Raw genomic sequence first — 57671 nt, forward strand, 5'->3', positions numbered from 1 at the left:
AAAAAAGCCTCCACATACGCAGGAGGCCAAGTAAAAGCACTTCAGAGGTGCATATTTTCACGCATACTTGACAAAATCGCTCATGAATTAACGCCATGCAATTATGCTTGATTGGCATTAATGTCTTAATGTCAAAAGATGAGTGGAATGGCTCACGCTTTTGTCATTATTTTTTTACCCAATTGCCACTATTATCTTGAACCATATGACCTTTTTCAGCTTTAGCAATCACCTTAGCTGCGGCCATTTTTGCCACGTCATCAACACTAATGCCATTTTGTCGGGCAATCTTTTCATATTGTGCCTGGCGTTTGGCGTTGATATCTTTCACCAGTTCGGCAACTCCGGCACCGGGTTTAACTACAGCCAGATAGCCATTCAGTTGTTCGCCTACTAATCCTTGATCTTTGGCCTCTTGCAAGCTGATAGCAAAACTGGAAAAGCTCAGCAGCATTGCGCAGAGCAGGGTCATTATTCGGGTTGTCATCTGTCAGTTCCTTATACGGCTCAAAAGAGTTCGTCGTTAGACACCAGATCATCCAGTGCCTTATCCACTTTGATACGAATTTCATGTTCAATCTTAACGTTAAGATTGATCACTATCGGCTTATCCGGTGGCTCAATTTTTACCGTTGGGGTACAGCCGCTGAGCATGAGCCCCAGCAACAACAAACTTCCTGTTAGGTGCGGTAGACGATTCATATCCGGTTCCTGTTTCACTGCATGGATGCTTCAAGCTGCATTTGCAAGCGGTCGCCAATAGACAAACTGCGCAGCAGTTGCAGCAAATTTTCCTCATGGCTGTAGTTTAACTCAATTGGCCGTTCAACGCCTTTACCGCGGCCTTTGACTGCCATGTTAAGTTTGGCTTCGCCATCAGGTGCCATATCAAACGTGCTGGTGATTTCGCGGTAGTGCAACTCCTCTAACGTGGAAAACACAAAATCGAGATAGGGTTGGCTCTGACGCATCTGTTGTACCGCTGGGTTGGCACCCACCTGAATAACGCCACCCGGTGCGCGTGAGGCCAAATGGCCACCGCTCACCGACAGTTGATTATCGGTAATGGCTAACGGTAGTACACCATCAAATATGCCGGTGGCGTCAATACCCGGTTGTGGGTTGGCTTGAAGCAGTTGATGCAGATCCAGACCCAGCAACATCAGATAGGCATCAGAAGGCTGATTGAGTCGCAGTCGAAAGCGCGGCAGTGCCAACTGACCGCCGAGCATATCGGCATTGGCAGCCAATTGGATATCAGCATCATTAAACCCTGGCAGCAACCAGTTGCCAGCGCGCTGGCGTTTTTGCGCATCCAGTTCCGGTACGAATGAGAGGTCACCCTTGATGGTGACATTATCCATCAGCACGCCGGGGTTAAACGCCGCGATTTGGATAGCTAATTGCTGGCAGTTGACGGCAGCGGTTGCCGCTTGGCTGGCCGCTTTGTCCACCACAAACCGGCATCGACTGCTCGCTTGTAATCCCTCGAAAGGAAGTTGCTGATAGCTACCAGTGCCATCGACCAGTTGAGGTTGTATCGTGCCACTGAGCGTTAGCGCGGTGCCGCGTTGCCGTAAGGCAATATCAGCGGTAATTGCCGTTTTTCCTTGCAGTTGCCAGTCGGTCGATAACACCAGATTTTTAGCGGCTAATGTGCGTATATCTGCCAATAAGGCCTGCATCTGCCAATGTCCGCTGACATCATATCCTGGTGGTCCAGCGTTGGTCAGATAAGGGCGTAACTGGTGTTGGCTCGTTAATTTGAGTCGATCAAATTGCCATTGTTCTTCGCTGCTGAGCTCCTGACCATCCCATAACCACTGTGCCACCAGAGATGCTTTACTGAGGTTTAATAAGGTATCGGTTCGGCTCCCCATGCGAGTCAGATGGCGTTGGCTGACATGGATTCGTTCACTGGCAAGCGACAAATGCTGTTTGACATTCAGCGTTTGCAGCTGTGTTAACACATCGCTCTCGGTCCAATGCCATTGCTGCTGAGGCAGTCCCGGCAGTGTAATGTCCATCCTGCCCATACTTGCTTGGATGTTATCCGTGGTCATATTGACAGATTGCAGTTGTTGTTGGAGTTCGGGTAATTGTAACTGTAACTGCTCAGGTGTCAGACTGAACTGGAGTGGCGATGTTATTTGGCTATGAATACTGGCGACAGTCAGTGCCAGCTCGTCTGCGCGTTTCACCAATAATGCCTGAGATTGCACTGAGGCGTTTGGGTTAACCAACATCGACAGTGATTGATTGTTGCCATCAAGCACCAGATTTCCAGCAAAGTTAGCCTGAGTGTTTTGGCTATTGATCGCCAAATCAGACTGTTGCCAATCTATGCCCTGTGGCAGATTAAGTCGTAGCTGCCATTGTGTCTGCAATTGGAGCGCTGGCAATTGCTGGAGTAGTCGCTGCAGCTCTAATTGAAATTTATCGGTGGTTTTTACTACCACATCAACGGGCTTGGTGTCTGTCGGTGTCAAATTCAGCTGGCGCAGTTCCAACGTCAGCCAGTCATGGGCATTGGCCACTGTCGGGGTCAGCGTCACGACCGGAATTGCCAGTTGTTTATTGGCGATATCTATAGTTGCACCTTCAGCGAGGTTGAGTGTTATTCCTGCGTTGGGCTGAGTATTGGTTTGTTTGAGTGCCGCGCTTAGCTGTGACAACCGCGATTCCATGGCATTAGCGCTATTGGTCATCTGGGTCGTGCCGGTCAGGCTGTCTATCCACTGTGCTAAGGACTGTCGTTGTGTTGCTGATGTTTGTAATGCTAACCGCAGCGGGCTTAGGGCTAATCGCTGTTGGTTATCATCGGCTCTCAGGGTAGCGGCAACACTGTTGGCCGGGCATTCCGGCGTTGTTGCTTGAGGTGTCAGCTCGATAGGGCTACCAACCGTCGTTGGTAATTCAAGGGCAGGGTTTGACCAACATACGGATACCAGACTGTCACCGCGTTGTAAGCCTAACTGAATATTGGTCTGCCAGGTTCCGGTAACGCGCGGGAGCTTCTGCAGAAATGCTTCATTTAGCCATGGATAGGCAGTTTGCAATTCATTGGCGTTGCTGTCATTGGCGAGTTGCTGGAGTGCTAATAGCAGTTGTGCAGGAGCGAGTTGCAGTTGCGCTAACCAGCCATGCTGAGATGCGCCGGGAGCCGTTTTGAGTTCTGCGAACAACTCCCCGTTTAAGGCGAGTAACTGGCGCCACTGTGCCTGTTGTTGCCATTGCACTGCACTGGAAAACTTGCCATTTCTCGTTAGCTTAAGTTGTGGTAATCGGAGCTTGAAACCATTCGGCGCAGAATGGATAAACGCGATATCAGTGTCATTGAGACTGATATCAGGCAAGGTTTGCGTAATAGGGAATGTCAGGGCGCTATTATCATCAGCTGGTAGTAGCAACTTGGGTGTCAACTGCAAGTGGGCATGTTGGTAGCTCACCGACTGGAGATTTGCTAACCACCACTGCTGGCTACCAAGTGCTTCGTTTGCTTCGGGGGACCTATACCATTGCCATAGTGTTGACCAGGTAATCGGTTGTTTCAACTGTAGTTGTAATTGCTCAAACTGTAGCTGGCTGCCCCGATACTCTATCGTCAGATGGGGCAGGATAAGGGAATTCCAGTCAGGAATTTGCCAACTGAGTTCCGTTATCTGGAGCCCTTTTGCCTGCAATAACTGGTTAATGCGCGGCAGCCACCAACTTTGCTTTTGTGTCAGTAACCACCAGCCACCAGCCAGCAACATTGATAGCAGAATCAAGCAAGCTAGCATCAATGTCAGTGATCGGTAAATAATGCGCTTGTGGTTACTCATGTTGGGAACCGCTTAATCCTGCCAACTGATCTCAGTGGCAAGCACATGACGTTCTCCGGGGGCCAGCGTTACCGCATCATCCAGCACGTTAGCTGCTTCCAGGCATACCATCTGCAAGTAGTCGTCATCATGAAAACGCGATAATCGGCGCGATTTTTCAATCCAGGGATTCCACAGGATGGCTGAGCGGCTACGTTCACGTTTGACGACTATCGTGCCGTTAGGGGTTTGTAGTGTCTGTATATTCCCGAGCGCAGTGTAGACCCTGTCGGTTTCTTTATCGAATCTGACGCTGTCCTGCAGTTGATCATACGGACCTTTACCGAACTCAATATAACGAGCGCCCTTAAAGCCGCTGGCGACCAGCTGATGGATATCGCCGATAGGGAAATAACTGTGTAGTGCCTGGGTCAGCGTCACCGGATGTTGGTCCTGATTAATATTGACCAGGCTGACGCGAAGTTCATGGCTAAAGCGACAATGCAATTCTACACGGGTATGGTGCGGCCAATACACCCGATCCGCATCAGTCAGTGGCAATACAAAGCTCAATGTGACGACTTCATCCTGAACAGAGCTATTCAATCGCTGCCACATGTGATTTCTGGCAAAGCCATGCTGTGGCCAGTCTGCATCTGGATGCTGTCCAAACCATGGCCAGCAAACCGGAATGCCGCCGCGGATGCCGCTACCGGGTTGATAATCATCCGCGGACGACACCCAGAGCAAAGGTGCTTTGCCTTTAGGCGTAAAACTTTCTATTTGCGCACCTTGCAGAAATACCCTGGCATGGCATAACTCGCTGTCAATTTCGATATACTCAAGTCCGTTTGGGTGGACGCCGGTGGTAATGACCGCCATTACAACTTCCTCACTTGTGACCACATCGAACAGTGGTCGTGGTTATTACGCATAGCTTACCGACTTTTGACACATCCTTTAAGCATTTGATCTGTATAGACTGGGCAAACTACTGAAGATCTGATAAACCTGCATTCCTTGATAATGAATGGACACTCCATGATGGATTTGAATTACGACAACAATAATATCTTCGCGCGCATCATCCGCGGTGAGTTACCTTGCATTAAAGTATATGAAGACGCTGACACCTTGGCATTTATGGATATTATGCCGCAGATGCCGGGGCACCTGTTGGTGTTACCAAAGGCACCTGCCGTCACTTTGTATCAATTGCCCGATGACGCGCTGTTATCCTGTATGCAGACCATTAAAAAAGTAGGTAAGGCGTTGCAAACTGCGATGGCAGTTGAGGGCAGTACTTTGGTGCAACACAATGGTAGTTACGCTGGACAGAGTGTTCCTCACGTGCATTTTCATATCATTCCCGGTCCTCTGAAAGGCTTAAAACCCCATGCAGAAATCAGTGGTGATAAGACAGAAATTGAAGCGATTGCAGCGCGCATACGCGATTGTCTGGCTGAGTAAGGCATGTGTTAGTTCACAGAATTTCCTTTTGACCGGCAACCAACGACTTTTGTAACTAAGCAGTGCTTAATCAATAAGCAAAAGACTTTTTACAATGTGCATATCGTAAGTTGCTGGAAGGGGAGCAATATGGCACCTGTATTTAAAGTAGAACAGTCGTTACGTGAACACAGTGCGCAAGCCAGAACTATTTGGTGTGCCGAAAGTGAACGCTGTGATTACGTGGTAATGGAAGGCGACGACGAAGTCCATTTCACCGATTATGCGCAACCTGGACGTTTGCAACTGTTAAAGGCTACGGGGCCGATCCAGAGTGCGGAAGCGTTGCTGGAATTTGCTACTAACGATTATCAACAACGCTATTCTGCTTGATCGTGATGAAAAGGGGTTTTGAAGCCCCTTTTTCATCAGTGCAATAAAGTCAATATCATGGCTGACGGGTAGGTATTGGCTGCTAGTGTGTGGCGGTTAAATCTATCCGATACTCAGCAAATCCTAGGTCATTCACCGCTAATTTGGTCATTGGTCGGTGCTGTTGCAGACGGATAAAAGCATCGGCTTTTGGGCTATTCTGCGATTCAAAACGGATATCAAGCGGCACAGCGGTTTTTATGTCTTTAAAGTCCCAGTTGTAGTCAGCAGCCGGATCTACGGTTGCATCATAGCTGCCGGTGGCACTATTGAAGTGTGACTTTTCGGTGATATATGCCACTAACGCCTCACGGTTACTGTCCGGTAACTCCATCACCACATGACTGCTACCCGTGCCGCTAAATTTTCCGCCAAATGCCCGATAGTTGTTAGTGGCAACAATAAACTGCTGGTGCGCAAACGCATCACCGCTGTATCGCTTGCCCGCCGCATCCTGATAACTGAGGTCGACAATTCTGGATGCTTCTGGGTTGATTAATTGGCAATCGCGACCAAATTTGCTTGGCTGAGTCACATCAATGCGATAGCTGATGCCATCAATAATGTCGAAATTGTAGGTCGGGTGACCGTCATTGATCAGCTGTTGTGGCTTCGGACTCTGTGGATCAATCTGATTAAATTGGTTGGCAGAACATTCCAACCAATCCTTTAGTTCTGCGCCGGTAACTTTTACCGCGACCATGGTATTAGGATACAGATACAGATCTGCGGCATTTTTGTAGGACAACACGCCTTTAGGCACTTGAATGTACTGATCCGCGTCGCTGGTGGTGCTATGACGACCACCGGCTTTAAACGGCGCTGATGCTGATAATACCGGTAAGCTTTGCAGCGATTTTGGTAATTGAGCCTTCACCCTAGCGATTTGCGCGTTTGCCACCATTTGCACGGTAGGATCGTCCTGTACCTGGGCCAGGAAACTGTACATATCGGCAGAAGCGGCACCGATGGGTCGTTCCATAAACGCTTTGGTGCCAGTATCCTCGGCTGCAACCGCCTGATGGATCCGTGTTTCTGCTGTCACCAGTGGCTTTTTATGAATGCCATCATAAATAGGAACCGCTTTAGCACTGGCATTGAGAACTTTCCATTTCCCATCTTGCAACGATAGCGTGAAATCCACTTGCCCCATATTGTCGCCCCAGCGCCCAGGCATAACCGCAGGTACGCCATTCATCAGTCCCTTGTTGACATCGACGTTGGGCAGCGCACTGTAGCGTTGACTCGGAAAAATGGAGTGGCTGTGTCCGAACAGTACAGCATTCACTCCGGGAACCTGAGTAATGGCATAAACGGCATTTTCAGCCATTGGATCTCCAGGATTTTGCGTCGACCCAATACCGGAATGGGGTATCGCAATAATGATATCAGCACCTTTGGCTTTCATTTCTGGCACAAGTCGTTTAGCCGTTTCCAAGATGCTATCGGCGCGCACTTTTCCGCGTAGATTTTGTTGGTCCCATTGCAGGATTTGTGGTGGGACAAAACCGATATAACCGATGTTGAGTGTGTGCGACTCACCATTAGTATCAGTGACTGGTGTCGGCTTGATAATGTAAGGGGTAAATAGATGCTGTCCTTGTTTAATGCCATCCCAACAGGTTGCTGCAGCACAATAGACATTGGCATTAATGTATGGGAACCGTGCGCCAGCGAGTGATTGGTGCAGGAAATCCAGCCCATAATTGAATTCATGGTTGCCGATATTGCCCACAGTGTAATCCAGCAGATTCATGGCCTTATAGACAGGGTGTACTTGACCTGGCTGTAATCCGGTATGTGCCATGTAATCACCCATAGGGCTGCCTTGGAGTAGGTCGCCATTATCAACCAGCACCGCATTGATCGCGCTCTGTCGCGCTGCCTCAATAAGGCTGGCCGTCCGAGCCAGGCCAATGGTTGGGTCGTCATTTCCCGTGTAGTAGTTGTAATCCATGATATTGGCGTGCAGATCAGAGGTTTCCAATATCCGAAGATTGACAGTCGCGGGTGTCTGGGCAGTTTGTTGCGCACAGGCCACCAGCATGATGGCAAGTGCTGTGGTCAAAAGCGATTTTTTATACATGTTTGATATTGGTAATTTGGTCTGGGCCAACATTTTCGGCCTTTAAGGATTGTTATAGTGTGCCGTTCGAATAACGTTAACGGTAGTGTCGATGAGCAGTTGCAGCAATTTTTATGCTGATATTTTTGTAACAGAACCTGACAAGCACTTCATAACAGTACTGAAATTTTAACGGTAGTAATATTTTCATCTGTTTCGGTATCGACTTTTGACACAAGCCTCTGCGAACGGCTGATTTAAGTGCTGAGGTTGCGTGTGGCTGTAAATTCTTACAGTTCAGAGATTGTTACCACTTGGCAAAACTTGATAAGGTTGGTGCGGGAATCAATCTGGGCTGTCGTACCCGGTCACCAACGAGTGAAGCTTAATAATCATAACTAGGCGACAGCATTAAGAAAAACGGAGTCACAATGCATAAAACATTTATCGCTACTGCTATTGGTGCAGCGCTGGTTCTCAGTGCCTGTGGTGAACAGAAAACCGCAGAAACCAAACCGAATGCTTCTGAAGCAGTTAAGCAGCTAGCAGCACAGGCAAGCCAAATTTCTGGTGCAGCAAAAGATACTCAAAAGGATAAAAAGGAAGTGGGAAATGTGTTGTTAAAACCCAGTCCGCTGACTTTCCAGGCCCCACAATACGACCTGATCACCAAAGCGGATTTTATTCCGGCATTCAAGGCTGGTATCAAAGAGCATAGCGATGAAATCGCTGCTATTGAGAACAATCCTGAAGCCCCGACATTTGCAAACACTATCGTTGCGATGGAAAAAACCGGTGCCATTCTTGACCGTACATCCCGGGCGTTTTTCCAGTACTCTGGTTTGCTGGCCGACGATGAAGTGCAAAAGATCGAAGAGCAGGTTATGCCAATGCTAACTGAGCACTCCGATAATATTTACATGGATCCTAAGCTGTTTGCGCGCGTAAAAGCCGTTTACGAAGCCAAAGATAAGCTCACTGATAAAGTCGATCAGCGTCTGGTGCAGCACTATTACGATGACTTCGTCCGTGCCGGTGCGCAACTGAATGACCAGGATAAAGCGCAGTTACGTGATTTGAACGGTCAATTGTCCAAGCTGGCAACTGAATTTTCCCAGAATATTCTGAAGTCATTTAAAGATGACACTATCCTGGTGACAGATAAAGCTGAGCTGAAAGGTCTGAGCGATGATGAAATCGACGGATTGGCCGCCGCGGCTAAGAAGGCCGGTAAAGAAGGCTATCTGATCTCGTTGGTGAACACTACTCGTCAGCCACTGTTGATGCATCTGGATAACCGCGAGCTGCGTCAGAAAATCTGGGAAACCTCTGCTAACCGCGCTCAAAGCACTAACGGCCCAATCGTGTTGAAGCTGGCCGAACTGCGAGCTGAAAAGGCGAAGTTGTTAGGCTATGACACTTGGGCCGATTATGTGCTGGCTAATCAGATGGCCGGTAAACCTGCTGCCGTATTCAGTATGCTGGATAACCTGGCACCGAAAGCCGTTGATAAGGCCAAGAAAGAAGCCGCAGACATTCAGCAAGAGATCAAAGCCGAAGGCGGTAATTTTGAACTGAAGCCGTGGGATTGGAACTACTACGCAGAGAAAGTACGTAAGGCTAAATACGATCTGGATGAAGCTCAAATCAAACCTTACTTTGAATTTAACCGGGTGCTGAATGACGGCTTGTTCTTCGCGATGAATAAGCTCTATGGCATTACCTTTAAACCTCGTACTGATCTGCCAGTATGGCAGGAAGATGTGAAGGTCTGGCAGGTATTTGATAAGGACGGTAGTCCTCTGGCATTGTTCTATCTGGACCCATATGCCCGTGTAGGCAAGAATGGTGGCGCCTGGATGGATGAGATTGTCACCCAAAATTACCTGTTGGATGGCAAACCTGTGGTTTATAACGCCCTCAATATTCCAAAACCAGCCGCTGGTCAGCCGACACTGTTAACCTTTGATGAAGTCGTGACTATGTTCCACGAATTTGGTCATGCAGCACATGGCATCTTCTCAAAAGTGAAATATCCTAGCCTGGCCGGTACTTCCACCGCGCGTGACTTCGTGGAATTCCCTTCACAATTTAACGAAGACTGGGCTATCAATCCTGAAGTTTTGGCAAACTACGCGAAGAACTACAAGACTGGTGAGCCGATCCCGGCTGATTTGCTGAAGAAGATCCGCGACGCTGCAACCTTTAATCAGGGTTTCAACACTGTGGAATATTTGGGCGCAGCATTGCTGGATATGGATTGGCATTCTATTAAAGCCGGTACCAAGATCACCGACGTGAATGCGTTTGAAAAAGCGTCGCTGGAAAAACATGGTATTTACTATGCGCCAATCATGCCGCGTTATCGTTCATGCTACTTTAGCCATGCATTCGCAGGTGGTTACTCTGCCGGCTATTACGCTTATCTGTGGACTGAAGTATTTGCGGCAGACGCTTTCACTTACATGAAAGATAATGGTGGCCTGACTCGTGCCAACGGCGATAAATTCCGTGAAAACGTACTGTCTAAAGGCAACAGCCAGGATTTGATGCAGGATTACATCAATTTCCGTGGTCAAAAGCCAACAATCGACGCCTTGCTGAAACGCCGTGGTCTGGTAGAGTAATTTTCCATCCGAACGGTCTAAACACCCGCCATCCGGCGGGTGTTTTTTTGGAATCGATAAAAGGAGTGTTTATGAGCGAAATCCAATACCCCATTCACGGCAGCTGCCAGTGCGGTAACGTTACCTATGAACTTTTGGCTGCTCCTAAAAAAGTGGTTGCCTGCCACTGTAAACAGTGCCAGAAGCTATCCACAAGCGCATTTAGCATCACCGCCATGGTGGATGCCAAGGATGTGGTCTTTCATGGAGAAATGAAGCGTTGGGATCGAACAGCCGATAGTGGCAACATCAACGCTGGTATGTTTTGTCCCAATTGCGGCAACCGCATATACCATTTTAATTTAGCGCATCCGGAACTGATCAAACTGAAGCCGGCAAATCTCGATGATACCCGGGTTATCCAACCCACCGTCCACTCTTGGGTGAGTGAAAAGCAGGATTGGTTCCAAATTCCTGCAGGTGTGAAACAGTTCGAGAAGCAGCCTGAATAGTTAACAGCTTTGGGTTTGTGTCGATGTTGGGAGACTGGATAAGTATTTGCGCTTAGGTGGCATGAGAAAGGATGATGCATCGCCGGATATAGACGGAGATATTTAGCGTAAAAAGCTGGCTTTACTGAAATAAATTGTGGGTTAGCAATAAATGCTAAAGGGAGATAAAAAGGTTATTTCACGGCGCGTTTAGCTAAAGCATCCGACTACCTCAAAAAATCAACAAGCAGTTGTGATTTATCATAAATTTTCTGCTTTGCAGTCTTCCGTGATAACAAGAGTTGGATACAATGTTACATCGCTGTTGTCTTCGATAGTGACTATTTACAGGCGAGTCTGTTGCTGCGACAACGCAACCCATGATGAACATTTTGATAGGCGAAAATATGGCAGAAGAACCCAAAAAGCAACTAAGACCTGACACGGATACACTGGGAATTATGATGCAACATTTCACCCATCTGGATGGCGTGATGTGGAATCGGGTGCAATGGTTAATTGCGATTCAGACAGCAGCGATAGGTGGTTCATATGCTTTGAAGGCCGATCCACACAATTCTGGTTTTGTATTGTGTTTATGCGCTTTCGTAACCATCATTTTGTTGTTGATGATGCGGCGTGATGAAGTGATCCGCGATGCAAACCTGCCATTGTTGCGAACATTACATCCAGACTTCACTTTTAGCCCCAAATGGTCCAAAGGCGCTCCGCTGAAAGGCCGTCAGTTGAACAACATTTTGTTTTTTTCTTTCCTGTTTATGGATCTGTTCGGGGCATTCATTTATTTCTTCATCCCTGCTTGGATTAAGTAACCATAAATAGAAATACACACATTTTGTTAAAAAAAGGTTATCATTGGTGGCGGTGATAACCTTAAGTTCGTTTATAGTAAGTAAAATATCATGTTGAATGACAAGTGATTTGTCTATGATTACGGCATGAATAAAGGTATTGTTAATAGCAGCCGTAAAGTTGTGAATGGATTCACTCAACTATCGAGGTAGGTAATACTGTCAATGACGTATTGGACCCGTTTGCTGGTGTTCGTTGCACTCATCTTGATTTCAGAAATATTTACGTCCTCAGTGGAAGCTGCCGATGTAGGTAATATCGCCCCATTAAATCGCTATTTCAAAGAAACCTGGACGACTCGCCAGGGCTTACCTCACAACACTATCAACAGTATAGACCAGACCCCTGAAGGTTATTTATGGCTGAGTAGTTGGGAAGGGGTTGCTCGTTTTAACGGCAAAGACTTCAAAATGTTTGGCCGCGACAGCATCACTGGTTTACCCGATGTTGGCACCCGGGCCTCATTTCTGGACAACTCTGGTCGCTTGATCATTGGTGGGGCCAGAGGTGGTTTAACCTCGGTAAAAGATGGCAAATGGACGCCATTTGCTCCTGTTGGTGTTTTGATTAACGTCCTTTGGGTTGATGACAAAAACAATATCTGGATTGGTACCGAAGGCGGCGGTCTATTTCGCCAGGATCCACAAGGTGTACGCCAACAATGGACCACGGTGCAAGGTTTACCCAGCAATACTATTTATAGCTTTGCCAACGCGGCTGACGGTGGCCTGTGGATTGGCACTGCTGCTGGTATGGTGTTATGGCAGCATGGGCAACTATCACCCGTAGCTGCGTTGCATAAAGTCCCGGTGTTTGATTTGCTAAAAACCCATGACGGGCTAATTATTGCCAGCGAAAACGGTGTTAGCCGGCTGGTTGGCGATAAGGTCATTCCATTACATCCCGATTTGACTAACGTCGCCGTGTCACAATTGATGTTGGATCATCAAGGCAGTTTATGGATGGGAACTGTCCAGCAAGGCATTTTTCGTCTAAGTAAAGCCTATGGTCTGGAGCATTTGGATGCGAGTCATGGTATGCCCAGTAACCGGGTATTAGATCTCTTTGAAGATAAAGAACAAAGTATCTGGATTGGTACCAATGGTGGCTTGTTTCGTTTGCGGGATGCGCCATTCTCTACCATTACTACCGAACAAGGACTGGCGGGTAATTACGTGCGCGCCTTGCTTAGTGAACCCAATGGCGATATCTGGATTGGTAGTTCTCGTGGGTTAAGTCGCTATTCGCGGGCAAAGGGCTTTGTGACGGAGATAGTCTTACCCGGCGAATCGATACTCAGCCTAGCGCAGATGGCTGATGGTCGCTTACTGATAGGAACCTACACCGCCGGGGTATTCATCTACGATAACGGTCAGACGAAGTTACTGGTCGATCGTGATTCCGGATTGATTTCAAATGAGGTCAGGGCGCTACTGCAGGATCCTGATGGCAGTATCTGGATTGGTACCGCGCAAGGGTTAGCACATTGGCATGATGGCTCAGTAGACAACCTCACCACGCAAGATGGATTGCCCGGTAACTTTATCGTCGAATTGTTGCGTTGTGACAACAAAATGTGGATAGGAACGGGCACCGGCATTGCCATTTATCAAAACGGCAAATTTTCGGTGATGCCGATTCATCAGTTTGATGTGGCAGAATATGCTTTTGGCATGTTCCCACAAGAAAAAAAGCGGTTACTTTGGGTTGCCACTGACAGAGGGTTACTTCGTCATAATCTGGATACTGATGAAACTGTGCTTATCGGTCGTCGTAACGGATTGCCATTTGATAAATTTTTTCAGTTAGTTATTGATGATTATGGCAATGTCTGGCTTACCAGCAATCGCGGCATTTTGCGTTTTAGTGAAGCAGATGCCAATGCGGTGGCCGATGGCAGAATGTCAACGTTAAGTACCGTGCTTTATGGCGAAAGCGACGGGATGTTGAGTGCCCAGGCAAACGGCGGCTCTAACCCGACCATGGTCAAGACCCCTGAAGGTACGGTGTGGATTGCGACGGCAATGGGGGCGACGTCTGTGCGCCCGCAGCGATTGCAGCAATTTGCGGAGCATACGCCTCAGGTCGTGGTTGAGCGGATTTCGATGGATGGCCAAGAGCAGTCATTAACCAACAATCTGACCTTACCCGCCGCCGCACAGCGCGTGGAAATCAACTATGCTGGCCTCAGTTTTATTATGCCCACTCGCTTGCGCTATCGTACTAAACTCGATGGCTTTGATCAGGATTGGCGCGATAAAACGGGGCTGAATCAGGTGGAATACACCAACCTGGCTCCCGGCACATATCAATTGGATATTCAATCTGCTAATCCTGGCGGACGTTGGAGTCCGTCAGCACAGTTAACCATTATTAAATTACCGTTCTGGTGGCAAACCCTGTTAGCCAAATATATTGCGCTCGCCGCGACGGTTCTGGTGATTGTTGGCTTTACCTATTGGCGCACTGCGAGCCTGCGACGTTCAGAGCAATACCTATTGCAACAAGTGGCTCGTAAGACGGCAGAGTTACAACAGCAAACACACAACCTGGAAACCGCCAATCAGGAAAAATCAGTACTGTTGGACAAACTGCAGCAGCAAGCCTTAGCGTTAGAGATCCAGGCCAAACAGGACTCACTTACCGGCCTGGCAAACCGTCGGGCGTTCGATGAACATTTGGCGCAAGAATATGCCCGCGCGAAGCGTCTGCAGCAACCATTAACACTGGCCTTTATCGATATTGACCATTTCAAATGGATCAACGATAAATTTTCACACAGTGTCGGAGATAAAGCGTTAGTCAAACTCGCAGCGCAACTTAAATTGCATTGCCGTGCTATCGATATTGCTGCACGTTGGGGGGGGGAGGAGTTCTCGTTGTTGCTGCCAACAACGACCAGTCAACAGGCGATCCAAGTCTGTGAGCGATTGCGGATGGCGGTAGAATCCATGGATTGCAGTAGTATTGCCGAAGGCTTGAAACTCACTGTGAGTATCGGTTTAGCCTGCTCCGATGATGTGGAAGAGTCCTGGCAATTGCTGAATGCGGCCGATGATGCACTTTATCGGGCAAAAAATAACGGCCGCAACCGTGTCGAAAGTTTTATTTAGTTCTCTGTGGCGCCGTTGTGGTCGTTGGTTGCCGGCAAAGCCATAATGCCAACAGCATACAGACGCAACCGAGCGCTAATCGTGGCCAATCATGAATTTGACCCTGCCAGAACACGACGTTGACCAGGATCCCTGCCGGGATCAGCATGTTGTTCATCACGGCTAACTGTTGAGCGTTCACTTTAGTAGAACCATAACTCCACCCCAGATAACCGAGTCCCGACGTTACCACACCTAACCACAGTAAAACGCCTTGCTGCAAAGGTGTTACGGGTAATTTGTGCCAATCGGCAAGCGCTAACATTGCTGATCCGGTAATCAATGTGGCACCCATAAAAAACCAGGCAAAACGAGTACGATGCGGTAGCGGATTATGCTGACTCTGGTGGCGATACCACACCTGCCCGAAGGCAAAACAGGCATTTGCAGCCTGTATCAAGGCAAAGCCCTTCCAGTAGTTTTCGCTCAAGTCTGTCCAACGGATCATTGCAGCTCCCGCCACCGCCAGTATTGCCGGAGCCCACAACTGTTTTGGCCAGCGCCTGGCAAACAAGTCGGCAAAAAGACTGACATAAATCGGCGTGAAAATAGTAAATAGCAATAGTTCCGGAACACTCAGATAATGATAACTATGGTAAAGAAACAGGTACGTCAAACCGATTTCAATCGCGCCAGTTGCCATCATCACCAAGGCTTTGCGCCAGGCTATCGGACGCCAGAATGGCAGAAAAATTATCAATGCCAGCAGCATCCGCGATGTAACGGCAATGTAGTCATCAACCTGACCCGACAGGTAAGCGCCAATTAGTGAAAATGAAAAAGCCCAGAGAATGGTGATTCCCCAAAGTAACGTCATACATCAATCCTGTGTGCAAAAATACGTCAAATAACGAAGTTGCCGATAGGCCGCTGGTGCGATAGAGAGAAAAGCGACTTATGGCAGCTAGTTTACCGGAAAAAGTAGCCAAAGAAGCTTGACTGTTGATTATTTAGTGTGCAGCAAAACAGATGGTCATGCTGAAGGACTAGGTGTGAAAGTCCTTCAGCCATTTTCAAAAAATTACACAGTAAAGCCTGCTACCATGCCTTGGAGATCATTACTTAAACGTGCCAGTTCAGTGCTGGCGGCAACCGTTTGTTCACTGGCTGCCGCAGCTTGATCGGCGGCGTCGCGAACTCGTAATACATTGTGGTTAATCTCTTCAGCTACTGTAGTTTGCTCTTCGGATGCAGTAGCAATTTGCTGGCCCATATCCCGAATGTGGTGAGTCAGTTCGGTAATGGTATGTAAGGCGTCACCGACCAGGCCGACTTTTTTTACCACGTCTTGTGTCGTTTCATGGCTATCATTTACGTGAGTCGCTGCTTGTTTAGCGCCTTGTTGTAACTCTTTGATAAGAGATTCAATTTCTGAGGTAGAAGCATGGGTACGCTGTGCCAGATTGCGCACTTCATCAGCGACTACCGCAAATCCGCGACCCGATTCCCCCGCTCGGGCGGCTTCAATCGCGGCATTCAGTGCCAACAGATTGGTTTGTTCGGCAATGCTTTTGATCACATCCATAATGCTGCCAATGTGTTCACTGCTGCTAACCACATTGTGCATCGCCTCAGCAGAGTGCTGCATTTTTTCACTCAGTAGGGTGGTCTCGGTAATCGTCTGTTCCAGTTCCCTATTGGCAGCAGCCGTCTGTTGGTCAGTCTGTTCCACGGCATTGGCCGATTGTTCGGCGTTACGGGCAACTTCGGCAACTGTCAGGGACATTTCATTGATAGCGGTGGCAACTTGATCGGTTTCTTGCTTTTGTTGCTGCGCGCCAATGCTGGTTTGTTCAGTAACTGCAGATAATTCGGTAGCAGATGATGCCAGCTGAACTGCACTTTCTTTTATCTGCGTGATGAGTTGCCGTAAGCTTTGACTCATCGACGCGATTGCCTGCATCAGTTGCCCCATTTCATCCTTGCGAGTAATGGCCGCCTGATGAGTAAGGTCACCATTACCAATGCGCTGTGCAATCGTTAACACCTGTTGTAACGGTTGGTTGATGCCTTTGTTGATGACCAGCGTAGCAACAATGCCCACCAACAACGCCGCGACCGTCGCAATGGTAACGTAATAATAGGCTGACTGGGTGATCTGTTGCTGAAGAAGCGCGTGAGCCGCATTCTCGTCGTTTGCATCGGTGATCAGTGTTTGTTCCTGATGTTCGAGGGTATCACTGTCTTTGTCTAATGCTGCCTGTAATGCCGGGATTTTTTCGCCAATTTTGATGTAGCTTTGAAAACCTTCATCGATGTCACTGAGTAGTTGCTGCTGTGTGGCATTCAGCGGTAGCTGACGCAGTTGCTTGACGATTGCGGCAAACTCTACCGTAGTGTTTTGCAATTGGTTGAGGTTGCTATCTCCGCGCAGCAGCGACATTACAATAAACCTTGCTTGATAAAAGTTTTTGTCTAGCTTGACGGTTAGCTGTTGCATTTTTTCATCACGGTCACTGAAGGACGCGCTAAGTGTCTGCAGCAGCGAGGTGGTATGACTGATCTGCTGCAGCAATTGGTTTTCGGCATTTACTCTGATGGTTACCGACTGTTTCAATGTCCGGAACAGATCTGAATATTCAGCAAGCTGCTGGGTGATCAATGTGAGTCGTTGAATGCTTTTGTCATCACGCGCATGTTGTAAATTGCGGCTGATGAGCTCCTGCGCCGCTTTTAATTGTGTTGTAATTTGCACGGTATCTTGGTCATTAAAGTCTTTGAGATAATCAATTCGGCTACGTGAAAGCTGGCCTATATCATTATTGAAGGTCACCACATGCCGCTGAATTTCAGATTGCGATTCAATTTGGCCAATCACCAACAAGCCGATAGTACCGACAATTAAAGTGAGTAATAAAACAGCACCAAAGCCGACACTTAGCTTAATTTTTACACTCCAGTCGTTAAACATCGTTCGTCCCCGTAAATCAGCATAAAGTTTTGTTATGGTTATATGAGAGAGGAAATAATACCGGTACCCACATAAGGTAAGTGTGAGTCACATCTAAGTTACATTTGGATTTTTATACTGATTAACTGATAAAACTAATTATTTACGCAATAAATCATTGGCTTAAGCATATCTTAAGAAAATTTAAATAAGGGATTTTCATTTAATGAAAATTAATCAGCTAATTTTTTGGATTTAATTTGTTCCAAAAATAAAACACTGTTAACTGTGGCAGATTTCACACATAACTTGTTCTAACGCAAAAATATAAAAAATATTTCTCATTAAAATTCGACGCTTATTTTTACATGGATAGTTGCGAAGATAGTCATTAAGAATATTAGTGTTCGGAGATAAATAAGTGCAAAACTGGAGCGTTAAAAATAAACTCGCAGTGGGCTTTTCAACAGTCATTGTAATGGCATTAGTGCTTGGGATTATTGCACTAACAGCATTGCATAAAATTGCTACCACCGTTGATAAACAACAACGCGTTGATAACTTTAACAGTTATATTACTCAAGCAGGAAATGCCCGGCGAGAATACATGGCTGGCTATGATGAAAAAGATGCCGCCAAAGCGATTGACGCACTGAGCAACGCTTTAGAATTCAGTAAAAATAATTTAGAAGCTGATGCTGACCAGCAAGAAACTACATTGCTGCAGAAAATTGAGGGTTATATTAATAACTACACCGATATTTTTGGCAAGGTTCAAGATGCTGCTGAAAACGTCAGACAAACGAAAGACATGCAGCATAGGTCAATCAATGATGCCACAGTAAAAATGGAAACGTTTGTTAATGATTATTCCCAGGAAGTAACACTGGCTAATCAACAAGCCATTGTTGAACTCGAAGCCACATTTTATGAAGCTCATCTGTACATTCAGGAACTGTTATCCGGTGAAACAAATTTAGATGATGTGCATTCTTTAGTCGATAAGTTTGATACGCAACAGTCGCAGCTATTGAATCGTCTGAGCTCTGCCAATGACATCTCGCGGCTACAAAATATTGGGCAGAATTTGCACGTGTATCTGGACGATGTTGTTACTGTTATCAAACTTAATTCCGAATTGGCGCAACTCAGCGATCAATTGATTGAGGTTGCGGGTAGCATTGCGAGCCAAGCTAAGGAGTTGCGGTTATTGCAGGACAACAAGAGAACGCAAACAACCGATACGGCATATACATTAGTAGTCGCTGCTGCTGTCATCACCATTATTGTAGGTATTATCGCGACCTTAACGATAAGTAGCAGTATTGTGGTGCCACTGAAATCTGTGTTGCATACCGCGCAGCAAATAGGCTCCGGTGATTTAACCTCTGACGTGCATAGTATGCGCAAGGATGAAATCGGTCAGTTATTGGTGGCATTTGGCTCCATGACGAAAAATTTACGCGAAATCATTAGCACCGTGAAACATTCGTCTACACAACTCGCAGCGTCAGCTTCAGAACTCTCGGCCGTGACTGAACAAACCAGTGTCAATGCACAAAATCAAAAGCAGCAAACCGATCAGGTCGCTGCCGCTATGCATCAGATGACCATAACTGTTGCCGAGGTCGCGCGGAATACTGAGACGACGGCTGCTGCAGTCCATAATGCGGATAAGCAAGTGAGTGAGGCTAACACGACGATTGTCACAGCAATTTCGAAAGTGGATGAGTTGAGTAGCAAAATGACGCAATCATCAACCGCAATGGAAAGCCTGGTAAGTAGTAGTGATCAGATTGGCAGCATCATGGATGTGATCAAAGGTATTGCCGAACAAACAAATTTGTTGGCACTGAATGCTGCAATCGAAGCCGCCAGAGCCGGGGAATCGGGACGCGGTTTTGCGGTAGTCGCTGATGAGGTACGTAATCTGGCACAGCGGACGCACGAATCTACTAATGAAATCGAGCGTCTGATTGAGAAATTACAGTCAACCGCGGGGCAAGCCTCTAGCCAAGTAAAAGAGAGTTACGACGCCACTAAGGAACTGGTGGATTTGATTGGCGAAGTAAATGTCGCACTGAATACCATTTCTCAATTAACCGGTAATATCCGGGATATGGATCAACAGATTGCGACCGCCGCCGAAGAACAAACGACGGTGGCTGAAGATATTAATCGCAATATCATCAGTGTCAGGGATGAAGCTGAACAGGCGGCGGCTGCGAATGAACAAACCGTATCGGCAAGTGTGGAATTGGCAAAATTAGGGCATGAGCTGCAGGATACTGTTGCTGGCTTTAAGGTCTAAATAACGTCATAAACACGGCAAGAAAAAGGACTGTAGATACAGTCCTTTTCTATTTGTGCTGGCGCATATTGCTGCACCAATAGGACATACAGTTTATTAAAACAACTTATTAAAGCAACGCCACATAAGTTCTCATAGCGTGTAGATTAATCCTCGGATTTACTCAGCCGACGGCTTAATGCGCTTTGAGTGATCCCCAGCAGTTTAGCGGCGGCACTTTGGTTGTTATTGGTGCGCACCAGTGCTTCATGTACCAGTTGTTGCGTGGTCTCACTGATGGTGGGCAACTTTTCAGGAAAGCGAATTCGTTGTATGTGCGTGGTGCGAGGCTGTCGCTCCAGAACCGCAAAAAACGGTGCCAATGCTAACTCATTGTGGTTGCTGGCATTGACCGCGCTGAAAACCAATGATTTGAGTTCGGTGATATTGCCAGGGAATGGGTAACTTTCCAGCCGTTGTGCCACTTCTATGGGTAATGCTAGATACTCAATTGCTTGCGCGTGACAAGCTTGCTCGATGAAATGTTGTAGGAGTAATCCAATGTCAGATTGCCGTTCGCGCAGCGGTGGCAGCTTAATTCGCTGTGGCTGCAAGGCATAAATCAGTCCTTGGGAAAACGCCTGCTGCTCCAGTTGCTCCAGTGACAAATGACTACTTAGCACTATCCGACATTCCAGTGCTTTTTCCCGAAGTGAGCCACCAGGGAAATAGCGTTTCAATTGGCACAGTCTGGTCAGCATTGTCTGAATTTGTGGGCTGGCATCGTCCAATTGCGTTAAAAACAGTAAGCCGTGGCCTGTGACCTGCAATAATCCCGGTTGGCTGGCATCTCCGAATAAGCGTTGTTCGAACTCCGCCGCTGTCAACGCTGATAATGACAGTTCCAGATATGGTTCTTCAGGACACAACATTCGATGCAGTGCTTTGGCAAATAAGCGTTTGCCGGTGCCAGTTTCTCCTTCCAGTAATATCGGTTCATGACTATCGCCAAGGGTGGCCGCATAGGTAAAGCAGTCATGCATTTTGACATCGGTGGTTAAGATTTCGCTGAAGGCGGCAAGGTTGCGGCGATTAAAAAAACCATCTTTGATCCGGTGATAACTGCGTTCCAGGGTGATTACTTCCATGGCGCGACGTACACAGAGCAACAGTTGATCCGTAGAGCTGGTTTTGGCAACAAAATCGTAGGCGCCTTGTTTCATACACTCCACGGCAACTTCGGTTTCATTGAGGCCGGTAACCACAATAACGCGTACATAAGGCGAGTGTTCCCGAATATCTCGTAGCAACTGGCGACCATCAAGATAAGGCATGTTGAGGTCCAGTAACACCAACGCGATCTCCAAATCTCGGATCAACTGCAGCGCTTGGCGACTGTTTTCACAGGTATGGGTGCTGGCTTCCGGAATATGACGGTTGAGTACCATAGCGATGGTACGTAGCCAACGAGTTTCATCATCAATCACTAAGATATTGCGCGACAGTTTCATCAAATACTCCTGAACAGCACTTTCATTTCGGTACCGGTGCCAGGATGTGAGCGGATAAGCCACTGTGCCTGATGTTCGGCAAGGATTTTGTTACTGGTGGATAGGCCAAGTCCGGTGCCACCCTGATTGCGACGGGTGGTGAAAAAGGGCTCCCGGATCCGGTTAAGCGTTTGAGGGTCCATGCCACAGCCATTATCAGCAACAGCGACAAAGATATTGCCGTTTTCGATACCGGTGCTGATTTTCAGTAACGACTCGGGTTTATCCATTGCTAAGCAAGCATTTTGAATGAAGTTGACCAACACCAGTTGTAGTTGCAGTTCGTCGCCTTCAACAGTAGGGAGTCCGTGGTCAAGTTCCAGTTGTAGCTGCATCCGCTTTACGTTGTTGTGCGTCAGACGCAGTGCCGTTTCTACGACCTTATTAAGGTTCACCGCTTTGGGATGCATCTCCAGTCCTGGTCTGGAGAAGTTTTTCAGATCGCGCACAATGCGGCCGATGCGACCAGCGGCATCGTCGACCGACTCGCAACTGTAATCCAGCTCTGCGATGAGGGTATCGATTGTTCTTGCAGGTGTTGCCGTATCTGCATGACTCATGCGCAGATCTTCCAACAGATCTCGCATCAACGTGACCGATTGGGTGATCAGTCCGACCGGATTATTAATTTCATGGGCGATGCCCGCCGAGAGTTCTCCCAGAGATGCCAGCCGCGCAGATAATTCGGTGGTCTGCTTAAGCGCATATTGCTCGGTGCAATCTTCAATAAACAGCACCAGCATTTCAGTTGAAATGCGGTGGAGTTCCAGCTTCCAGCGCTTATTGTCGAGCATAAATTCACTGCTCTGGGATTCATCTGCGCTGAAGGTATTATCCACCAGTTGGGTTAATACCATCGCTGGTTGCGCCTGCATTAATTGTGATGGTTCTAATACCCAGGGATATTTGCCATTGTGCCAGATAAGATGCTGGTCACGCGCCAGCAGGCAAACGCCGTGGGGCAGGCCATCGAGTACGGAATGAAACTGTGCTGATACTCGTTTGATTTCGGCTTCGGCTTTGCGGCGATTTGCCAGTTCTCGCCGTAATGACTTGGTTTTCTGTCTTAACACCAGACTGATATATAAGGTGATAAGCATGCCCATGCTGGAGATAATCGCAGTGATGAGAGCGCCCTGAAAAAAGTCACTACGCACCTGACCCAGTTCGATTTTTTCTTTGCCGAATCCGACCCATTTATTCAATAAATCATCAAAATAGCCATTGTCATAGCTATGCTTAACGACGCTGTTTACCGCGGCAACGAACTCTGGATCTTTATTGGACATGATCAGATAAAACTGACTATAAAGCAGTGGTTTTCCGGCAGTTTTTGCTATCGGAAATTTACTAAGCATCCGTCGTGAACAATAAAATTCTGACACCACATAATCCACTTTCCCTTCCGTCAGCAATTCAAACCCCTGTTCATTATTGACCACGGGGACAGTGATAAAATCTTGCGGCGATTGTGACAGAAACATCGCAACCGACGATGCCTGTTTAATCGCTACCCGCTTGCCTTTAAGCGCTTCCCAGCTATCCGCGTTACCTTCACCTCGGCGGTTGTAGGCACTGACATAGGTGGGTAACAATGGCAGCGCGGTGTTGATATCAACTTTACGACCAGCCGGTACGGCGATGACAGCCAATTGCCAGCGCTCGCTCATCACCGAGTGCAGAGACTGTTTTAAGGTCTGACGTTTGACCTGCATACCGTAATGCAGTTGTGTCGCGATATATTGCGCCAGTTCCACGTTAAAGCCGCTTTCTTCACCCGTCTCATTTTGCCACTCAAACGGCGGCGTATTGCTGTGAACATTTAGCGTGATCTGCGGTGCAGCTTGAGCAAAGGTGGTGAATATTGCCAGCGCCAGCCAGACACTTTGGGGCCATTGCCTCAATAACTTTGACATGTTTACCACCGCACTCCATGTTAAAAATCCTGTTTACCTTAAGCGTCACAGACGTCGATTGGCAGCCTTTTTCATCGGTTATGCAGGACAACTCACATAACCTCAGTCTTTCAACAAATATCGTTTAAAAAGATCATTTAACTCATTGGTTATAAAGAGTTATGCAAAAATGCATAAACCAATGTGCCGGGGTCAAATTTTCCGTAGAACAGGGGATCTAACCCCAGATTTTGTACATTGTTGCTGCTATGGGACACGAAGGTCGACGTAGAGTAACCGCCGTAAGCCAACAAGCAACCATAGGAGCTATAACATGAACAACAACGAGCTGAATGCCGATCGCCGGGAGTTTCTGACCAAAGGTGCCGTATTAGCTGCCGCAGGTACTTTGGCAATTTCTGCTTCTTCAACTACGCATGCAGCCGAAAGTGTCGCCATGACCGCTGCGGCAGCAACTGAAGCCCCGAAAGCAGTTTCCGGCTACATCACAGAACCGAAAAACATTAAAGACGTATTGAGTAATGCCCGCAAGATCATGGATACCTGTGCTGCCTGCGACGTTGCTGGTGCCGGCCGCTGTAATGGGAAGGGCCCTTGTGGTGAAACTGTGCCGGGAATGGGCGGTAAACGTCAGAGTTTCGTGCGCAATATTGAAGCATTCGAAGGCATGAGTTTGAACATGCGCACCGTTCACACTATCTCTCATCCCAACACCGAAATTGAGTTACTGGGCGTAAAACTGTCAATGCCGATTCTTACCGGTATTACTGGTGGTTTGACCTATAACATGGGCGCTGCAAATAAATTGGCGTTCGATGGCGAGGTCATGACTGAAGAGAAATACGCTCGAGGCATTATCGAAGGCGCCGCCAATGCCGGTAGTCTTGGTTGGGCAGCCGATGGGATTGGTGACCCATTAGAAACCTACAAGCGTCGGATGAGTGTGGTTTCGGAGTTTAAAGGTCGTGCTGTCGCCCAGATCAAACCTCGCACCCAACCAGAAATTTTTGAACGTCTGGACATCGTACAGGCGGCAGGAGCTCCCTTTTTTGCCATCGATGTTGACTCTGCCGGTCGCGCTGCACGAGCCTTACCCGGCAAAACTGTTGAACCTAAAGATCTGAAAAAACTGAAAGAAATTGTTAACTACGCCAAAATCCCCTTCATTGCGAAAGGGATTATGACTGTGGACGAAGCGCTGATGTGTGCAGAAGCTGGCTGCGGCGCAATTATCGTATCTAACCACGGTGGTCGGGTACTGAGTTCTACTCCTGCCACTATGCATGTACTCCCCGCGATTGTGAAGGCAGTACGGGATCGCGGCTACAAACTGCCAATACTGGTGGATGGCGGTGTCCGCGATGGCGGTGATGTCCTTAAAGCGCTGGCTTGCGGTGCTCAGGCGGTATTGGTTGGACGTCCTATGTTACGAGCAAGTCTTGGTGGCGGAGTTAAAGGGGTCGAAATGCAGTTCAAGCGCTTCCATACCGAACTGGTGTCCAGCATGGTGCTGACCGGTGTGGCAGATGTAAACAAGGTGGATCCTGCTGTACTGGTGCAGCAGGTTTAGTCCCGTTAATGACGACAGGTGCAGTGGCTAAGTCGCAGCACCTCAATGCAAAACTTGCCATGACTATCGCTGAAGTCTGCAGCTTGCCGCGTGCTATGCACTAACGATTAGGTGTTAACAACGGATTTGATGGCTACCAGGTTTGGGATTTATGGCCGGTCACTCTGCAACAGAGCCCGGCTATCTTTTTTAAACTTGCATTATGAGCATCACGCCAAATGACCAAGGTCAACTCGGAATGGCTGGCTCACATTGTGCGATAAACCGCTATGGAATGTGACCACGATCCGCAAAGACAAGCAATGGAACCCTGCCTTAATGGCTTTCAGCACTCAGGCGGTGGTACGATAGAAATCAAGGACGTGCGACTCAAAACATAAGAAAGTCGCTATTGAAATCCTACAGATCACAGTCGGGGAATGGAGGTGGTAGCTCAGGCACTTGTGCCGATGTTGCTGCTTCCCCGGCGGTGAGACTGCCGGTATCCGGTGCTCGGGTATCGGCAGTTTTTTTATCAATACCTGATGCTGCAGCCTTTCCATAAATTTTTGTTGCCAGCCTTAACTAGACAGTTGCCCGCGCTTTCTCAATAATGAGGCCCATCGCTGCGTCCTTGGCCGACAGCGTCATAACTATAATGTCCTGTTTATAACCGACAGACGTCTGCAACTTTTATACAGACAGACACTAGAGGAAGTTATCCATGAAGAAGTCTCTGATCGCTTTGGCGCTCGGTAGTTTACTGGCTTTCCCAGCCCTCACCGCGAGCGCCACAGAGCAACCCCAAGTTTACAATCTGCAGCAACAGCGTGACAAAATTGTGCCTGTGCAAATGACTGCTAATACCGCCTTTCTGAGCGACGAGCAAAAACAGGTCGTCAACAAGCTGATCCAGGCCGCTCAGTTGATGAGCCAAATCTATCTGCGTCAGGTGAATGAGCACAATCCACAGATCCGTCAGCAGATTGAAGCCAGTAATCTCAAAGATAAAGCATTAGTGCTGAATATGTTTGATGAGAATTTTGGTCCTTGGGATAGTCTGGCCGCAGGACATCCGTTCTTTGGTACGCAAAAGAACGCGTTGGGCTCAGGGTTTTATCCAGAAGATTTGACCAAAGAGGAGTTCAATGCCTGGATTGTCAAACATCCAGAAGATAAAGCGGCGTTTACTAGCCTGTATACGGTTATTCGTCGTCAGGGCGACAAACTGGTAGCCATTCCGTATTCGGCATACTACAAGCAGTGGCTGGAACCTGCCGCGAAATTGCTGGAAGATGCGGCGATGATTACGCACAACCCAAGCCTTAAGAAATTCCTGGTGTTACGGGCGCACGCGTTTCGTACCGACAACTATTTCGCCTCTGAAATTGCGTGGATGGATCTAAAAGATACGCCGATTGAAGTAGCCATCGGGCCTTATGAAACTTACACCGATGGGTTGTTCGGATACAAAACCGCGTTTGAAGCATTCGTTACTATCAAAGATCCCGAAGCTTCTGCCAAATTGGACCGGTTCAAGAAATATCTGCGTGATATGGAAGCCAATCTGCCGGTACCGGACAGCTATAAGAATTTCAAACGTGGCTTTGCGTCACCGATTGCCGTTGCTGATCAGATCCAGGGCGGGGGTGATAACGTACCCGGTGTGCAAACAATTGCGTTCAACTTGCCAAACGATGAAAAAGTCCGCGAAGCCAAAGGTGCCAAGAAAGTACTGTTGAACAACGTAATGGCGGCTAAGTTTGAACGGATCATGAAACCGATGGCGGCGCATATTTTGATCCCCGAGCAGGCAAAACTGTTGGATCAGAAATACTTTGGCTATGAGACGCTGTTCCATGAAATGTCTCATTCTTTAGGCCCTGGCTCCATTGTGAAAAATGGCAAGCCGACCACGGTAGCGGCAGAGTTACAGGAACTGTATTCCGGTATCGAAGAGGGAAAAGCTGATGTGATGGGCGCGTATAATATTTTGTTCCTGATGCAAAAAGGCGAGTTGCCCATGGTGGAAAAGGACAATCTGTTAGCGACTTATGCTGCCGGTTTATTCCGTTCTATGCGCTTTGGCGTACATGAGGCGCACGGAATTGGCGCTGCGTTCCAGTACAGTTATTACGTCAATAAAGGGGCATTGACCCGTCAGGCCAATGGACTGTACAAGATTGATTTTGCCAAACTGGAACAGGCCATTACCGATTTGGTACATGATGTGGTGGTGGTACAAGGTGATGGCGATTACAACGCCGCCAAAGCTTTCCTGGCAAAATATGGCCATATTGATGATGGTGTACGTGCAGTCAACGCCAGCCTAGGCGATGTGCCGGTAGATATTCAGCCAATCTATCCGGCCAAGATTTAAGGTTTAGATGGCAATATAATCCTCAAAAATCCGGGTACACAGGTGCTCGGATTTTTTAGTTTAAGGCACTAGCAATTGTCAATGCTACATCTAACTTATTGATATTTAATACTGAGGTTACGTCTTTGAAGATAATAATGTTGGTCGCAGCACTGCTGGTGGGTGCGATACATTCTGCTATGGCTTTGGAACTTGGTTTTAGTGGTATGGCACAAATTGATGCCAATTCCTACTTGGTGGTGCAGGACAAAAAGGTCTTTGAACAGGGCGACCGACTTGGCATTTTGCAGGTACAAGCAGAAGGGCAGTTCAGCTATACACCATTGAGCATCAACGACTGGAAAGACAACGATGGGCAATCGAGCGACCTGGAATCTGTATGTCATTTACCAGGAAGCACCAATGAGTATTTAGTTGCCGAATCCGGATACTGGGATGGCAAATTCGGGCGAATTTTTCAAATTGTGCTGACAGCTGAAGGCGCCTCGGTTAAGCATGTCTATCATGTACCGAAGATTGTTGCGGGGGGAAAAGGCCTCCACGGCGACAACTTTGAGGGCATGGCTTGTATTGCACAGCAGGATTCAGTTTTGGTGGTGTTAGGCGAACGTGGTGGCAGTAAGCGCTATAAAAATGGTTACCTGCGCATTGGAGTGTTGGATAAATCAGCCGCCACGCTATCCTGGCAACAATATGCGGAGCATCCGATTGAAATCTCTGCTCCCGGAGCTTGGTTAAATGCCAAGAAAAAACGCACTATCTCTGATCTCTATCCGGATGAACAAGGTGTCATTTGGGCAGTTGCCACTGAAGACGGCGGGGATCAGGGGCCATTTAAGTCCGTCATATATCAAGCTGCTACGGTTTCTTCACAAGATGGCAACGTCACTATTTTACCGGTCGCTCATCCTCATGCCCAATGGGTTGTTGATGGTTTCAAGGTGGAAGCATTGGCTGGTCCAGCCGCTAATATCCCGCAAAGCTATATGAGCATCGGTACTGAAGATGAGTCATTCGGCGGCATCTGGCGACCTTTGTTTCGCCCGCTTAAATAACACTGTTACCCATTGCGATAAGTCATAGATGCTTATCGCAATGACCATCTCCGTGATGCAGATGCCATGGTATTTCAAGATGCTTCACAGCTGGTAAGACCCTATATGAGTAGACGCTTTACAGGCTTCACCTGTATCGTATCCAAACAACGAATTATCGGCTTCGAATTTTGGCATCACGAATGAAACAGGAACAAATTTAAACATGGATCTGGTGTTACAGATTTGGGGTGGAACGTTATATCTGCTGAATAAAATACTCTTCTCGGTGTCAGAGACATTGCCATCGGCATCTCGTCGCCAGCTGAAAATCGTCGGTTGGATAGTGTATCTGCTCGGCGTTCCCGCCTGGGTCATCATTTTGGTGGGTGAACACAACTGGATAGCGGCTTCCATCGAGTTCGGCGGTATTCCAGCGATGTTATTTGGCTTGTATGTGGTCATCAAAGGTGAGGTTATCAATAAGTCCTATGATTTATTGACCTCCATCATCACTTACTTTTTCGTCATATTGGGCAGTGGCTACAGCTTCTATCAGTACGGTGGGATCTCCTCTACTACACAGGTATTTGAAATCGGCGTGATGGTCGGCTTTTTGCTCGGTGGTTACCTGTTGGCAAAAGATAATATCTATGGTTGGTTGTGTTTCGCGCTGATGAATGTGTCCATGGGCTCACTGATGTTGCTTCAGCAAAAACCTGTGTTGGCGATGCAGCAGGGGTTATCACTCTGTTTTGTTATCTTCGGTTTAATCACCATGTTTAAAAACCAAAAAGCGCGGGCATTTGATTAGCTATTAAGTGGCGACCACACCCACAGAACGGGTGCTTGGTACGGGATAGCGCCGTATGATGACTGAGCACCATTAAATTACGAGAGAGTACGCTGTCATGGATACCTGGACACTGATGTTAGGTCTATTATTCAGCTCGATAGGCATGGGCTATTTCATCTATGGAAAACGACAGTCGAATCTGGTGGCGCTGTGCAGCGGTCTGGCGTTAATGATTTATCCTTACTTTATCGACAACCGGTACGCGGTCTTGTGCGTTGGCGTGCTATTGATGGCGTTACCTAAATTTATTGAGATTTAAAGGCGATACGCACAAAACTGCAAATACCCCCCTGACACACAGTTAACTCCTTCAATGAGTTGGAGCCGTCTACTATAAAGTAGACGGCGCTTCGATTTAATAACCTACCGCGCCACTGTTGGCGTAGCGCGGATCTGACGCGCCGTAACGGCCATCAGCGCTAACCATAATGGTCTGAGTGCTGCCCATCGCGGGTTTTACACTGATTGTATATCCCATCTTTTGCAATAGATGGATAGTGTCCAGATTCAGGCTTTTTTCGACCCGAATCTCATCTGGTAACCATTGATGGTGTATCCGCGGTGCGGCAGTGGCTTCCGCAATGTTCATATGATGATCAATCACATTCATGACGATTTGCAGTACCGTGGTGATAATACGGGCGCCACCAGGACTACCCGTCACCATAAACAGTTGGCCGTCTTTCGTGATAATGGTGGGCGTCATCGAGCTCAGGGGGCGTTTTTTGGCTTCAACTGCATTCGCATCGCCGCCCACTAAACCATAGCCGTTGGGAACGCCGGGCTTTGCCGAAAAATCATCCATTTCATTGTTCAGCAGGATCCCCGTGCCTTTGGCGACCAAGCCATTACCATAGCTGAAGTTAAGGGTGTAGGTGTTGGAAACCGCATTGCCCCATTGGTCAACCACTGAAAAATGGGTGGTTTGATCACTTTCATAAGGTGCTAATTTCCCAGGTGCAATATCGCTGGAAGGAACTACCTTGTCAGGCTGAATACGCTCAGCAATCGCCTTGGCATAGGCTTTACTGATCAGCGATGCCACGGGCACTTTCACAAATGCCGGGTCGCCGAGATATTCGCTGCGATCGGCATAGGCCTGTTTCATCGCTTCTGCCATCAGGTGGATAGTTGCAGCAGTGTTATGCCCCAATTCGCCAATCGGAAAGTTTTCCAGAATATTGAGGATTTCAATCAGATGGATGCCGCCAGAAGAGGGCGGCGGCATGGAAATCACCTGATAGCCGCGATAGTTGCCAGTCACCGGTATACGCTCATATACCTGATAGTGTTGCAAATCCGCCAAGGTCATCACACCGCCAGCGTGTTGGATCGCTGCGACGATTTTTTGGGCGGTTTCTCCCTGATAGAAACCATCGGCTCCTTTATCAGAAATTAACTCAAGCGAATGCGCCAGCTCCGGCTGTTTGAACCATTCTCCCGGGGCATAGTTACTGCCATCGGCTTTATAAAAAATCTCGCGGGAACTGGGCCATTGGGTGATGTAGTCTTTCAACTCGGTTAACGATTCAGCCAAGTCTGGGGTTACTGCATAGCCTTCTTTTGCGAGTTTGATTGCCGGCGCTAATAACTGCTGTCGGCTCATGGTGCCATATTTTTTGCGGGCCAGTTCCATACCCATCACCGTGCCAGGAACCCCGACAGAGAGTCCATGTTCTTGGCTGAGCTTAGGATCGGCATTGCCATTTTTATCCAGAAAAATATCCCGGTGCGCTTTGAGTGGCGCGACTTCTCGATAGTCGATGGCGATATCTTTATTGTCTTTGGCCAGGTGGATCAGCATAAAACCACCGCCACCGATATTACCGGCTTCTGGGAAGGTCACTGCTAATGCGTAAGCCGTAGCAATGGCGGCATCCACGGCGTTACCACCTTGTTTAAGAATATCTACGCCAACTTGAGAGGCTAATGCTTCTTGACTCGCCACCATGCCATGCTTGGCCCAAACGGGGCGCGCGGTTGCCATACCGCTATAGATTGAGATGTCCTGTGCCGCCAATGCGGCAGGCGAGACAAGCCCCCCGGCCAGCGTTGTAGCCAGCGTCAGCATCAATAACAGTACTTGGCACCGCAGAGGTTTTAACAGTTGCACTTGCAATCCCTTCTAGGTCGTTATAATCATGAAATGCAATGTGCCGAGTGCCGACGTTTAAAGCAATATCCGTTAACAAAAAAGGAACATAATTGCAAAATTCAATATGGGAATGCCAATTTAGTGAGGATATTTCCAAGGTTCCTGCAACCGAGTGGGATGCCTGTATGGCTTCTGCGAATCCGTTTACGCATCATGCGTTTCTGCTAGCCCTAGAGTTGAGTGGCTGTGTCGGTGGGGATAGCGGCTGGCAGCCATATCATCTGCTGCTTTATCGCCAGCAGCAGTTAGTTGCGGTAATGCCTATGTATCAAAAGTCTGACTCCTGGGGCGAATATGTGTTCGACTGGGCCTGGGCTGATGCCTATCAAGGTTACGGTGTCGCTTACTATCCGAAACTGGTGACCGCGATTCCTTTTACCCCTGTCACGGGGCAGCGGTTGGCGATTCATCCGCAAGCGAGCATTCATCGTGCTGAAATATACCAGCAGGTGAACCACATTTTAGCGCAGCAATTACAGCGGTTTTCCTCCTGGCATGGGTTGTTTCTGGATGCCGATGCTTGCCGACACTGGCAAAGTGCCACCGAACTTACCTTGCTGCGCCGTGAGGGATGTCAGTTTCACTGGTTTAACCGCAATTACACGAGTTTTAACGACTTTTTGGCAGCGCTGACGTCCCGTAAACGTAAGAATATTCTTAAGGAACGTGGCAAAGTACAGCAACTGCATTACCACTGGTTTGAAGGCGCGGCTATTTCCAGTGAACTATGGCAACGGTTCTATTACTGCTATCAGATGACGTATCTCAAGCGCTCTGGTCATGGTGGTTATCTGTCCGGTGATTTCTTTTTAACATTAGGACGTTTGTTGGCAGATAATGTACGTCTATTGCTGGTGTGCCGTGACCATGAAGCGCCGGAACACGCATTTGCGGCGGCACTGTATTTGACGGACGATCAGCAACAGGTACTTTATGGCCGTTACTGGGGCACCTTGCAGGAACTGGACGGCCTGCATTTTGAAGCCTGCTATTATCAGGGTATTGATTATGCGATCCGGCATGGCTTCAGCAGTTTTAATGCCGGAGCACAGGGCGAACACAAATTGATCCGTGGTTTTGAACCGGTCATCACCCAGTCATTACACGCCATCGCCGATGCGGCGTTTCGCGATGCTATAGACAATTTTTGTACAGAAGAACGGCAGCACAATCAGCAATATTTGACGGCTATGCGCCAGGCGTTACCGTTCAAGCAAAATGACACAGATTAATCAGCCATGATCAGCACTTTCTGGTAATCCAGATGATGCAATATTTCCCGCAGGATCAATAGCGCCGCGTAAGCTTGCTTACCCGTTTGCAGTTTGTCAGTGGCACTCGCGCGTCCCATCGACAACCAGGCATAACGCGTAAACACCGTCTCTACTTGTTCACGGCTGAACTCTGTGGCTCCCTCAGCCACGTTAAATATCGCTGCATGCAGTTTATCGTTACTGATCAACGTTCGACCACCGCTTTGCAACACCAGATTACGCATCAGCTCATCTTCAATGCAATTGATGGCATGGTCTATTTCGGGTTCGCCTGGGATATCATGCCGGAAAAAGTCGTTGGCAATCTGCTCGACACCAATATGGATGTCATGCGACAAAATACCAAATTCTATCTCTTTAGATTGTGGTTGAGGCAGGGGCACAAACGTGGTGGAGTTACGCCCCAGATGCACCAGCATGGTCTCATCCTGAGATAGCTGATGTTGTACTGTATTAAGTCCAGCTGATAAGTCCTGATCTTTCACCGCGAACATATTAAGTCCAACACTCATAGTTTGTGCCACCAGAAGAGTGGCAACATATGCTGTGATCATGAAGCTTGTAGCAAACAAAATCCAGTGTGAATTTAGGGCCAGCTCTCAATTTATACCATGACCAACTGACGGGTGACTGAGGATAACTGTGAGGGAGTTCTCGTTATTCACGGCAAATGTTGCAATGAAGTAAATTTGGTAATCGTTTACATTAATAAAAAGTTATTTAAAACATAAAGATATATAAAATGTTACCTGTGTTTAGACTTTTGTATAGTAAACGTTTACCTTATGCTGCGGTAGATTGAGTTTCGGTGTTGACCTCTACCATTAATTATCAGTAAAAACACCATGCTTGGCGTCATTGGGGAATTTTCGCCAAGTCTATGAATATCCAGATAAGAATTAATGCCTGCCTAAAAAAGGGGTAAAAATGAAACGACCATTCAAGTTGAGCATGACCGCCTTTGCGATTGCTCAATGCCTGTCTCTGGCATCCGCACAAGCACAGGATATTGCACCAGAACCACAAGCCACCAATAACGCGCAGAAGGCCAAGGCCAAAACTGCAGAGAAACAGCAAAATATTGAAGTCCTGACCGTTGAAGGCTTCGGTGCCACCTTGCAGCGTTCGCTGCAAAATAAAAAGCTGGCCGATTCCACTGTAGAGGTCATTTCGGTAGATGATATTGGTCAGCTTCCGGATGTGACCATTACTGATACATTAGCGCGATTACCGGGCATTGCCGCAGAGCGCGACCGGGGAAACGCCAGCACTATTTCAATTCGTGGATTGGGGGAACGGCTCAATCTGGCAACCATGAATGGCCGTGAGATCGTGAGTGGAGAGCCGAGCCGCAGTGTCCGTTATGAACAGTTTCCGGCAGAGCTGATCAATGCGGTAGAAGTCTATAAAAGTCCACTTGCCAGCAATATCGAGGGTGGCATTGCGGGTCTGGTGAACATGAAATTCGTCAATCCGCTGGACAAGGACAAACGACAGGTCAATGTCAGCGCGCATATGATGGATTATCCACTAGCGGATGATATTCCCACCGCTGACAGCAAGGGCTACCGCACCAGTTTTAGTTATGTTGATCCGATTGCCGACAATTTTGGGGTAGCCTTTGGCGTAGCTTATCAGGACCAACCTTCGATTCAACGTGATGTCACTTCCTGGTCCTACAACAAGCTGACAGCAGAGCAGGGTGATGTTAACGGCGATGGTATAACCGAAGCGGCACCTTGGGGGGCGCAAACAGCGACTAAAGGTGGTACCAACAAGCGTCTTGGGGCTATGACCGTATTGCAGTGGTTGCCGACCGACCGCCTGCAACTGAAATATGACCTGTTTTACTCTAAGTTTGATATTCAAGAACGTGAAGATCAGATGTGGTTTGACGGTTGGGGTAACTGGGCCGGTAGCAATAACTGGAATTATCAGAATGCCAGTAATCCGACTCAGATTATTACCAATGCCGATGGTAGCGAACAGATCGTCGCGGGTGGTTTGCTCTGGGGCGGCAGTCATACCGCGAACAACTCCACCTGGTTCCAGAAAAATGAACTGGTCAGTACTGGCCTGAATGCGGAATGGCAGGGCGATGACTGGACTATCGTGGCCGATGTCGGCTATTCCGAAGCCTCCATTAAATCAAAGTGGGTCAATATCTCTTCCTGGTATTGGAATGCCGATGCCGCAGCTAATGGTATGGACTACAGTTGGGATGCTACCGGTGAGAAACTCGCGATTGGTACCGGTTATGATATTGGCAACACTGCCGATTATGGTCTCAACTACCTGCAAGTCGATAATGACCGCATTCTGAAAGACGATATGGTCAACGCCCGGCTGGATTTTTCGCGCATGCTGGACTGGGGCCTTGTTGAAAAAGTCAGCTTTGGCGGACGTTGGGCAGATCGTGAAAAAGACAATGATGTGGTGAGCTGGCAGCAAGCAGTTGCAAATGGCAGCGCAAGTGTGGACGCCGCTACCTATAGTCTCGGCAGTGGTTATGATGTACCGGTAATGTACACCATCAATAACTGGTCTGAAGTCGTCGACAGTGCTTTTGGTGGCATCGACAATCGTAATGATCACGCGAAAACTACCAGTGACTATCTCGATAACTGGAACGTACAGGAAACCAATAAAGCCCTGTATGTGATGTTTGATCTTCGTGGCAATCTTGGTTCTATACCGTATACCGGTAACGTCGGTGTGCGCTATGTACGTACCAACTCAACCTCCAGCGGATTTGATCAGGTGGTTGATACCGATACAGTATTACCGGTGTCCTACGACCATGACTATGATGAAATTCTGCCAGCGATGAACCTACGTTTCAGTATCACTGATGATTCGCAGATCCGCTTCGGTTTGTCTCGTGCCATGTCACGTCCACCATTGGTGGAGATGCGCTCCGGATTGCAGCTCAACAAGTCCTCTACGGTGAATACTGCGTCCAGTGGCAACCCTTATCTGAATCCATTCGTAGCGAATCAGGTGGATCTGGGTTACGAATACTATTTTGCTGAAGATGCGGCATTTACCCTGCAGTTGTTCTTCAAAGATCTGAAAACCCATATCGGTGAGTCCACCAGTACCATCACGGTTGATGGTGAAGACTATCAGTTGAATGCCCCGGTCAATGGTAACGGTGGCCAGATCCGCGGTTTTGAAGTGCTGTACCAGCAGGCATTTAACATGTTACCCGAGCCATTCGATGGTTTAGGTATTTACGCCAACTACAGCTATACCAACAGTAATGTTAAGGAATTTCAGCCGGTTGATAATCCGTTGCCGTTGGCCGGGTTGTCAAAAAACGTCGGCAACCTGACGCTTTGGTATTCCAAATCTGGCGTAGATGCCAAGGTGTCTTACAACTATCGCAGTGAATATACTCGCGTCGGCAGTTGGGACCCAACGGAGATCTATACCATTGGCGCGGAAGCAACAGTGGATGCCAGCATCTCCTACCAATTAACCGACAATTTCAAAGTGATGTTGCAGGGGCAAAACCTGACTAACGAAGCATCCACTTCCTACTTTGATAACGATCCATCCCGTCCGCGTGGTTATGTGGAGTGGGGGCGTCGTTACCTGCTGGGCTTCCAGTTCAGCTTGTAATGGCAAGGATAGCTGCTCTGGCTTAAGGCCGGAGCAGCCTCAGTTTTCAATACGTTTTTCCCACTAATTGATTGGAATGCCATATTTTTCAGGAGGATGTTTCCGGGTGCGAGTGACCAAGCAGTTAACGGCCATATTACTGGGCTTATCTCTTCTCAGTGGTTGCCACGGCGAAATCATACAAGCAGATGTTTCGTCCAATAAGGCTACTAAAGCGCCCAGCAGTCAGACGCTGGCGTTTGATCAACACTGGCAATTTAAAAAATCTGAGCAGGCAGTACCGTTGGCAGCATTGACCGCCCCTTGGCAGTCAGTCAGCTTACCGCATACCCCGCGACTCGAACCGGAAGTGGTCAATCAGCAGTGGCAGGGAATCGCCTGGTATCAGAAGTCGTTTAATGTGCCGCCAACCTGGCAGCATAAAGTGGTGTTAGTTCGCGTTGAAGCCGCGATGAATCAGGCGGATTTCTGGCTAAATGGCAAGAAAGTGGGGAGCCATCTCGGCGGCTATCTGCCGTTTACTTTGGATTTAACCTCGGCACTAACGTCTGGAAGTAACACGCTGTTACTGCGGCTAGACAATCGCGACAACCCCATCACCGGACCCAAGCCATTGCAGCAGTTGGATTTCAACACCTACGGCGGCTTGTATCGTGGTGTATCGTTGCAACTCAAGGACAAATTACTGATCACCGATGAAATGCTGGCGCAGACGGTCGCTGGTGGTGGCGTGTTTGTTACCTATCCAGAGGTGAGTTCGCAACACGCCACGGTTGCCGTGAAAACCCAACTGCAGAATCGGTATGCCAATGAGAAAACACTGCAATTGACACAGACCTTGCTATGGCAAGGACAAACTATTGCACGCACGACTCAGCAATATCAGTTAGCAGCAGGGAAAACAGCCGATTTCAACCAGCAGATGACGGTGACTGCACCTAAGCTGTGGAGCCCTAAATCCCCCAATTTATATACATTGCAGACAACGCTCTACAGTGACCAACAACTGATTGAGCAGCAACAACGTCAGATAGGCATCCGCAGTTTTACATTTAACGCGGAGCATCAATTATTACTCAACGGCAAACCTGTGTTTCTGCGTGGCGTGAATCGTCATCAGGAGTATCCGTTCGTGGGTTATGCGTTATCAGCTCAAGCCGATTACCGTGATGCGGTGAAAATCAAACAAGCGGGTTTTGACTATGTCAGATTATCACATTATCCCCAGTCACCCGCTTTTATGCAGGCGGCTGACAAGCTGGGACTGGTGGTGCTGGATGCGGTGCTTGGCTGGCAGTATTACAACCCCGATCCTGCATTTTCTGAACATGTGGTAGACAGCTGTCGCGATCTTATCCGTCGTGACCGCAATCATCCGAGTGTGCTGGCATGGGAATGTTCCTTGAATGAAACCCAGATGCCGGAGGCTCTGATTAAACGCCTGAACGATGCGGTACATCAGGAATATCCCGGCAGCTATTCTGCTGGTTGGGAACGCGGCTACGATATTTTTGTCCAGGCGCGCCAGCATCGACTGCAACACTATCAAACACCGCAGCAGCCTTATATTGTGTCGGAATATGGTGACTGGGAATACTACGCCCAGAATGCAGGCTTTAATCAGGATAGTTGGGGTGACCTGAAAGAAGAGCAGCGTAGCAGCCGTCAGTTACTGAACAGCGGAGAAAAACGCTTGCTGCAGCAAGCGTTGAATATTGAAGAAGCGCACAACGATAACTTTACCGTGCCTGCCTTTGCCGATGGTTACTGGGTAATGTTCGACTATAACCGTGGTTATACCGACGACATTGAAGCTTCGGGTATTATGAGTCTCTATCGTCAGCCCAAATACAGTTATTACTTCTTCGCCAGCCAGCGCGACGCTAACGATATCAGTCCGTTATTTCAGAGTGGTCCCATGGTACATATCGCCAGTGAATGGCAGCCGGATTCCAGCACTGATGTGCGGGTGTTCAGTAATGCCGATGAGGTGGCGCTGTATCTCAATGGGCAACTGATCGCCAAACAAACGCCTACGCGTAATCACTATTCACAGCATCTGCCGCATCCGCCGTTTATTTTCCATCTGGCTAAGTTCACACCGGGGACGTTACGTGCTGACGCGATTATCGGTGGCAAAGTCGTGGCAACCCATGAGGTGGCTACTCCAGGTAAAGCGGTGGCTATTAATTTGCGACTGGATACCAGCGGGATAGCACCCAAAACCGGTGTCAATGATGTGTTATTTGTCTATGCCCAGCTACAGGACAAGGATGGGCATCCGGTGTGGAGCAATAATATTCCGTTACAAGCGAGTGCCAGTGGCGATATCGAAATTCTTAATCAAAGTCCGATGGTCACCTCTATGGGGCAGGGGGCATTGTTGATCCGTATTGGTAACAGTCTTAAGCATGCCAAAGTCACGGTAACTGCAGCAGGCTTAGCGCCAGCGACATTAATGTTGGAGGAACATTAATGCAGGTCCTGTTAACCGGCGGCGCTGGTGATATCGGTACTCAAACTGGTGAGGCTTTGCGACAAACCGGCGAAAAAAAGTGGGTTTGGGAGGCACCTTCCATCATTTATGGTGCTCCTCATAAGGTCCCGATAATTGAGGATTTTCTTCTTGCACCAACCAATCCTTATGGAAGCCGCAAGTTGAAGGTGGAACAGATTATCAGCGATCGCTGCGCTGCAACCCGTGCAGGTAGTGGATTTAATGGTATCATCCTGCGTTATTTTGGTCCGGTAGTGGCTCATTCCCGCCGTTTGGTTGACGAGGATGCTCACGGGAGCCTCAATAATCTCATGCCATTTATTGCAGCAGGGCGACATCACAAACCGTCAGTGTTTAGCGATGATTATCCAACCGCAGTGAGTAATGGTGTGGGCGTAGCTACCAATGACAGTGGTTGTGATTTGCCAGCATGCGTTGTGGGCCGCCGGACTGGCGATGTCGTCCAGTGTTATGCCAATGCCCGCCTCGGCCGAGAGCAGCGAGGATTGCAGACAACCCGAAATTTAACCGAAATGGTAGTCTCCAGTTGGCGCTGGCAGCCTGCTAATTCCGACGGTTATCGCAGTACAATAGTTTGACAGGAATTGAGGTTTGTATGTCAGAGTTTGACGTAAAAGATCATCCCCATCGCCGTTATAATCCGTTAACCGGTGACTGGGTGTTGGTATCTCCACATCGGGCAAAGCGTCCCTGGCAAGGGCAGGTTGAAGCGCCTGCAACCGATAATGTCCCGCATTATGACGGCAGCTGCTTTCTGTGCCCGGGTAACAAGCGTATTACCGGTGATATCAATCCGAACTACAGCAAACCTTATGTGTTCACCAATGATTTTGCCGCCCTGCATCAGGATACGCCAGTTGCCAGCCGCAACGATGACGGCCTATTTGTGTTGGAATCTGAGCGCGGTACCAGCCGGGTTGTGTGTTACTCCCCGGACCACAGTCTGACCATGCCGGAATTGTCTACCGAGCAGATCGCCGCCGTGATTCATGAGTGGATCCAGCAATATGGTGAACTGTCACAGCACTATGCTTGGGTACAAGTCTTTGAAAATAAGGGTGCGATAAACGGCTGCTCCAATCCCCACCCGCATGGGCAGATCTGGGCGTGTTCCTCGGTGCCGACTTTGCCAGCCAGAACTGATTTAGCACAGCAGCAATATCTGGCACAGCACGGTAAAAATCTGCTGCTGACCTATGTCGAGCGCGAACTTGCTGATGGCGCGCGTACTGTGGTGCAAAATGAACACTGGCTGGTGGTCGTGCCATATTGGGCATCCTGGCCGTTTGAAACGCTATTACTGCCCAAAGCCCATGTGACCCGTATGGATGAGTTATCGGAGCAGCAGCAAGCAGCGCTGGCCGATATTCTCAAGCAAATCACTATCCGGTATGACAACTTGTTCCAGTGTGCTTTCCCATACTCTATGGGCTGGCATGTGGCACCTTATACCCCGCAATATCAGGCGCATGAGGCGCGCACACACTGGCAACTTCACTGCCATTTTTATCCGCCATTACTGCGTTCCGCCACGGTGAAAAAATTCATGGTGGGTTATGAAATGATGGCAGAAACCCAGCGCGATATGACCCCAGAGCAGGCGGCAGAGCGCTTACGGCAACAATCACCCATTCACTATAAATCTGTACCAAAAGGTGACGCATGAGTCTGACAGTCGCTGAATTGCATCAGCTGTTTTCATCACATTTTGCGGCAACCGCCGATTACCATTTCCGTGCGCCAGGTCGGGTAAACCTGATTGGTGAGCATACCGATTATAACGACGGTTTTGTGCTGCCATGTGCGATCGATTTTGATACCCATGTATTGGCTCGTAAGAACGGCCTGAATGTCATCCGCGTACTGGCTGCCGATTATGAGGGGCAGACAGATGCCATACCGTTAGACGATGTGATTGCGCACCATTTGGATTATCAATGGGCCAACTATGTTCGCGGTGTGGTGCAGAGCCTGCAACAACAGAAGATCTCGTTAGTAGGCTGTGATCTGGCTATCAGCGGTAATGTACCGCAAGGCGCAGGTCTCAGCTCCTCTGCGGCGCTGGAAGTCGCACTGGGGCTTACGTTTACCACGTTAGCTGGACAGCCGCTGAGCCTTGCGCAGATTGCACTTACTGGCCAGCAAGCTGAGAACCATTTTGTGGGCTGTAATAGCGGCATTATGGATCAGTTGATCTCAGCTCAGGGACAGCAGGGAAATGCGCTGCTGATCGATTGCCGCTCGCTGTCGTGCCAGCCCGTGGCGATGCCGCAGGCGTTGGCGGTCGTGATCATCAACTCTAATGTGAAACGTGGCTTGGTGGGGAGTGAATACAATACCCGCCGGGCACAATGTGAAGCAGGCGCTGCACATTATGGCGTGAAAGCGTTGAGAGATCTGGATATTGCGGCGATTGCCAACATCTTCGACGAACTGGATGACGTGACCGCTCGTCGCGTACGTCATGTGGTCACCGAAAATGCCCGCACGCTCGCAGCCGCTGCGGCGCTGGCGAGCAACGACATTGGCACCCTTAGCCAGTTGATGGCGCAATCACATGCTTCTATGCGCGACGATTTTGAAATCACTGTCGCGCCTATCGATTATCTGGTGTCGCTGGTCGACAGCATTATCGGTAACCGTGGTGGTGTGCGGATGACCGGTGGCGGATTTGGCGGCTGTGTGGTGGCGTTGGTGCCCCACGATTTGGTCGCAGCCGTCAAAACGCAGGTCGCTACCCACTATCCTGAGCACTGTGGCTTGGTCGCCGAGGTATTTGTCTGTCAGCCATCGGCCGGTGCCGAGATTGTTGCCCAACCTTAAAAACTCCCAGGAGAAAGCTGTATGTTGTTAGCCCCATTGGATTTTGCCATTCTGGCGGCCTACGTGGTCATCCTACTTGGACTGGCCTGGTGGGTGTCGCGGGACAAACCCGGGCACGATAAAAATACCAGCGATTATTTTTTGGCAGGCAACAGCCTGCCCTGGTGGGCCATTGGTGCCTCGTTGGTGGCCTCCAATATTTCTGCCGAGCAGGTTATCGGAATGTCCGGTTCCGGTTATGCGATTGGTCTGGCAATTGCCTCTTATGAGTGGATGGCGGCCATTACCCTGATCATCGTGGGTGCCTGGTTCCTGCCGATTTTCCTCAAACGCAAAATTTACACCATGCCGCAATTTCTATTGCATCGTTATGATAATCGAGTGCGATTGACCATGGCGCTGTTTTGGATGGCGGTGTACGTATTTGTTAACCTGACGGCGGTGCTGTGGCTGGGTGCCTTGGCCATCAATACGCTGACCGGACTGAATATCAGTGCCAGTCTGGTATTGCTGGCGCTATTGTCATTAGCCTATTCGCTTTATGGTGGTCTGAAGGTTGTGGCCCTGACCGATATTATTCAGGTGCTGTTACTGGTGGCTGGGGGCCTGTTCCTGTCTTATGTGTCGTTGCAGATGGTCAGTGATGGCCATGGGGTCGTCGCCGGTTTCGATATCCTGATGACTAAACTGCCGGAAAAATTCGACATGATCCTGACCCCGGATAATCCGAATTACGCCAGTTTGCCCGGGATTTCCGTATTGATTGGCGGGTTGTGGGTGATGAACTTGTCTTATTGGGGTTTTAACCAGTACATCATTCAACGGGCACTGGCGGCAAAAGACCTGAAAGAAGCGCGTAAGGGGATCGCGTTTGCTGCCTTCCTCAAACTGCTGATGCCCGTGCTGGTGGTATTGCCCGGAATTGCCGCCGTGTTGCTGTTGCCGCCGCTTGACCGTCCGGATCAGGCTTATCCACAATTGATGGGGCTGATGCCTGTAGGTCTGAAAGGGCTGATTTTCGCGGCATTGGTGGCCGCGATCCTTTCCAGTCTGGCCTCCATGACCAACAGTATTTCTACCATTTTTACCATGGACTTGTATGCGCAGGTGCGTCGTCATCAAACGCAACATCACTATGTCAAAGTTGGCCGTATCGCCAGCGTCGCGGCACTGGTCATCGCACTGGTGACTGCACAGCCACTGCTGGGTAAATCAGAACAGGCGTTCCAGTTTATTCAGGAGTTTACCGGATTCTTCACGCCGGGCATCGTGGTGCTGTTTGTGCTAGGTATGTTCTGGAAAAAGGCAACGGCCAACGGTGCACTGGCTGCGGCGATTGGGTCGGCGGCATTGTCGGCAGCGGCTAAATTTTGGTTGCCAGAAGTGCCATTTATGGATCGGGTGGGTTACGTGTTCCTTTGCTGTCTGGTATTGGCGGTGGTGATTTCGCTACTGGAAGGCAAAGGTAAGGACCATGAGCACAGCATTCCGCTTCATGATATCGACTTCACTACGCACGGCGGTTACCGCGTCTGTGCGGTGGTGATCAGTCTGATCCTGATTGGCTTTTACACAACCTGGTGGTGAGTATGATGCTAACAGTGACATTTCGACAATCGCTAGTGGCCGCGATGGCTACCTTACTGGCTGCCGTAACTTCGCCACTGTTGGCACAACCAACGCCCGTCACGATTAAAGATGGTGTGATGCAATGGCAAGATGGTTCGCAAGTGGCGTTATTCGGTGTGAATTATGCCATGCCTTTTGCTTTTGGTTATCGTGCTGTCAAGCAGCTGGGGCTGGATCCACAAGCGGTCATTGATATGGATGTGAACCACATCGCTCGCTTGGGATTAGATGCTTACCGGGTACATGTGTGGGAGCGGCTGATCAGCGATAAACACGGTAATCTGTTGGATAATGAGCAACTGCGATTGTTTGATTATCTGCAGCACCAATTAGCGCTTCATGGTATCAAAACCATCATTACCCCCATTGCCTGGTGGGGGTCTGGTTACCCGGCAGCGGATCCAAAAGAGCCAGGATTCTCTGTCGATTACAGCAAAGCCCAGATGAATCAGGATCCTAAAGCCATTGCCGCCACTATAAATTATCTGCGGCAGTTGCTGACCCATAAAAATCCTTATACGGGAAAAACGCTGGCAACCGATGCGAACGTTATTGCTTTTGAGTTATTCAACGAGCCGAAACATACGCAATCGCCGCAACAAAGTGCTGCGTATGTGGAACAACTACTGGCAACCGTGCGTGGGTTAGGCGTGACTAAGCCCCTGTTCTACAACATTAGTGAACAAGGGAATGATCAAGCGTTTGCCCACGCCTTGTGTAACAGTTCGGTCGATGGGGTAGCGTACCAATGGTATCCCACAGGTTTAGTAAAAAACTCGGCGCTTCACAGCAATATGCTGCCTGCGGTGGCACATTACACTGATCCGTTTAAGCAGATCTCGGCTTGCCAGCACAAGGCTAAAATGGTGTATGAGTTTGATGCCGCTGATGTGACTCGTAGTGTGATGTATCCGGCGATGGCACGTAGCTTTCGCGAAGCCGGATTTCAATGGGCGACGCAGTTTGCGTATGATTCCGCCGCACTGGCGCAGACCAATGCTGAATACAACACTCATTATCTGAATCTGCTGTATACGCCAGCCAAAGCGATCAGCTTTATGATAGCGGCTACAGAGTTTCGGCAACTGCCCTTGGGTTATCACGCCAAGGAGTATCCTGCAAGCAACCGCTTTGATCATACATTGTTAGATTATCAGGCGGATCTCAGCCAGTATGATGATGGCGACCATTATTACTATTCCAACAATACGCAACAGGCTCCCCAACATGGCGCCAGACTGCAACATATTGCAGGGGTCGGCAGCTCGCCGCTGGTGGCTTACCGTGGTAACGGTGCCTATTTCCTCGACAAGTTGCAGGAGGGCGTTTGGCGCTTGGAAGTCTACCCAGATCTGCTGCAATTACAGGACCCACATCAGCCTTCCAGTTTACAGCGTGAAGTGGGCAGGTTATATCTGCATCAACGGCAGATGACACTGATGTTGGCCGATTTGGGCGAAACATTTGCGATGAAAGGCATCAACTCCGGTAATGATGTTGTCGCGACGGCTGAACATGGCAAGATAACGGTGAAACCTGGCGTGTATCTGTTAGGACGTACTGCAGATCTGATTAATAACATCAAAAACACTAACAAGGCTTATTATCTGCCTCAAATTCCTGTGCCTAAATTGGCATTGGTGCATCAGCCGCAGCGCCAGCGCAATCTGGGGGATAAACTCAGTTTTAGTGCGCAAATTGCGGGCATAAAGCCGCAGTATCAGGTGACTTTGTACCTACGCTATCAGGGCGATAAAGCCTTCACTGCATTACCGATGTCGGTGGTTAATACTGATACATATCGACTGACCTTACCTGATACCTCCGCGTGGCGCCAACCGGGGATTCTGGAATATGCCATCAGCGTCAATGATGGCCTGCAAAATATAACCTGGCCGGGCGCTCAAGCCGGAACGCCTGCTGATTGGGATTATGTTGATGCTGGTTATTGGCATACCTTGCTGACACCGACAGGTACGCCAGTGACATTGTTGGCACCAGCAACGGATCGCACAGGCTATTACACCCCCAAAAACACCGTATCCTGGCCGGCGACCTCCGCCACAGTGGAAGGTGCCACATTAAAATTGTTGGTGGAACCGCAGGTAATCAACAACGGTGGCAACTTGTTGCGGCTGGACCTTGCTAACGACAATCAACTTATTGGCCGCGATTTGCGCGGCTACAATGCCTTGGCATTGAGGATCCGTGCTTTCGCCACTGACCACTTGCAGCTGGGTATTATCGGCAATGATGGTTTGGCGTGGGGTACAGATGTTTCGGTGGCATCTGACTGGAAAACGCTAGTATTACCGCTGGATAAGTTCCAACCAATAGGCACCATGCTTGGCCAAGCTTATCCTACCTTTATGCCCGTCACTGTTGGCCCGTTTGCCTCACAATCGTCATTGGCACTTAATGCGATTGAAGGTTTGCAGTTGTCATTGCCACCTTTAGGTGCTCATCAAACGATGCCGCAGCGTGGTATTGAGATTGCTGAGGTAGCACTAGTACAGATGTCAGCGAAAGATTGATTGCTTCAGGGGACACCAAAAGCTGACTGGCACCATCGACAGGGCGGGATATGATCCTGTCAGCGCCAATACTTCGCAAGGAGACGATGGTTGGTTGATAGTGTTTTCAAAGGGTTAACTCAACAAAAGCTGGCACTGGGTGCTGGTTTTTTTGCGATGCTGTTTGCCAGTCAGAGCGTTCAGGTATTGGCGATCCCATTTTATCAGATGCAGCTCGGGGTTGACCCGTTCCTGCTAAGTCTGGCGCTCGCGTTACCGGTGGTTGCTGGTCTGTTGATAACACCATGGATTGGTTACGTCAGTGATCATTGGCCAGGGCGAATCGGCAAGCGGCGGCCATTGATCATCGTCGGCAGCCTATTCAGTGCGCTGTTATTTGGCTGTATCTGGATGGTACCTGCCCATTGGCCAATGTTGTGGCAACTCAGCTATTTTGCGCTGTTTTATCTGTTGTTTTCGATAGCGGCGGCAGTGGTTGCTGTCCCGACAACTAGCCTCAGCTACGAAATTACTCACGATGAGTCGCAGCGCGCCGCCATCATGGCCGTGAATACCTATTTTATAAAGCTGGCCTCCGTGCTGTATCAATGGTTATTTCCATTAGCCTGTCTGGTGATATTTGCCTCCGTGGTTGTGGGGATCCGTTGGGTGGGCTGGGGCGTAGCGCTGTTACTGATAGGTGTGATGGGGGTGTTGCCTGCTGTTTTTTGTCGGGAAAGCGCCAGCACCGTTGGCAGTTATATGGCACCTGGTAAGCCAGGATTTACTGAAAGTCTGCAACAGCTATTGCGACATAAGCTGTTGATATTACTGATGACAATCTGTTTATTACAGCTTGGCGGCAGCGTGTTTGCTGCCAGCATGGATTATTACCTGTTGGTGTACTTTGTCAGCCACGGCGATATTACTCAGGGGGCTTACTGGAAAGGCGTACTATCTACGGCTTATGCGTTGACTGGGTTTGCCAGTGTGCCGCTGGTAAGCTACTTGCATCGTCGTTGTGGGGCCGTTGGTGCACTAGGATGGGTGCTAGTGTTGACGCTGCTGGGTGGTATTGCTAAGTGGTTTTTGTTTGTACCGAATATTGGCTTGTGGATCGTACTGGACGCGGTGTTATGTACTAGCGTCTGGACCGCAATGACGACCCTCATCCCGGCACTCAATGCCGGTTTGAGTGATGCAGAAAGCCGACGAAGGTGCCAACCAACCGCTGGCATGTTTGCCGCAATATACAATTCGGCTACCTCATTGGCGAGTATTCTGGCGTTGCTGGCTTCTGGTGCCGCATTGAATATTATCGGTTTTGATGCCGCTGCGGGTGGTGCCCAAAGCGCCAGCAGTATTACTGCAATGCGGTTTATTCTGGCCGGTGGCACTGTGTTATTCGGGATCTTATCTCTGTGGTGTTTACACAGCTATCATATTGGTTTAAAAGATAAACTTGCTTCTTCTGGAGCAACGGACTGACAAGAGAGACGTTATGGTAACTATCAAAGATGTTGCCCGGATCGCCGGAGTTTCGACCGCAACCGTGTCGCGTGTTATTCATAATGGCGCTCAGGTCGGAGATGCCTGCCGTGCCAGAGTGAAGAAGGTGATTGCCGAACTGGGTTACCAGCCGAACGCTAATGCACAGGCTTTAGTGAGTAAAACTACCAACACTATTGGCGTAGTAACGCCGCGTCTGTCGATGTCTTTTTTCGGCACGTTAGCCAGTGGTGTTGAAAATGCAGTAAGAGAGAACGGCTACAAGCTGTTGATGGCCAACTCCTTGTATGAAACGCAATCCGAACTCGATGCCATCCAGTCGCTACGACAACACAATTGTCAGGCGATTATCTTGCACAGTGAATATTCTGATGAAGCAACATTAATCCGTTTGGCCGATGAGATCCCAGGGTTGGTGTTGGTGAACCGCTACATCCCACAGATTGCCAACCGCTGTGTCTGGTTAGATAACATTCGTGGTGGTCAATGGGTTACTGAGTATCTGTTGTCCAAAGGCCACCGGCAGTTCGCGGCTATTACCAGCATTTATCAGAACCGTGATCCGGCGGAACGCCTTAAAGGCAGTCGTCAGGCGCTGCTGGAGCGCGGATTGTCGTTATCGCAAGAATTGGTGGCCGAAGGCACTGCTAACATGGAGGGCGGAGAACTGGCGGTGAAGGAGTTACTGGCGCGTGGTCTGCCATTCACCGCATTGCTGGCCTACAATGATTTGATGGCAATCGGCGCTATTCATGCGTTATTTGCTGCAGGTATTCGGGTCCCAGAGGACGTGTCGGTGGTCGGCTTTGATGATCTACCGGTAGCCAGAGCCTGTCGGCCGAGACTGACGACTATGCATTACCCCATTGAAGAGATGGCGGCCTATGCGGTAGACCTAGCCATCAAACTCAGTAATGCAGACTATAAACCAGTAGGACAAACCCATCTGTTCATGCCGCAACTGGTGGAGCGTGATTCAGTCTGCTGTGCAATCCAGTGAACGATGGTTGATATCGCGGTTGGGACATGCAGGTAACATCTGTGATGCACATCGCTCTGGGTAGTGTTTCGTTGTCCTAGTAAAAATACCAAAGCAAATAAAAAGCCCCTCCGGCTTGACCCGGAAGGGCTTTGGTTTAACTGTCGAGGATAGTTACAGTATTAGAGCTCAATGTTAGCAACTGGCTTGGCAGTTGGTACCGCAACACCTGCTTCTGGTTGTGGAGCAATGCTCTTGGGCGCTTGAGGTTTGTGCAACTTCAGCACTTCGCTGGTGTACTCCAGCTCTTGGGTTGTCGCCGCCACGTTGCCATTTAGCTTGGTACCATAGGATGGAATTATCGTTTTCAACTGCGATAACCAAACACCATCAACTTTATCTTTGAATACCTTATTCAGCACATCCAGCATAATGGGTGCCGCAGTTGATGCACCAGGAGATGCGCCTAACAATGCTGCCAAAGTATGATCCTGTGATGCGACGACTTCGGTACCAAACTGCAGCTTTCCGCCTTTCTCCGCATCTTTCTTGATGATCTGTACCCGTTGCCCGGCAGTCCATAGTTTCCAGTCGGCTTTTTTAGCTTCAGGATAGTATTTTTTTAGTTCATTAAAACGGTCGTTATCCGTCTGCAGTACCTGGCCAATCAGGTATTGCACCAGATTGAGGTTGTCCAGTCCCACATGTACCATCGGCATAATGTTTGATGTGGTGGTAGCGCCAAGCAGATCCCATAAAGAACCATTTTTCAGGAATTTAGTTGAGAACGTTGCAAACGGGCCGAACAGGATAACTTCTTTACCATCGATACGACGGGCATCCAGATGTGGTACGGACATAGGTGGTGCACCAACCTCGGCCTGACCGTAGACTTTGGCTAGATGACGTTTCACCACATCAGGATTGTCACAGATGAGGAACTGACCGCCGACAGGGAAGCCACCATAGTTTTTCGCTTCCGGAATACCCGATTTTTGCAGCAATGGTAACGCTGCGCCGCCAGCACCGATAAACACAAATTTAGCGTGCAATTGGTGCAGCTTCTCACCATGGGCCAGATCGGCCACAGTAACGGTCCAGGTCTTATCAGCATTTTGTTTTAAGTCACGCACTTCGGTAGACAGTTGCAGTTGGAAATTGTCTTTAGTCTGCAAACCTGCCACTAGTTGGCGAGTGATTTCACCGTAGTTCACATCAGTACCGATGACTGAGCGAGTTGCCGCTACCTTTTGCTTAGGATCGCGACCTTCCATAATTAACGGTGCCCACTTACGGATCTGCTCATGATCTTCTGAGTAATCCATGCTCTGAAACAGCGTGTTCTTTTGCAGTTCAGCATAACGGGCGCGGAGAAAGTTGACGTTAGTATCACCCCAGACAAAGCTCATGTGGTTTACGCTGCGGATGAAAGATTCAGGATCATGCATCACACCATTGGCGACCTGATAAGCCCAGAATTGGCGACTGATCTGAAACGCTTCGTTGACCTTAATGGCTTTGCTTACGTTGATACTGCCATCTGGCATTTGTGGTGTGTAGTTCAGTTCCATCAACGCTGAATGGCCCGTGCCGGCGTTGTTCCAGCCGTTGGAGCTTTCTTTGGCGACACCGTCCAAGCGCTCGACCATGGTGATATTCCACTCTGGTTCCAGCTCCTGCAGGTATGTGCCCAGCGTTGCGCTCATAATGCCACCACCGATCAGTAGCACATCAACAGGTTTATCCTGCGTCTGTGCGCTGACTGGCAGATTAAAAGTTAAGCTCACCAGTGAGGCAAGCAGAATGACAGCAATCTTTCTCATGGATATTTAGCTCTGTGATTGTGAGTTGGAGCAAAAGAGAGACACTACTCATGGATCAGGTATCTCCCCAAAATCCCCGATAGGGACAGACTAGTTATGGCTGTGAGTGTGATACACATACCAAACATTGAAAAAACGTGCGTAAGTTAACAGTTTTTAATGGTGGCTTATAGGTTTCGATACTAATGAAACTTAAGGCCGTTAAGTCAGTGAGTTTAATGGCGTAAAGCATTAAGACGCAGGTGGTTATGCGGGACTTTTATACGAAAAACAGCTGCAAAAAAATGAAATCAACGGCTAAATAATCAGGTAAGCATAAGTGCTGACGAGGATGGCAAAGAGTTGCTGGTCAGTACCAGCAACTCTTACATAGGCTAGAGTGCGATATCTGCCATGTTGTTCGCAGGCAGCATAAAGCTATGGTCTGGCTCAGGGATATTGATCACTGAACACGGTGCCTGTCGACGTAACTGCAACAGTTGGCTGGTGTATGCCAGTTCGTGCTCTATGGCTTCGATATCACCGTCCAGACGTTTGCCATAGGAGGGAATAATCTGTTGCAGTTTGCTTTGCCATTCAAGGCTGGCAACGCGCTCTGGAAAAACTTTTTTCAAGAGTTGCAACATAATTGGGGCCGCAGTGGAGGCACCGGGCGATGCCCCCAGCAGCGCTGCAATTGTGCCAAGTTCATCGCTGACGACTTCGGTCCCCAGGCGTAAAACACCGCCTTTGTGCGGGTCACGTTTAATGATCTGTACCCGTTGCCCGGCAGTCCACAATTTCCAGTCAGCTTTTACTGCATCGGGATAGTATTGCTTAAGTGCTTCGTAACGATCATCTTCGGACAAACGGACTTGGTTGATGAGATATTTTACCAGATCGAAATTGTCTAATCCGACCCGGATCATCGGCATCAGGTTAGATTTATTAGTAGATTTCAATAGATCCAGCAACGAACCGTTTTTGAGAAAGCGTGTAGAGAAGGTGGCAAAAGGCCCAAACAGCAACACTTTTTTACCTTCCAATACTCGGGTATCAAGATGGGGTACCGACATTGGCGGCGCGCCCACTTCCGCACGGCCATAAACCTTGGCCGAATGCAGTTTTACCACGTCTTCGTTTTCAGTCACTAAAAATTGACCACCGACAGGGAAACCTGCGTAGTCTTTGGCCTGCGGAATGCCTGATTTCTGCAGTAAACGTAAAGCGGCGCCGCCAGCGCCAATAAACACAAAGCGGGCGCGAATTTTACGTTTGTTGGCGTGGTCTTTGGTGTCTGCAACTGTGACCGTCCAGCTGTTATCACTGTTACGTTGCAAATCGCGCACTTCAGTATTCAGCTGTAGATCGAAATTCGGTTTCTTCTGCAATGAGGCAATTAACTGACGTGTGATTTCACCAAAGTTAACATCCGTGCCGTTATCAGTGCGGGTTGCCGCAACTTTCTGACTGGGATCCCTGCCGTGCATAACCAAGGGTGCCCATTTACGGATCTGCTCATGATCCTCAGAGTACTCCATTCCTGAAAATAAAGTACTGGACTGCAGTGCCTGGTAGCGGGCACGCAAGAAATTCACATTCGTGTCTCCCCAGACGAAGCTGATATGCGCTTCACTGTTGATGAACGTATGCGGCTTCTGCAGCACATTCTGGCTTACTTGATAGGCCCAAAACTGACGAGATATCTGAAAGGCTTCGTTGATATCGATAGCTTTCTGGATATTGACAGTACCATCAGCTTGCTGCGGTGTGTAATTCAGTTCCATCAGAGCCGAGTGACCGGTACCAGCATTATTCCAGCCATTGGAACTTTCTTTTGCAACGCCATCAAGGCGCTCAATCATGGTCATTGACCAATTAGGTTCCAGAGTCTGCAGAAAGGTACCCAGGGTGGCACTCATGATGCCGCCGCCGATTAGTAATACATCGACGGGGGTCTCCTCAGTGGCATTAGCCTTGGAGGGGGCTCCGGAACTTACCAAAGGGGTAAGTAGCATTACGGCGATCTATCTCATACTTCCAAGAATAGGTGGCAGGATTCTTTACCTTTCGAAACTTTCTGTCAAGATGCCGAAAAACCAGATAACTCTATAGAGTTACACAGAAAAACATGCTAACTGATGCGCAAATTTTTGGGAAAAAAACGATGTTCAGCATGAAAAAAAGTCGCTTGAAACGATGCTGTCGTTTGCCATGTTTATGCGTTATCTGTGCATCTTAATTTGCGGAAATACACTAACTTAATAGGTGATATAGATCACTTTTTTATCGACTTGTTAGCGCTATGTCGTATTAGAAAGTTGATGCTTTTATGGACTTTGTTGTTCAGAACACGATCTCGCTTAATTGTTCGGTTTTTGGTCTATTGGTAATACCAAGAAATTTACATTTCTTTACAAATTTATTGCTGAAAAATTGGCAGCTTCGCTGTTGCCTGTTCTTAATTCACTTAGGATGAATGTAAGGTCATCTTGACCCACAGGGAAGTCGTCTTATGTAATGGGTAGCTAAATCGTTGACAATAGCAGTGTTGGTCGTGGCAGTGATGTTGTCATTGCATCGATATGACACGCCACTGACAACTAAACATCAAACCGATAAGCAGCTAGCGTCTGCCTTGCAGCGTCAACGGGCACTATATCAGCAGCTTATTGGCATGTTCCGCGAGGACAGCCCTTTATCATCAATAAATCCGCAATTTATGGAACCTGATGCGGCAGTCAATGTATCGCGTTGGCAGCAGTATCGTCAGCTATTTACCCTGTTGTCATTAGATGGGGGAATGCGTGAATGGGGACGGGGCGGGGTCATGTTTATCCAGTCGGTGATGACCATCGCCGGCACTACCAGCACCAAGGGGTATGTATATCGTCCGCAAAATCCATTACCCCAATACGCCGACTTAGATAAAGCGGCGGTAGACCTTCCCGATAATACCGTTGCCTATCATAAAGTCGATGAAAATTGGTATCTGTTTTATCTGAAAAGCCATTAGCCTGTTGCTAAATGAGTTAAGTTTTTGAGTTGCCAATTATGTTAATGGTAAAGAGAACATACCATTTTATCCAAAGTGGTATCGGTTAAAGCCGCCAAGGAGCGCATGATGAAAACATCAAACACGCAAACAATCGCAGGATATCGTGTAACCGAAACCTTAGGGGTGGTAACGGGTAATGTGGTGCGTAGTAAGCACATCGGTCGCGACATTATGGCCGGATTGAAGACCCTCATTGGTGGTGAGATCGTCGGTTATACTGAAATGCTGGCAGAGGCGCGTGAGGAGGCGATGTTGCGCATGTTGGCTCAAGCTGAGAATTTACACGCTGACGCTGTGGTGAATGTGCGTTTTACCACCAGTGCCATCGCACAGGGGATGTCTGAAATGATGGCTTATGGCACGGCAGTAAAACTCGGTATTGAGGGCTGAACTAGTGGTTAGTGCGGTGGACTGGCATTACTTTCTATACTGGCGTTTTGCGCGATAATAATGTGCCGCCAGCATCTTTCGGTAATGTTAGAAAGTCAATCATGGCTAACATCGATAAACCACAGATAAACCATAGTGCTACCCGGAAATCTGCCGCGGTAGCCACGCTACTGCTACTGCCATGTATCATCGCGGCGATCGCTAGCGCTAACGCGCCCACAGCAATGCCTGTGCCGATATTCATCTGCACTAATATCGCTTGTAATGTATTGGCATCACGCATTTTCGCGTTCGGGACATCGGCAAATCCGAGGGTGTTTATGGCGGTAAAGTGCATCGAACGGTTCATGCCGCTGATAAATAGCACTACTGTCATTAACCATTCTGGCGTTGCTTTCGTGAACATGGCCATTGCTGCAAAACCCGCGGACACCAACAGTCCGTTGACGAGCAGTACCTTCTTAAAACCATAACGATTGAGGATCCACGTCGTAAAGGTTTTCATGCACAAGTTGCCGGCAAACAACCACAATAGCAGCGTGCCTGCTTTCACTGCACTGAATCCAAATCCTAGCTGAAACATCAGCGGCAGCAAAAAAGGGGCAGAGGCAATCGCTATTCTGAACACTGACCCACCAATTACTGATATGCGAAACGTGGCAATTTGCAATGGGTCAAGATTAAACAGCGGGTTCTGGCAATGCCGTAGGTAATAGGTGGTTACCGCCAGCAGTAAAATCCCCGCGATTAATAGCATCATTGACAGCTGGCTGCTGACATCATTACGGCTACAGGCTTCTATACCAGCCATAAACATACCAAATCCACTACCGCTTAAAATAAAGCCCCATGTATCAAAGGCCATCGGATGATTTTCGAGTGTGGGTATTAAACGCCAAGAGGCGACCAGCGCTATCAATCCGAGCGGTAAATTTAATAGAAAGATCCAATGCCAGCTCCAGTGAGTGGCAATCCAACCTCCCAGCACGGGTCCTAATAATGGTGCCACCAGAGCTGGCCAAGTGAGTATGGCAATGGCATGGACCATACGCTGCTTAGGCATATCCCTGAGAACCACCAAGCGTCCTACCGGGACCATCATAGCGCCGCCAATCCCCTGCAAAATTCTTGCAAGCGTAAATTGCCCCAGGTTATGGCTGGCCGCACATAGTATTGATGCCAGGGTAAAGATACTGATTGCCAACATAAAAATACGTCTGGCACCGAAACGATCTGCTGCCCAACCACTCACAGGGATAAAGATTGTCAACGCTACCAGATACGCTGACACACCCACTGAAAGATGGGCAGCAGCAGCGCCAAAATCTCTTGCAATAGCAGGAAGTGCGGTAGTGATTACCGTGGCGTCCAGCATCTCCATAAACATAGTGCCGGCCACCAGTAAGGCGGTGGCCGTCCGTCGATCACACATGAACAAAGTTAATTACCTGCGACTGTCAATTGACTTAACTCTGCTGGTGATAACGGTAATGCCATTGCTTTGGCAAAACTCTTGACGTGGCTGGTTTTGGTGGCACTGGCAATCGGTGCGGTTACGCCATCAGCGGCAATCAACCAGGCCAGAGCGACTTCTGCAGGGGTTGCACCATGCTGTGCTGACACCTCATCCAATGTGGTCAGAATACGCGAACCTTTTTCATTTAAATATTTGCTAATGCCGCTGCCGCGAGCACTTTTACCTAAGTCAGCTGCGCTACGATATTTTCCAGACAAAAAGCCAGATGCCAAACTGTAATAGGTCACCACACCAATATTTTCGCGCATACATAAGGCTTGCAACGGCCCTTCGAAACTGCCGCGGTCATACAGATTATATTCGGGCTGTAACACTTGATAGCTGGGCAGATGTTGCGCTTTTGCAATATCCAAGGAAGCCTGCAGCTGATCTGCATTAAGGTTAGATGCACCCACTGAACGAATTTTTCCAGCTTTAAGCAGTTTATCGTAAGCTCCAAGCGTTTCAGCATAACCGACTGTCGGGTCTGGCCAGTGGGAGAAATACAGGTCAATGTAATCTGTTTGTAGACGCTTAAGTGAATCTTCAACCGCCTTAACAATCCAGGTAGCTGACAGACCTTTGTGGCCTGGATGTCCCATATCAGAGCCAACTTTGGTGAAAATTTTCAGTTTATCGCGCATCCCCGGATGAGCTTTCAGCCAACGACCAATGATAGTTTCTGACTCGCCACCTTGGTTATTGGGGGCCCAGGCAGAATAAACGTCTGCGGTGTCGATCGCATCAAAACCTGCGTCTACGAAAGCATCAAGAATCGCAATGCTGGTCTTTTCATCTATGGTCCAGCCAAATACGTTACCGCCAAACACCAGCGGCACAATATTGATTCCGGTAGCACCTAAAGCCACTTTTTTCATCATTTATCTCCTTAACTCGATGAGTTGGAGCGGTTCTGGATAACATGTCCGCGAGAAACTCAATAATCAGACTGATCGACATCTCATTAATGGCCATACCACAATGAAATCTGGTCTGTCTTATTAGGAGCCTACTTCAATCGCATCTCAGTGACGGCTCAGACACGTCTGCAGCGCTTTAAGTCGACGCTGGGCGAGCGATTTGTCTTGGGTTATTGTCATACGCTAAACAATGTCATCGACAACACCACCATCCACACGTAATGCCGCGCCACAGGTGGCTGAGGCTAAGGTCGAGCAAACGTATACCACCATATTGGCAACTTCTTCAACGCTGGCAGCCCGTTGAATGATGGAACTGGGTCGATGAGCCATAACAAACTCTGTGGCAAGTGTGTCTATGGACTTTCCAGTTCGGGCCACTTCTTCTGCCATCATGTGTTCGAAACCATCAGAAATGGTGGGGCCAGGAAGCACACTGTTTACTGTGACGCCGCTGCCTGCTACCCGTTTTGCCAGTCCCCGAGCTAGCGCGAGCTGAGCGGTTTTTGACACCCCATAATGCACCATATCGGCAGGGATATTGAGAGCGGATTCTGAAGAGATAAATACCACCCGGCCCCAACCTTGTTGTTGCATAGTTGGCAGATAAGCCCGAGACAAACGTACTCCGGACATCACATTGGTTTGCCAATATTGCTCCCAGGTAGCATCATTGGTTTCAAAGAAATCGTCTGGCCCATAAATCCCGGCGTTGTTAACCAGAATGTCGACCTTGGGCACCTTGTTCACTAATTTTTCGCAGCCATCAGCGGTCGCAAGGTCAGCCGCGACTATTTTAATTTGTGCATTGGGATAGCTTTTTAGCAGGGTATTGCGGGCGGCATTCAAGGTGGCGTCACTGCGACCATTAAGAACAACGGCTGCGCCAGATCCCGCCAACCCTTTGGCAATCGCAAAACCTATACCACTGCTGGAGGCTGTCACCAACGCAGATTTTCCTTCTAATCGGATCTCCATCTTTTATTCCTCTACGTTTATCTGATTATGGTCATTGTAGTTTTGCTACTCACTTGATTAAATGGACACAATCTGAATTCATACTTTCCTAAAGGTTAATAATGGATGGATTAGATGATTTACCAGCACTTAGAGTGTTTGAACGAGTAGTAAGTTTAGGCAGTTTAACTGCGGCGGCGGCAGCGCTGGGATTATCGTTGGCGGCCACCTCAAAGCGGCTGACGAATCTCGAAAAGCGTAGTGGGCTGCAACTGGTGCATCGCAGTACCCGCCGACTTTCAGTAACCCCGGAAGGACAAACGTTATATCAGTACGCAAAACGCATTCTGACTGAGTTACAACAGGCACAGGAAGCCTTGTTAGAACAACAACAGCTTATCTCTGGTAGCCTGCGGATCACTGCCCCCAACAGCTTCGGTCATCGGCATTTGCTACCTTTGATGGGAGAATTTAGTCAAAGCTATCCGCACATTATGTTGCAGCTGGTATTGAGTGATGATGTGAAAGATATGCTGGCAGAACGTTTGGATATCGCGGTGCGCTATGGGACTTTGCCGGATTCGCGCCTGGTTGCCAGAAGGTTGCTCTCGAACAGCCGAATCCTCTGCGCATCCCCTGAGTATGTCAGACAGTTTGGCGTACCCGAA

The 57671-nt window shown here is 48.6% G+C and carries 41 protein-coding genes (1 of these 41 cut by a window edge); 25 read left to right on the plus strand and 16 right to left on the minus strand.

All coding sequences use genetic code 11. The features are described 5' to 3' along the window. Positions 1 to 166: 166 nt before the first annotated feature. From KDN34_RS07360 to KDN34_RS07375, 4 genes are read right to left on the minus strand one after another with little or no spacing between them, the layout of a single operon-like run. Positions 167 to 487: a YdbL family protein gene (locus tag KDN34_RS07360; RefSeq protein WP_212596235.1), complete on the minus strand. Its 321-nt coding sequence runs from the start codon at positions 485 to 487 to the stop codon at positions 167 to 169. Positions 488 to 507: 20 nt separating this feature from the next. Further along, the gene (locus KDN34_RS07365; RefSeq protein WP_212596236.1) at positions 508 to 702 is read right to left on the minus strand and encodes a YnbE family lipoprotein; all 195 of its coding nucleotides are present in this window, start codon (positions 700 to 702) and stop codon (positions 508 to 510) included. A gap of 14 nt (positions 703 to 716) precedes the next feature. Further along, positions 717 to 3824 carry a YdbH domain-containing protein gene (locus tag KDN34_RS07370; RefSeq protein WP_212596237.1) on the minus strand — a complete coding sequence of 1036 codons (3108 nt, stop codon included), beginning with the start codon at positions 3822 to 3824 and terminating at the stop codon, positions 717 to 719. A gap of 12 nt (positions 3825 to 3836) precedes the next feature. Continuing rightward, positions 3837 to 4685 carry a D-hexose-6-phosphate mutarotase gene (locus KDN34_RS07375; RefSeq protein WP_212596238.1) on the minus strand — a complete coding sequence of 283 codons (849 nt, stop codon included), beginning with the start codon at positions 4683 to 4685 and terminating at the stop codon, positions 3837 to 3839. 159 nt (positions 4686 to 4844) lie between these two features. Between KDN34_RS07375 and KDN34_RS07380 the strand changes: the two genes are divergently transcribed. Both KDN34_RS07380 and KDN34_RS07385 read left to right on the plus strand, forming a co-directional pair. Next, complete coding sequence (locus tag KDN34_RS07380) at positions 4845 to 5273, plus strand: HIT family protein (RefSeq protein WP_228730448.1); 429 nt, start codon at positions 4845 to 4847, stop codon at positions 5271 to 5273. A gap of 129 nt (positions 5274 to 5402) precedes the next feature. Continuing rightward, positions 5403 to 5645 carry a hypothetical protein gene (locus KDN34_RS07385; protein ID WP_212596239.1) on the plus strand — a complete coding sequence of 81 codons (243 nt, stop codon included), beginning with the start codon at positions 5403 to 5405 and terminating at the stop codon, positions 5643 to 5645. 82 nt (positions 5646 to 5727) lie between these two features. On the opposite strand, the gene KDN34_RS07390 is transcribed toward KDN34_RS07385, so the two are convergent. Next, entirely contained in the window at positions 5728 to 7770 is a 2043-nt protein-coding gene (locus KDN34_RS07390; protein ID WP_212596240.1) for a bifunctional 2',3'-cyclic-nucleotide 2'-phosphodiesterase/3'-nucleotidase, read from the minus strand. Between the two features lie 410 nt (positions 7771 to 8180). On the opposite strand from KDN34_RS07390, the gene KDN34_RS07395 reads away from it, so the two are divergent. The 4 genes from KDN34_RS07395 to KDN34_RS07410 all read left to right on the plus strand — a co-directional run bounded on the left by KDN34_RS07395 (position 8181) and on the right by KDN34_RS07410 (position 14832). Then, positions 8181 to 10376, plus strand: coding sequence for a M3 family metallopeptidase (locus tag KDN34_RS07395; protein WP_212596241.1), 2196 nt, complete (start codon positions 8181 to 8183; stop codon positions 10374 to 10376). Between the two features lie 71 nt (positions 10377 to 10447). Then, the gene (locus KDN34_RS07400) at positions 10448 to 10867 is read left to right on the plus strand and encodes a GFA family protein (protein WP_212596242.1); all 420 of its coding nucleotides are present in this window, start codon (positions 10448 to 10450) and stop codon (positions 10865 to 10867) included. 386 nt (positions 10868 to 11253) lie between these two features. Then, entirely contained in the window at positions 11254 to 11679 is a 426-nt protein-coding gene (locus KDN34_RS07405) for a hypothetical protein (RefSeq protein ID WP_212596243.1), read from the plus strand. A 204-nt stretch (positions 11680 to 11883) separates the two neighbouring features. Continuing rightward, the gene (locus KDN34_RS07410) at positions 11884 to 14832 is read left to right on the plus strand and encodes a diguanylate cyclase (protein WP_212596244.1); all 2949 of its coding nucleotides are present in this window, start codon (positions 11884 to 11886) and stop codon (positions 14830 to 14832) included. Here KDN34_RS07410 and KDN34_RS07415 read toward each other — a convergent pair. Both KDN34_RS07415 and KDN34_RS07420 read right to left on the minus strand, forming a co-directional pair. Further along, entirely contained in the window at positions 14825 to 15688 is an 864-nt protein-coding gene (locus tag KDN34_RS07415; protein ID WP_212596245.1) for an EamA family transporter, read from the minus strand. The genes KDN34_RS07410 and KDN34_RS07415 overlap by 8 nt on opposite strands. Before the next feature lie 204 nt (positions 15689 to 15892). Next, positions 15893 to 17782 carry a methyl-accepting chemotaxis protein gene (locus KDN34_RS07420; RefSeq protein WP_212596246.1) on the minus strand — a complete coding sequence of 630 codons (1890 nt, stop codon included), beginning with the start codon at positions 17780 to 17782 and terminating at the stop codon, positions 15893 to 15895. 400 nt (positions 17783 to 18182) lie between these two features. On the opposite strand from KDN34_RS07420, the gene KDN34_RS07425 reads away from it, so the two are divergent. After that, positions 18183 to 20072 (plus strand): methyl-accepting chemotaxis protein, encoded by a 1890-nt coding sequence (locus KDN34_RS07425; protein WP_212596247.1) that lies wholly within the window; start codon positions 18183 to 18185, stop codon positions 20070 to 20072. Positions 20073 to 20218: 146 nt separating this feature from the next. On the opposite strand, the gene KDN34_RS07430 is transcribed toward KDN34_RS07425, so the two are convergent. Next, a complete protein-coding gene (locus tag KDN34_RS07430; RefSeq protein ID WP_212596248.1) occupies positions 20219 to 21562 on the minus strand; it encodes a sigma-54-dependent transcriptional regulator in 1344 nt (447 codons plus the stop codon). Further along, positions 21562 to 23517 carry an ATP-binding protein gene (locus KDN34_RS07435; RefSeq protein ID WP_212596249.1) on the minus strand — a complete coding sequence of 652 codons (1956 nt, stop codon included), beginning with the start codon at positions 23515 to 23517 and terminating at the stop codon, positions 21562 to 21564. The genes KDN34_RS07430 and KDN34_RS07435 overlap by 1 nt, the downstream gene beginning before the upstream one ends. 313 nt (positions 23518 to 23830) lie before the next feature. On the opposite strand from KDN34_RS07435, the gene KDN34_RS07440 reads away from it, so the two are divergent. The 5 genes from KDN34_RS07440 to KDN34_RS07460 all read left to right on the plus strand — a co-directional run bounded on the left by KDN34_RS07440 (position 23831) and on the right by KDN34_RS07460 (position 29595). After that, complete coding sequence (locus KDN34_RS07440; RefSeq protein WP_212596250.1) at positions 23831 to 25087, plus strand: alpha-hydroxy-acid oxidizing protein; 1257 nt, start codon at positions 23831 to 23833, stop codon at positions 25085 to 25087. Between the two features lie 703 nt (positions 25088 to 25790). Further along, positions 25791 to 27446, plus strand: a complete 1656-nt coding sequence (locus KDN34_RS07445; protein ID WP_212596251.1) for a dipeptidyl-peptidase 3 family protein — start codon at positions 25791 to 25793, stop codon at positions 27444 to 27446. Positions 27447 to 27571: 125 nt separating this feature from the next. Then, on the plus strand, positions 27572 to 28501 hold the full coding sequence (locus KDN34_RS07450; RefSeq protein ID WP_212596252.1) for a hypothetical protein: 930 nt from the start codon (positions 27572 to 27574) through the stop codon (positions 28499 to 28501). A 205-nt stretch (positions 28502 to 28706) separates the two neighbouring features. Further along, positions 28707 to 29294 carry a hypothetical protein gene (locus KDN34_RS07455; RefSeq protein ID WP_212596253.1) on the plus strand — a complete coding sequence of 196 codons (588 nt, stop codon included), beginning with the start codon at positions 28707 to 28709 and terminating at the stop codon, positions 29292 to 29294. Positions 29295 to 29391: 97 nt separating this feature from the next. Then, positions 29392 to 29595 (plus strand): hypothetical protein, encoded by a 204-nt coding sequence (locus KDN34_RS07460; RefSeq protein ID WP_212596254.1) that lies wholly within the window; start codon positions 29392 to 29394, stop codon positions 29593 to 29595. Between the two features lie 96 nt (positions 29596 to 29691). Here the strand turns inward: KDN34_RS07460 and ggt are convergent, their stop codons facing one another. After that, positions 29692 to 31407: a gamma-glutamyltransferase gene (gene ggt, locus KDN34_RS07465; protein ID WP_212596566.1), complete on the minus strand. Its 1716-nt coding sequence runs from the start codon at positions 31405 to 31407 to the stop codon at positions 29692 to 29694. Positions 31408 to 31541: 134 nt separating this feature from the next. On the opposite strand from ggt, the gene KDN34_RS07470 reads away from it, so the two are divergent. After that, positions 31542 to 32723 (plus strand): GNAT family N-acetyltransferase, encoded by a 1182-nt coding sequence (locus KDN34_RS07470; RefSeq protein ID WP_228730449.1) that lies wholly within the window; start codon positions 31542 to 31544, stop codon positions 32721 to 32723. Here KDN34_RS07470 and KDN34_RS07475 read toward each other — a convergent pair. Continuing rightward, entirely contained in the window at positions 32720 to 33277 is a 558-nt protein-coding gene (locus tag KDN34_RS07475; protein WP_212596255.1) for a hypothetical protein, read from the minus strand. The genes KDN34_RS07470 and KDN34_RS07475 overlap by 4 nt on opposite strands. 415 nt (positions 33278 to 33692) lie before the next feature. On the opposite strand from KDN34_RS07475, the gene KDN34_RS07480 reads away from it, so the two are divergent. The 9 genes from KDN34_RS07480 to KDN34_RS07520 all read left to right on the plus strand — a co-directional run bounded on the left by KDN34_RS07480 (position 33693) and on the right by KDN34_RS07520 (position 48381). After that, positions 33693 to 36389, plus strand: coding sequence for a TonB-dependent receptor (locus KDN34_RS07480; protein ID WP_212596256.1), 2697 nt, complete (start codon positions 33693 to 33695; stop codon positions 36387 to 36389). A gap of 106 nt (positions 36390 to 36495) precedes the next feature. Continuing rightward, complete coding sequence (locus tag KDN34_RS07485; protein ID WP_228730450.1) at positions 36496 to 38865, plus strand: glycoside hydrolase family 2 protein; 2370 nt, start codon at positions 36496 to 36498, stop codon at positions 38863 to 38865. Further along, on the plus strand, positions 38865 to 39485 hold the full coding sequence (locus KDN34_RS07490; RefSeq protein WP_212596258.1) for an NAD-dependent epimerase/dehydratase family protein: 621 nt from the start codon (positions 38865 to 38867) through the stop codon (positions 39483 to 39485). The genes KDN34_RS07485 and KDN34_RS07490 overlap by 1 nt, the downstream gene beginning before the upstream one ends. 17 nt (positions 39486 to 39502) lie before the next feature. Then, positions 39503 to 40573 carry a UDP-glucose--hexose-1-phosphate uridylyltransferase gene (locus KDN34_RS07495; protein ID WP_212596259.1) on the plus strand — a complete coding sequence of 357 codons (1071 nt, stop codon included), beginning with the start codon at positions 39503 to 39505 and terminating at the stop codon, positions 40571 to 40573. Continuing rightward, positions 40570 to 41730, plus strand: coding sequence for a galactokinase (gene galK / locus KDN34_RS07500; RefSeq protein ID WP_212596260.1), 1161 nt, complete (start codon positions 40570 to 40572; stop codon positions 41728 to 41730). Before KDN34_RS07495 ends, galK begins: the two co-directional genes overlap by 4 nt. A 21-nt stretch (positions 41731 to 41751) precedes the next feature. Then, a complete protein-coding gene (locus KDN34_RS07505; protein WP_212596261.1) occupies positions 41752 to 43317 on the plus strand; it encodes a sodium/sugar symporter in 1566 nt (521 codons plus the stop codon). A gap of 2 nt (positions 43318 to 43319) precedes the next feature. Further along, on the plus strand, positions 43320 to 45893 hold the full coding sequence (locus KDN34_RS07510) for a CIA30 family protein (RefSeq protein ID WP_212596262.1): 2574 nt from the start codon (positions 43320 to 43322) through the stop codon (positions 45891 to 45893). 90 nt (positions 45894 to 45983) lie between these two features. Continuing rightward, a complete protein-coding gene (locus KDN34_RS07515; protein WP_212596263.1) occupies positions 45984 to 47360 on the plus strand; it encodes an MFS transporter in 1377 nt (458 codons plus the stop codon). A gap of 13 nt (positions 47361 to 47373) precedes the next feature. Further along, positions 47374 to 48381 (plus strand): LacI family DNA-binding transcriptional regulator, encoded by a 1008-nt coding sequence (locus KDN34_RS07520; RefSeq protein WP_212596264.1) that lies wholly within the window; start codon positions 47374 to 47376, stop codon positions 48379 to 48381. Positions 48382 to 48542: 161 nt separating this feature from the next. On the opposite strand, the gene mqo (KDN34_RS07525) is transcribed toward KDN34_RS07520, so the two are convergent. Together mqo (KDN34_RS07525) and mqo (KDN34_RS07530) are read right to left on the minus strand one after the other, a co-directional pair. Beyond that, complete coding sequence (mqo, locus tag KDN34_RS07525) at positions 48543 to 50183, minus strand: malate dehydrogenase (quinone) (RefSeq protein WP_212596265.1); 1641 nt, start codon at positions 50181 to 50183, stop codon at positions 48543 to 48545. A gap of 374 nt (positions 50184 to 50557) precedes the next feature. Beyond that, positions 50558 to 52180, minus strand: a complete 1623-nt coding sequence (gene mqo, locus KDN34_RS07530; protein WP_212596266.1) for a malate dehydrogenase (quinone) — start codon at positions 52178 to 52180, stop codon at positions 50558 to 50560. A gap of 518 nt (positions 52181 to 52698) precedes the next feature. Here mqo (KDN34_RS07530) and KDN34_RS07535 point away from each other — a divergent pair. Both KDN34_RS07535 and KDN34_RS07540 read left to right on the plus strand, forming a co-directional pair. Next, positions 52699 to 53178 (plus strand): hypothetical protein, encoded by a 480-nt coding sequence (locus KDN34_RS07535; RefSeq protein WP_212596267.1) that lies wholly within the window; start codon positions 52699 to 52701, stop codon positions 53176 to 53178. Between the two features lie 108 nt (positions 53179 to 53286). Then, positions 53287 to 53610 carry a YbjQ family protein gene (locus tag KDN34_RS07540; RefSeq protein WP_212596568.1) on the plus strand — a complete coding sequence of 108 codons (324 nt, stop codon included), beginning with the start codon at positions 53287 to 53289 and terminating at the stop codon, positions 53608 to 53610. A 34-nt stretch (positions 53611 to 53644) separates the two neighbouring features. Here the strand turns inward: KDN34_RS07540 and KDN34_RS07545 are convergent, their stop codons facing one another. From KDN34_RS07545 to KDN34_RS07555, 3 genes are all read right to left on the minus strand, one after another. Beyond that, positions 53645 to 55042: an MFS transporter gene (locus KDN34_RS07545; RefSeq protein ID WP_228730451.1), complete on the minus strand. Its 1398-nt coding sequence runs from the start codon at positions 55040 to 55042 to the stop codon at positions 53645 to 53647. A gap of 8 nt (positions 55043 to 55050) precedes the next feature. After that, positions 55051 to 56007 carry an aldo/keto reductase gene (locus KDN34_RS07550; RefSeq protein ID WP_212596268.1) on the minus strand — a complete coding sequence of 319 codons (957 nt, stop codon included), beginning with the start codon at positions 56005 to 56007 and terminating at the stop codon, positions 55051 to 55053. A 222-nt stretch (positions 56008 to 56229) separates the two neighbouring features. Continuing rightward, on the minus strand, positions 56230 to 57024 hold the full coding sequence (locus KDN34_RS07555) for an SDR family NAD(P)-dependent oxidoreductase (protein WP_212596269.1): 795 nt from the start codon (positions 57022 to 57024) through the stop codon (positions 56230 to 56232). A gap of 101 nt (positions 57025 to 57125) precedes the next feature. Between KDN34_RS07555 and KDN34_RS07560 the strand changes: the two genes are divergently transcribed. Then, positions 57126 to 57671 carry the 5' portion of a LysR family transcriptional regulator gene (locus KDN34_RS07560; protein ID WP_212596270.1) on the plus strand. The gene runs 372 nt beyond the window's last position, so the window shows 546 of its 918 coding nt (coding positions 1-546); it begins with the start codon at positions 57126 to 57128; its stop codon lies off the right edge, out of view.

This window comes from Shewanella yunxiaonensis, from assembly GCF_018223345.1.
Lineage (GTDB): Bacteria > Pseudomonadota > Gammaproteobacteria > Enterobacterales > Shewanellaceae > Shewanella > Shewanella yunxiaonensis.

Coding starts and splice junctions, on each gene's coding strand:
- KDN34_RS07375 (WP_212596238.1), bottom strand. CDS start 4,685: ATGGCGGTCATTACCACCGGCGTCCACCCAAACGGACTTGAGTATATC.
- KDN34_RS07475 (WP_212596255.1), bottom strand. CDS start 33,277: ATGAGTGTTGGACTTAATATGTTCGCGGTGAAAGATCAGGACTTATCA.
- mqo (WP_212596265.1), bottom strand. CDS start 50,183: ATGAGAAAGATTGCTGTCATTCTGCTTGCCTCACTGGTGAGCTTAACT.
- galK (WP_212596260.1), top strand. CDS start 40,570: ATGAGTCTGACAGTCGCTGAATTGCATCAGCTGTTTTCATCACATTTT.
- KDN34_RS07435 (WP_212596249.1), bottom strand. CDS start 23,517: ATGTCAAAGTTATTGAGGCAATGGCCCCAAAGTGTCTGGCTGGCGCTG.
- KDN34_RS07410 (WP_212596244.1), top strand. CDS start 11,884: ATGACGTATTGGACCCGTTTGCTGGTGTTCGTTGCACTCATCTTGATT.
- KDN34_RS07445 (WP_212596251.1), top strand. CDS start 25,791: ATGAAGAAGTCTCTGATCGCTTTGGCGCTCGGTAGTTTACTGGCTTTC.
- KDN34_RS07420 (WP_212596246.1), bottom strand. CDS start 17,782: ATGTTTAACGACTGGAGTGTAAAAATTAAGCTAAGTGTCGGCTTTGGT.
- KDN34_RS07550 (WP_212596268.1), bottom strand. CDS start 56,007: ATGATGAAAAAAGTGGCTTTAGGTGCTACCGGAATCAATATTGTGCCG.
- KDN34_RS07495 (WP_212596259.1), top strand. CDS start 39,503: ATGTCAGAGTTTGACGTAAAAGATCATCCCCATCGCCGTTATAATCCG.
- KDN34_RS07430 (WP_212596248.1), bottom strand. CDS start 21,562: ATGAAACTGTCGCGCAATATCTTAGTGATTGATGATGAAACTCGTTGG.
- KDN34_RS07555 (WP_212596269.1), bottom strand. CDS start 57,024: ATGGAGATCCGATTAGAAGGAAAATCTGCGTTGGTGACAGCCTCCAGC.
- KDN34_RS07395 (WP_212596241.1), top strand. CDS start 8,181: ATGCATAAAACATTTATCGCTACTGCTATTGGTGCAGCGCTGGTTCTC.
- KDN34_RS07460 (WP_212596254.1), top strand. CDS start 29,392: ATGGATACCTGGACACTGATGTTAGGTCTATTATTCAGCTCGATAGGC.
- KDN34_RS07385 (WP_212596239.1), top strand. CDS start 5,403: ATGGCACCTGTATTTAAAGTAGAACAGTCGTTACGTGAACACAGTGCG.
- KDN34_RS07360 (WP_212596235.1), bottom strand. CDS start 487: ATGACAACCCGAATAATGACCCTGCTCTGCGCAATGCTGCTGAGCTTT.
- KDN34_RS07540 (WP_212596568.1), top strand. CDS start 53,287: ATGAAAACATCAAACACGCAAACAATCGCAGGATATCGTGTAACCGAA.
- KDN34_RS07440 (WP_212596250.1), top strand. CDS start 23,831: ATGAACAACAACGAGCTGAATGCCGATCGCCGGGAGTTTCTGACCAAA.
- KDN34_RS07520 (WP_212596264.1), top strand. CDS start 47,374: ATGGTAACTATCAAAGATGTTGCCCGGATCGCCGGAGTTTCGACCGCA.
- KDN34_RS07505 (WP_212596261.1), top strand. CDS start 41,752: ATGTTGTTAGCCCCATTGGATTTTGCCATTCTGGCGGCCTACGTGGTC.
- KDN34_RS07490 (WP_212596258.1), top strand. CDS start 38,865: ATGCAGGTCCTGTTAACCGGCGGCGCTGGTGATATCGGTACTCAAACT.
- KDN34_RS07400 (WP_212596242.1), top strand. CDS start 10,448: ATGAGCGAAATCCAATACCCCATTCACGGCAGCTGCCAGTGCGGTAAC.
- KDN34_RS07480 (WP_212596256.1), top strand. CDS start 33,693: ATGAAACGACCATTCAAGTTGAGCATGACCGCCTTTGCGATTGCTCAA.
- KDN34_RS07510 (WP_212596262.1), top strand. CDS start 43,320: ATGATGCTAACAGTGACATTTCGACAATCGCTAGTGGCCGCGATGGCT.
- KDN34_RS07405 (WP_212596243.1), top strand. CDS start 11,254: ATGGCAGAAGAACCCAAAAAGCAACTAAGACCTGACACGGATACACTG.
- KDN34_RS07365 (WP_212596236.1), bottom strand. CDS start 702: ATGAATCGTCTACCGCACCTAACAGGAAGTTTGTTGTTGCTGGGGCTC.
- KDN34_RS07380 (WP_228730448.1), top strand. CDS start 4,845: ATGATGGATTTGAATTACGACAACAATAATATCTTCGCGCGCATCATC.
- KDN34_RS07390 (WP_212596240.1), bottom strand. CDS start 7,770: ATGTATAAAAAATCGCTTTTGACCACAGCACTTGCCATCATGCTGGTG.
- ggt (WP_212596566.1), bottom strand. CDS start 31,407: ATGCTGACGCTGGCTACAACGCTGGCCGGGGGGCTTGTCTCGCCTGCC.
- KDN34_RS07415 (WP_212596245.1), bottom strand. CDS start 15,688: ATGACGTTACTTTGGGGAATCACCATTCTCTGGGCTTTTTCATTTTCA.
- KDN34_RS07455 (WP_212596253.1), top strand. CDS start 28,707: ATGGATCTGGTGTTACAGATTTGGGGTGGAACGTTATATCTGCTGAAT.
- KDN34_RS07545 (WP_228730451.1), bottom strand. CDS start 55,042: ATGTGTGATCGACGGACGGCCACCGCCTTACTGGTGGCCGGCACTATG.
- mqo (WP_212596266.1), bottom strand. CDS start 52,180: ATGCTACTTACCCCTTTGGTAAGTTCCGGAGCCCCCTCCAAGGCTAAT.
- KDN34_RS07370 (WP_212596237.1), bottom strand. CDS start 3,824: ATGAGTAACCACAAGCGCATTATTTACCGATCACTGACATTGATGCTA.